The sequence below is a fragment of the Streptomyces sp. NPDC050448 genome, assembly GCF_040655295.1.
Classification (GTDB): domain Bacteria; phylum Actinomycetota; class Actinomycetes; order Streptomycetales; family Streptomycetaceae; genus Streptomyces.
This window is the reverse complement of the sequence record NZ_JBFAJR010000023.1, coordinates 54,437-108,259: the sequence shown is the minus strand read 5'-3', so window position 1 is coordinate 108,259 and position 53,823 is coordinate 54,437. Positions and strand designations below refer to the sequence as shown.

Sequence of the window (53,823 nt, the reverse complement as noted above, 5' to 3'; positions counted from 1 at the left end):
GGCGTCGCCGAGATCGTCGTCGCGAACCGCACCGCAGAGCGGGCGGACCGTTTGGTCGAGATTCTGGTTGCCTCAGGCACTGGGGTGGGCGCGCGCGCCGTTCCGATGGCCTCGGTGGCCGATGAGCTGACACGAGTCGACGTGGTGGTGTCCTGCACGGGCGCCACCGGGCTGGTGCTGACCGGTGACGACGTGATCGCAGCCGTGGTGGGGGGCCCCGCGGGGCATTCCCCCGCTCCGCCCCCTCCCGCGCCTCGATCGCCGGCGGGGCCGGGTCTGGCCGATGCCGAGGTCGTGGCCCGGCTCGTGGCCGCCGCCGAGGCCGGGATGCGCCTCGCCGACGGCGGGGTGGCACGGACCATCGCCCCCGGTACGGACCGCGACGGGTGCCCCGTCGAGGTGCCGGCCGGCGACGGACGGGCCGCGCTCACCGGAGTCGACGCCAGCTCCCTCGAACTGCACGGCACCTGGGCCGACCAGGGCGAGGCCGCCGCACAGCGGCAGCCCCGCAAGGGCGCCCGCAGCCAGGTCGACGCGGCGCCCGTACGGCTGGCCCTGCTGGACCTGGCCATGCCGCGCGACATCGACGCCGCCGTGCACCGGATCCCCGGCGTCCGGCTCGTCGACATCGAGTCGCTCGCCGAGGCATCGGCCGACGCGCCGATGGCGGCCGACGTGGACGCCGTACGCGGGATAGTCGCCGAAGAGGTGGCTGCCTTCGGGGCCGCACAGCGGGCCGCGCACATCACGCCGACCGTCGTCGCCCTGCGGGCGATGGCCGCCGAGGTCGTGGCCATGGAAGTGGCACGGCTCGACGGGCGACTCCCGGACTTGGACGAGCGGCAGCGGGCCGAGGTCACCCAGACCGTGCGCCGTGTCGTCGACAAGCTCCTCCACGCGCCGACCGTGCGCGTCAAGCAGCTCGCCAGCGAGCCCGGCGGCGCCGGGTACGCCGAGGCGCTGCGCGAACTCTTCGACCTCGACCCGCAGACGGTGGCCTCCGTCAGCCGGGCGGACGCGGCCGGTCAGGCCGGACAGGTCGACCAGGCGGGACAGGCCGACAAGGCCGACAAGAACGACGACTCAGGACGGGCATCATGAATCCACGTCTCGACGAGCCCCTCCGGCTCGGCACGCGGCGCAGCAAGCTGGCCATGTCCCAGTCCGGCCATGTCGCCGACGCGGTAAGGGCGATCACCGGCCGGCCCGTCGAGCTCGTGGAGATCACGACCTACGGTGACGTGTCCCGTGAGAACCTCGCGCAAATCGGCGGAACCGGCGTGTTCGTCACCGCGCTGCGCGACGCGCTGCTGCGCGGCGAGGTCGACTTCGCCGTCCACTCGCTGAAGGACCTGCCGACCTCGCAGCCCGAGGAGCTCGTGATCGCGGCCATGCCGCTGCGCGAGGACCCGCGCGACGCGCTCGTCGCCCGCGACGGCCTGACCTTCGAGCAGCTGCCCGACGGCGCCCGCATCGGTACCGGTTCGCCGCGCCGCATGGCGCAGCTCAACCACTACGCGCGCACCCTCGGGAAGCGCATCGAGACCGTCGCCATCCGGGGGAACGTCGATACCCGGATCGGCTTCGTGCGCGACGGCGAGCTGGATGCCGTCGTCCTCGCCGCCGCCGGACTGAACCGGATCGGCCGCAGTGCCGAGGTGACCGACTTCCTGTCGGTCGACAACGTGCTGCCCGCTCCCGGCCAGGGTGCCCTGGCCGTGGAGTGCCTCGCGTCCGACGCGGAGCTCATCGCCGCGCTCGGCGAGCTCGACGACCCGCACACCCGGGCCGCCGTGACCGCCGAGCGTTCCCTGCTCGCCGCCCTGGAGGCCGGCTGCAGCGCCCCTGTGGGCGCGCTCGCCGATCTGCTGGCCGACGGCCAGGCTGTCAATGAAATGCGCCTGCGCGGCGTCGTCGGAACCCTCGACGGCTCGACGCTCGTGCAGCTGTCCACCACCGGTCCCGTGCCCCAGTCGTACGACGAGGCCATGGCGCTCGGCCGCGAACTCGCGGACGAGATGCTGGCCAAGGGCGCGGCCGGTCTGATGGGGGAGCGATCGCTTTGAACCCCTCACGTCCGACCACCTCCGCTTTTCCGGTCGTTGCCGCACACGGGCACGTCACCTTCCTCGGTGCCGGCCCCGGCGACCCGGGTCTGCTGACGCTGCGCGCCGTCGAGGCGCTCGCGGCCGCGGACGTACTGATCGCGGAGCCCGAGGTGCTCGAGGTCGTACGCACGCATGCGCGCGCGGGAGTGGACACGCCACAGCTGACGATTGCTGACGAAGTGTCAGCAGCCGCCGGTGTCCCGGTGATCCGGGATGCCGCCAATCTTGTCATGGAGGCTGCGCGCTCCGGCAGGCGGGTCGTCCGTGCCGTCACCGGCGACCCCGGACTCGACGGCAACGCGGCCGAGGAGATGCTCGCCTGCGCCACCGGCGGCATCCCCTTCGAGGTGGTGCCCGGTGTCGCGACCGCCGTCGGCGTGCCCGCGTACGCCGGTGTGCCGCTGCGGGGCGGCCGAGGCGACGTAGGCACAGATGTGCGGTTCGTGGACGCGCGCAACGCCTCCGCGCGCTGCTGGAGCGAGGTCGGCGCCAGCGACGGCACCCTCGTCGTCTCCGCGACGCTGGAGACCGTCTCGAGCGCGGCCGCCGAGCTGGTGTCCGCAGGGCGCAAGCCCGACACCCCGCTCACGGTGACCGTCGCCGGCACGACGACGCGCCAGCGGACCTGGAACGCCACCCTCGGGACCATCGCCCAGGTGTTCAAGCAGGGCAAGGTGCTCCCGTCGCCCGAGGGCGCCCGGCCGGTCATAGCCGTGGTCGGTGAGCACGGCGCCGCCGCGCGGCGCGAGGAGCTGGCCTGGTTCGAGTCGAAGCCGCTGTTCGGCTGGCGGGTCCTCGTACCGCGTACCAAGGAGCAGGCCGCCTCGCTCTCCGACCAGCTGCGTTCGTACGGCGCGGTGCCCCACGAGGTGCCGACCATCGCCGTGGAGCCGCCGCGCACCCCGCAGCAGATGGAGCGCGCGGTCAAGGGCCTGGTGACGGGCCGCTACGAGTGGATCGCCTTCACCAGCGTGAACGCGGTGAAGGCCGTCCGGGAGAAGTTCGAGGAGTACGGGCTCGACGCCCGTGCGTTCGCGGGCATCAAGGTCGCCGCCGTGGGCGAGCAGACCGCCGCCGCGCTGGTCGAGTTCGGCGTCAAGCCGGACCTGGTGCCGAGCGGCGAGCAGTCCGCGGCCGGGCTGCTGGAGGACTGGCCGCCGTACGACCCGGTCTTCGACCCGATCGACCGCGTGTTCCTGCCGCGGGCCGACATCGCGACCGAGACGCTGGTCGCGGGCCTGATCGAGCTCGGGTGGGAGGTCGACGACGTCACCGCCTACCGGACCGTGCGCGCGTCGCCGCCGCCGGCGGACACGCGCGAGGCGATCAAGGGCGGCGGCTTCGACGCCGTTCTCTTCACGTCGTCCTCGACGGTGCGCAACCTGGTCGGCATCGCCGGCAAGCCGCACAACGTGACCGTCATCGCCTGCATCGGGCCGGCCACGGCCAAGACGGCGGAGGAACACGGCCTGCGGGTCGACGTCCTGTCGCCGGAGCCGAGCGTCGGCAAGCTCGCCGAGGCACTGGCCGAGTACGGCGCGGCGCGCCGCGAGGCGGCCAAGGAGGCCGGCGAGTCGGTGTCCCGGCCGAGCGAGCGCCGCCCGGGTGCGCGGCGGCGTCGTACGACCTGACGGCGGGTCTGAGTACGGACAACGGGGCCCGGACGCGATGCGTCCGGGCCCCGACCGTACCCGGGCCCGCCCCGAATCCGGTTGTGCCCGCCGACCGGCCCCGGCAAGGATCGACGCCGCAGGACGGGGGACCGATGACGGAGCAGGACGACCGGCGGCTCGTGGCGGCGGTACGGGCGGGGGACGCGGAGGCGGTGCGCACGCTGTTGGAGGCGGGGGCGGACCCGGACGCCACGGACGGGGACGCCGGGCTGCCGGTGCTGTGCACGCCGGAGGTCACCGAGGTGCTGGTGGCGCTGCTCGCGGAGGAGGAGCAGGAGCTTCGCCTGGAGGGTGCGTACGGGCTCGCCCTGCGCGACGACCCGCGCACGCGGGAGGCGTACGCGCGGGTGGGACCGCTGGGCCCGCAGTACGAGTACGACCGCCGCGCCGACGGCCTGTGGCGGTGGGCCCGGCGCAACGAGCGGGACGACCGCTAGCGGCCGACCCAGTGGGTGAGGCCCGCCCAGGCGGCGGGGGCGAGGGTGAGGGCCGGCCCGTCGGTGACCTTGGAGTCGCGGACGTGGACCCGGTCGGCGGGGCAGGTGGCGACCTCGACGCAGGCTCCGCCTTCGCTGCCGCTGTAGGAGGACTTCCGCCAGGCGTAGGCCACTTCCAGGCACTGGCCGCCCTCGTCGCTGCTGTAGCTGGACTTGAACCACTTCAGTGGGGTGCTCATGTCTCTCCTAGCAACCGGTCCAACAGGTCCTTCGTCTCCGCTGAGTTGAGGGCCTGTGACCGCAGCATCGCATACTTCTGAGTCAGGATGCTGACCTCGTTCGGGTCGCGCACGAGGAAGCTGCCGCGCTGGGTTTCCGAGTAGGCGAGGTGCTGGAACTCGGGTGTTTCCAGCAAGGTGAAGGGGCCTGCGAGGCCCGCCTGAGCGGTGATGCCCAGGGGCAGTACCTGGAGCGAGATGGCAGCGCGGTCGGCGCACCCACGCAGGTGGCGCAGCTGCTCCCGGTGAACCTCGTCCCCGCCGATCCGGTCGCGCAGGGCGGGCTCCCAGATGATGAAGCTGAGGGTCGGGGGAACGCGGCGATGCAGGATCTCCTGGCGCTTGATGCGGTGGGCGGTCTGGAGCTCTATCTTCTCCTCGCCCACGAATGGGACGCGGCAGCCGAAGACCGCACGGGCGTAGGCCTCGGTCTGCAACAGGCCAGGCACGATCATGGTGTCGAACCAGGAGAGCGCGAGGGCTTCCTGTTCTCGCTCCATGTACTCCTCCGCCCAGGCCGGGATCATGTCCACCTCCGGCATCTTGTTCGCCGCGACCGCCAGCAGGTCGGGCAGGCCGAGGACGCGATCCATCTTCTCGGCGACGTTGGGCATCAGGACGCGCCTGCCCTGTTCGATCGAGGCGACGGTCTCGACATCGACGTGGAGCGACTCGGCGAGGGCGCGCTGGGTCATTCCCTTGGCGGTTCGGGCCGCGGCGACCAGCGCGCCGACCATCTTCATCGCCGTCTCGTTGGGCCGGGGCCTCTTGCGTGGTGGCATACCTGTGAACTCCCCGCGTGCGCATGCGAGATACCCGTACCAACCCGTACTCATCAAGGAGTACGGGTTGCTCGTCTCGCCCACGCTAGTCACGCAACGCGACGATCACCCCGTGAACGTGGAAATCCATCCGGCCATGCTGCGTGAGCGGTACTTCCCCCGCAGCCGCCAATCCGTCCGCTCCACCAGGGAGTTCGCGGCGGAGACATTGCACGCGTGGGGTGTCACATGCCGCCGAGGCGATCTGTTGCTCTGTGTGAGCGAACTCGCTACCAACGCCCTGCTGCACGGCGTGCCGCCCGGCCGGTACTACCGGCTTCGGTTGCTGCTCTTCGAGGACCTGGTCCGGGTCGAGGTGGCCGACAGCGGGGGCGGTCGGCCGCGGATCGCGGACCGGGACCCGGGGGCCGAGGGCGGGCGGGGGCTGCTGCTGGTGGCCGTGCTCTCCGAGCGGTGGGGGGTCGGTCCGCGCATGCCCGGCAAGGTGGTGTGGTGCGAGCTCGCCGTGGGGGCTGCGAGGGCCACGCCGCCCGGGCTCTAGGCTGGAGGCGACTGCTGTCCAGGCTCGAAGAGGCGACTGAGTATGAGCGCGTACGGATCCTTCCCCGGTTCGCGGCCCCGCCGGCTGCGCACCACCCCGGCGATGCGGCGGATGGTCGCGGAGAACCGGCTGCACCCCTCGGACCTGATCCTCCCGGCGTTCGTACGGGAGGGCATCAGCGAGCCCCTGGCGATCTCGGCGATGCCGGGCGTGGTCCAGCACACCCGCGACACGCTGCGCAAGGCCGCGGTGGAGGCGGCCCGGGCCGGCGTCGCGGGGATCATGCTGTTCGGTGTCCCGGCCGACGAGAACAAGGACGCGCTGGGCACGGCGGGCACCGAGCCGGACGGGATCCTGCAGGTCGCGATCCGCGAGGTGAAGGCGGAGGTGGGCGACGATCTGGTGATCATGTCCGACCTGTGCCTGGACGAGTACACCGACCACGGCCACTGCGGCGTACTGGACGAGCACGGGCGCGTCGACAACGACGCGACGCTGGAGCGCTACGCGGAGATGGCGCAGGTCCAGGCCGACGCGGGCGTCCACGTCGTCGGACCGAGCGGCATGATGGACGGCCAGGTCGGCGTCATCCGCGACGCGCTCGACGAGACCGGGCACGAGGACGTCTCGATCCTCGCGTACACGGCGAAGTACTCGTCGGCCTTCTACGGCCCGTTCCGCGAGGCCGTCGCCTCGTCGCTGCAGGGCGACCGCAAGACGTACCAGCAGGACCCGGCGAACGCCCGGGAGTCGCTGCGGGAGTTGGCGCTCGACCTGGAGGAGGGCGCGGACATGGTCATGGTCAAGCCGGCCGGCCCGTACCTGGACATCCTGTACCGGGTCGCGCAGGCGGTGGACGTCCCGGTGGCCGCGTACCAGATCAGCGGCGAGTTCGCGATGATCGAGGCGGCGGCGGAGAAGGGCTGGATCGAGCGCGACCGGGCCATCCTGGAGACCTTGCTGGGCATCAAGCGGGCCGGCGCGGACACGATCCTGACGTACTGGGCGACGGAGGTCGCGGGCTGGCTGCGCGAGGCGCGCTGACCGGTGCGGGTGGACCCCCGCTGGTCAGCGCAGCGGCCAGACGCGCGCGGACCCGGCGGGGGGCCCGGCCCGCCAGACCCGCCGCGAGGCCTGCCACCAGACCTGCCACCAGGCCCGTGTCCATCGGGTTGTCCGCCGCGCTCCGCCCATGCGGGGAGCGTAGGCGGGGCCCGGTCGGAGATTCACGGAGCGGGACTGGAGTCCGTCACACGCTGCCCGCGCGGCCGGCTTGGACGGCCGACCGTCGATACCGGTGGAGCTGCCAGGCCGCGTACGCCGTGAACGGCACGGCGACGGAGGGCACGACCCACCACGGCAGGCCGATCAGGAAGGCGGGGTAGGCCACGCCGAAGCAGGTGATCGCCATGCCGATGAGCAGCGGCTTTCCGAGCGAGCGCCAGGTCCAGGGCTCCTGCCCGCGAAGCCCGGCCAGCCACGCCGCCGCGAAGCCCAGCCCCAGGGCCGCCAGAAGACCCGTGAACGTGCCGATGCCGGCTGTCATCTGGGCCTCGTCGCGCGGTTCGGCGGTGGAACTCTGCCGGATGCCTCCCGTGGCGATCATCGTGATGCTGCCGCGCCAGACGGTGGCGGTCACGGCGTCGCCCGGCTCGAGCTTCTCGAGCAGCGGCCCTGGATTGCCGAACCGCAGGTCCCCCTTCCGGATGGGCCCGCCGGAGAAGCCGGAGAGAGTCGCCTCGAACCTGGCGTTCCGTCCCCCCTTCTTGACCACCGTCTTCTCGACGGTGAAGGGGACCGTACGCAGGCAGTCCTCCACCCCCGTCCCGGTCGTGGGGGCGGGCGCGGGGCACGGCTCGGCCGCCGCGTAGTCCTCGTAGCGCTTGATGTCGGACGGCAGCCACTCGGTGAACACGGCGCCGCAGGCCAGCGCCGGTATCAGGGACACCACGACCAGCAGCGCGCCCGTCAGCCGTGCCGGGCCCGAGGACCGCCGACCGGGCCGGCCACCCGCCGACGGCAGCCGCCCCGGCCTGTCCGTCCTGCGGACTGTTGCGGTCTTCGTCACCAGGCGCCTCCCCCGTACATGCTTCCCCTCGCCACAGCCTGTACGTCCGCAGGCGGGCGTACAACGGGCTCGGACGGCAAGGGGAGTTCTGGGATGCTTCCGGCTTCCGGCAACGGACTCCCGCCTGAGACGGGCCGGCGCCTCACGGCCAGTCGACGATCCCGGCGAACACGGTGTAGTCGAGGACCACGGCCGTCGGGGCGAGCACCGCGAACATGACGCGGCGGGCGGAGTTCCGCCGCTGCCAGGGGAGCGCCCAGCTGGTCACGAGCAGGGCCAGGACGAGCAGCAGGCCGATGGTGAAGACGGGGAAGGCGATGTCGAACGAGGCGTCGAACCGGTCGCTCGCAGCAGCCTCGCAGGAGTCGCAGGCCATGGGCGAGAGCCCGACGGCGAAGAACGCGACGAGGGCCGTCGGCAGCGTCAGCAGGGTGGAGACGAGCGGCGCGACGAAGGCGCGCTTGTCGCGCGAGGTGTCCTGGTCCATGGCCCCAGTCAACTCGGCCGGTGGGAGCGGCACATGAGTGCCGGTACTCAGTTCCGGGTGGGGTTGGAGCCCTGGATGGTGCTGCGGCCCCTGAGTCGGAGTGCGCCCGCGCCCCGGAGGGTGACCATGGCGGTGCAGACGGGGTCGAGCCGGTCGACGTCGCGCCGGTAGAAGAGGATGCGGGTCAGCTCGAGGTCGATCTCCACGTCTGCGCATCGGACTTGGTGGAAGCGCGCACCGAGCAGGACCGGCCCGACCATGCAGCGCACGACGACGGTGGCCTCGGCTTCGTCGGCGGCCTCGACGTGGTCGATGTACATCTCCGCGTCGATGGTGTCGATGGCGGCGGGGTGGCGGTCGGTCGTCATGTGCGGACGGTACGCCGAAGGTGCTCGGGAGCGTTGGACGGGGTCCGTCGACTCGGGTCGGTGGAGTGTCCGGGGGCGTCCCGCAAGCCCCCGCTCGCGTTGCCGTCCCCTCGGGCGCACCCTGGAAACAGGGTGACCCCCTGGAGGTGATGCACCATGCCCACACTCGTCGGGTGGCACGTGGAGCTCGAATTCACCGAGGAGGGCCACCGCACCAGTGCGGCGGCCCTGGTCAGACTCGGCGACGGCTCCGAGATGAGGGCGCACGGCTACGCCATGCGTCACCCCTCCGACCCGGAGCAGCTGCGGGTCGGAGAAGAGATCGCCGGCGCTCGCGCGCTGATGGATCTCGCGTCCCAGATGTTGCAGAAGGCCCACTCGGAGATCGATGAGGTGACGGGCCGGCATTCCTATCCGCTGAACCAGTGAGTGAGCAGCGATACGCGGTGGGAGTGAGGGAGAGAAGGGCCGTGAGGGACTCTCGAGTCCCTCACGGTCACGTGGCCAGGGGCAACAGCCGGATCCGGCAGCCCGATCGTACGGAGCTGCGTGCCCCGCGAACAGGGTTCAGAGGCGCTCGGGCGTGCGGATGCCCAGGAGGGCCATGCCCTTCGTCAGCGTCCGGGCGGTCAGGTCGCACAGGAACAGGCGGTTCTCGCCGACGACGAGCTCCGGCTCCGGCTTCACGACGGGGCACTGGTCGTAGAACGTCGTGAACAGCGAGGACAGCTGGTACAGGTACGCGGCCAGCTTGTGCGGGGCGTGCTCCGCGGCCGCCTCGGCGATCAGCTCGCCGAACTGGTCCAGGTGCAGGCCCAGCGCGCGCTCGGCCGGGGCCAGCTCCAGCTCCGGGTGCGCGACCGGCTTGCGGTCCCCGGCGTTGCGCAGGATCGACTTGATCCGGGCGTACGCGTACTGGAGGTACACGGACGTGTCGCCGTTCAGCGAGACCATCTGGTCCAGGTCGAACTTGTAGTCGCGCGCGGCGGAGGTGGACAGGTCCGCGTACTTGACCGCGCCGATGCCCACGTGCCGGCCGTTCTCGACGATCTCCTCCTCGGACAGGCCGACCTTCGCCGCCTTCTCGCGGACGACGGCCGTGGCCCGGTCGACCGCCTCGTCGAGGAGGTCGACCAGCCGGACCGTCTCGCCCTCGCGGGTCTTGAACGGCTTGCCGTCCTTGCCGAGGACCGTGCCGAAGGCCAGCTGTACGGCCTTGACCTCGTCGTTCAGCCAGCCCGCGCGGCGGGCCGTCTCGAAGACCATCTTGAAGTGCAGCGACTGGCGGGCGTCGACCACGTAGATGAGGGTGTCGGCCTTCAGGTTGCCGACGCGGTCGCGGATCGCCGACAGGTCGGTCGCGGCGTAGCCGAAGCCGCCGTCCGACTTCTGGACGATCAGCGGGGTCGGGTTGCCGTCCGGGCCCTTGTACTCGTCGAAGAACACGCACAGCGCGCCGTTGGAGCGGACGGCGACGCCCGACTCCTCCAGCAGCTTGCACGTCTCGACCAGCATGTCGTTGTAGCCGGACTCGCCGACGACGTCCGCGTCCTGGATGTCCATGTCCAGCTTGTCGAAGACGGAGTAGAAGTAGATCTTCGACTCGTCGACGAACCGCTGCCACATAGCGAGGGTCTCCGCCTCGCCCGCCTGGAGGCCGACGACCCGTGCCCGCGCCCGCGTCTTGAACTCCTCGTCGGAGTCGAAGAGCGCCCGCGAGGCCTTGTACAGGCGGTTCAGGTTGGACATGGCCTCCTCGCCGGAGACCTCCACCGACTCGTCAGCGGCCTTGTGGTCCAGCTCGTGCGGGTGCTCGAGCAGATACTGGATGAGCATGCCGAACTGGGTGCCCCAGTCGCCGATGTGGTGGCGCCGGACCACCGTCTCGCCCGTGAACTCCAGGATCTCGACCATCGCCGCGCCGATGACCGCCGACCGCAGGTGGCCGACGTGCATCTCCTTCGCGACGTTCGGCTGCGCGTAGTCGATCACCGTCGTGCCCGCGTTCGCGGCGTACGGGACACCGAGGCGGTCGTCGCCGGCGCGCGCCGCCAGCGTCTCGACGATCGCCCGGTCGGAGACCGTGATGTTGAGGAAGCCGGGGCCCGAGACCTCGATGTCCTTGATCAGGTCACCGGTGGGGATGGACCCGACCACGGTCGTCGCCAGCTCGCGCGGGTTGGCCTTCGCCTTCTTCGCGAGCGCCAGGATGCCGTTGGCCTGGAAGTCGGCCCGGTCGCTTCGTCGCAGCAGCGGGTCGGCGCCACCGGCCTCCGGCAGGGCCGAGGCGAGGGCGTCCGCGACGCGCTGATTGACGGAAGAAGCGAGGGAAGGGACCGAGGCCATGAGCTGCCGTTCCTGTGAGGTCGTGCCTGAAGGTGCACTTGGTTGTTCCGACAAGTGCCGAGTATCCCACGCGGGGCCGTTCCCATCCTTCGGTTAAGCGGGGCCCGAGACGGCGGCGAGAGGACGGGGGCCACCAGGCAACCCCGGAGTGGCCCGTTCCGTCTGGGAGAATGGCTGAAGCCAGCATTCGAGATAGAAGGACGTGTCGTGGCTCAGAGCAGCACCGAGACCGACTGGGTCTCCCGTTTCGCGGACGAGGTCATCGCCGAGGCGGAGCGCCGAGCACCCGGCAAACCTGTCGTCGTCGCGTCCGGCCTCTCCCCCTCCGGCCCGATCCACCTGGGCAACCTCCGCGAGGTCATGACCCCGCACCTGGTCGCCGACGAGATCCGCCGCCGCGGCTTCGAGGTCCGGCACGTGCTGTCCTGGGACGACTACGACCGCTACCGCAAGGTGCCGGCCGGCATCCCCGGCGTGGACCCCGAGACCTACGGCCAGTACATCGGCATGCCGCTGACCTCCGTCCCGGCCCCGGCCGGATCGGCGTACGCGACCTGGGCCGAGCACTTCAAGGCCGCCATGGTCGAGGCACTGGCCGAGCTGGGCGTCGAGTACGACCCGATCAGCCAGACCGAGCAGTACACCTCCGGCGCGTACCGCGAGCAGGTCCTGTTCGCGATGAAGCACCGCGGCGACATCGACGCCGTCCTCGACCAGTACCGCACCAAGCAGAAGCCGGGCGGCAAGAAGCCCCAGCAGAAGCAGGTCGACGAGGCCGAGCTGGAGGCCGCCGAGGGCTCCGGCGCCGCCGCCGAGGACGACGGCAGCAGCACCGAGGGCGGGTACTTCCCGTACAAGCCGTACTGCGGCCAGTGCGGCAAGGACTTCACCAAGGTCACCTCGTACAACGACGAGACGACCGAGCTGACCTACGTCTGCACCGAGGACGAGTTCACCGAGACGGTCAAGCTCAGCGAGTTCAACCGCGGCAAGCTGGTCTGGAAGGTCGACTGGCCGATGCGCTGGGCCTTCGAAGGCGTGATCTTCGAGCCCTCCGGCGTCGACCACTCCTCGCCCGGCTCGTCCTTCCAGGTCGGCGGCCAGATCGTGCACGTCTTCGGCGGCGAGCAGCCGATCGGACCGATGTACGCGTTCGTCGGCATCAGCGGCATGGCCAAGATGTCCTCCAGCAAGGGCGGGGTCCCCACCCCGGCCGACGCGCTGAAGATCATGGAGCCGCAGCTGCTGCGCTGGCTGTACGCCCGCCGCAAGCCGAACCAGTCCTTCAAGATCGCCTTCGACCAGGAGATCCAGCGGCTCTACGACGAGTGGGACAAGCTCGAGGCCAAGGTCGCCGACGGTTCCGTGCTGCCGGCCGACGCCGCCGCGCACACCCGCGCCGTGCGCGTCGCTTCGCACGAGCTGCCGCGCACCCCGCGGCCGATGCCGTACCGGACCCTCGCGTCCGTCGTCGACATCACCGCCGGCCACGACGAGCAGACCCTGCGCATCCTGACCGACCTGGACCCGTCGCAGCCGCTGACCTCCCTCGACGAGGTACGGCCGCGCCTGGACCGCGCCGAGAACTGGATCACCACCCAGGTCCCGGCCGACCAGCGGACCCTCGTGCGCGAGGAGCCCGACACCGCGCTCCTGTCCTCCCTGGACGACGAAGGCCGCGAGTCGCTGCGGCTGCTCCTGGAGGGCCTGGACTCGCACTGGTCGCTCGACGGGCTCACCACGCTCGTCTACGGCGTCCCGAAGGTGATGGCGGGCCTGGAGCCCGACGCCAAGCCCACGCCCGAGCTCAAGGTCGCACAGCGCTCGTTCTTCGCGCTGCTGTACCGCCTGCTCGTGACCCGGGAGACCGGGCCGCGCCTGCCCACGCTGCTGCTGGCGGTCGGGGCGGACCGGGTGCGCAAGCTGCTCGCCGCCTGAGCCGTTCCGCAGGACGTGAAAGGACCCGCACCCCTCGGGGTGCGGGTCCTTCCGCTTGGCGTACGGGTACGGGTACGGGTACTACGCGATGTGCTCGTTCTCCAGGTCGCGCTGGTAGCGCTGCTTCAGCTCCGGCATCAGCCGCTTGAGCGTCGTGGCGCTGCGCGGGTGCACGATGCCGAGCCGGTCCGAGAGGTGTATGTCAAGCTGTTCCGGGTTCGGGAACTGGGAGTACTCGTCGATGTAGGCCCGGAAGACCTCGTACGCGGCCTCCGCGAACTTCACCTCGTCGACGGACTCCTCCTCACGGGCCGCCGGGATCGGGAGCTCCTGCTGCCCGGGCTGCACCTGCGGCTCCTGCTCCTCCTGCGGGAGCTCCGGGCCGGTCGGGGGCATCACCGGGGTGGGCTCCAGGCCCTCGACGTACTGGGGGTTGTAACCGCCCTCGTACGCCGCCTGCGGGGCCAGCGGCGCGGCGAACCACGCGCTGTCGTGGGCCGCGGGCATGGCCGTCGGATCCACCGCGAAGGGCGGCGGGGTGTGCTGGCCGGGGACGGCGACGGGGACGGGGCCGGCGCCGGGCGCGGGGACCGGGACCGTCCCCGGGGCCTGCGGGGCCGGGGCGGGGACGGGGCCCGATGCCTGCGGCGCGGCCTGGCCCGCCGCGCCGGAGCCGGCCTCCAGGGCCGGGGCCGACGACGCCGCGACAGCCACACCCGTCGCACCCGTCGCAATCGCCGCGGCAGCCGGAGGCAGCAGCACCGGGTCGATGCCCGCCGCCGCCAGCCCCTCCGGAGCCGTCTGCGCCAGCGGAACGCCGATCCGGGCCAGCCGGAGCGGCATCAGCGCCTCCACCGGGGCCTTGCGGCGCCACGCCCGCCCGTACCGGGCCTGCAGCCGCGCCTGGTAGATCAGCCGGTCCTGCTCCATGCCGACCGCCTGCTCGTACGACCGCAGCTCCCACAGCTTCATCCGGCGCCACAGCTTGAACGTCGGCAGCGGCGACAGCAGCCACCGCGTGATGCGGACGCCCTCCATGTGCCGGTCCGCGGTGATGTCCGCGATCCGGCCCACCGCGTGCCGGGCCGCCTCCACCGTGACCACGAACAGGATCGGGATCACGGCGTGCATGCCCACGCCCAGCGGGTCCGGCCAGGCCGCCGCGCCGTTGAACGCGATCGTCGCCGCGGTCAGCAGCCACGCCGTCTGGCGCAGCAGCGGGAACGGGATCCGGATCCACGTCAGCAGCAGGTCCAGCGCCAGCAGCACACAGATGCCCATGTCGATGCCGATCGGGAAGACCAGCGAGAAGTTCCCGAACCCCTTCTTCAGGGCGAGCGCGCGGACCGCGGCGTACGAGCCCGCGAAGCCGATCCCCGCGATGACCACGGCTCCTGCGACCACGACGCCGATGAGTATCCGGTGCGTACGAGTCAGCTGCATCGCGGCCACCCGCGATCCCCTCCCCTTGTCGAGCTATGGCAGGCACAGCGTACGGGTGACTGCCCAGGTGACTGAATGTCAGCCTCCCTTTAAGCCGCCCGGATCGCCGGTACCTACTGCGCAGACGGAGAAGCCTGCTGCTCAGGCTGCTTCTGCTGCTCGTTGGCGGCGGCGACCGAGGCCACCGCCTCCTTCGCCGCCGCGATCGCGTTCTCCAGCAGCTTGGCCTGATCCGGGGCGCCGGCACCCTCGTACGCCGCACCGTTGTAGTCGAGCGTGATCACCACGTTCTGGGTGCGCGCCACGATCGTCGTGTTGAAGAAGTCGACGTCCTTCTTCACGCCGTACACGACCGACGTCGCCTGGTCGCCGATGCCGCCGGCCTGCTCGGCCTTCACGTCGTGCGCGCCCTCGGCCGCCTTCGCGGTCTCGACCTGCTTGTTGTACTGGTCCTCGGCACGCTTGTTCGCGCTGCCGAGCGAGGCGTGCGACTCGTAGCGGACCAGGGAGATCGACAGCCAGCGGTACTGCGAGCCCTTCAGGCCGTCCTCGTCCAGACCGTTCCAGGAGCAGCTGGCGCGGGTGGTCAGGTCGTTCGACTTGGTCGCGGTGCCGTTCTTGTCCTTCGCCTCCGGGACGACGGTCTCGACGGTCTTCGCCTGGATCGACTTGCAGGGGTCGGGCAGAGTCGCGAACGCAGCCTTCTCCAGGGCGGCCGACGCCTTGGCGCTCGGCTTGGCGGACGAGGACGCGCTGGGCTTCTTGGCGCCGCCCGAACCGGAGTCCTTGCCCGAATCGGACGAGCAGCCGGCGACGGTGAGGATCACCGGCACGGCTGCGCAGGCGAGAACGCGAGTGAGGCGCGAGGCTGATCGGTGCATGGTTCCTTCAGTGCGTTGTGGGGCGCGTTCTGTGGACGCGGTGCGGGCGCGGGACCCGAGCAACGGTAGCCCGACCCGGCGCGCGCCTGCTGTGCGCGCCGTCACCCCGAGCCCCCCGCGCCCCCTCTCAGTCGTTGAAACGCTCGACGAGAGCCTGCGCCAACTGCCGTGCCTTGTCCTGGGTTTCGGGGCTCGCCGGGACCGTGCCGGGCAGCGAGGGCTGCACACTGTACTCGACCGTGACGATGACATTCGAGGTGCGGAACACAATCCGCACGGTCCGCGCCTGCGCCGCACTGGCGCCGGCCGGGCTCAGCTTGTCCTCGATGAAGGCCTCGGTGCCGAGCCCTTCGAGCACGCGGGAACCGAGCTCGGGCGGCGGGGCCGAGGGGCTGCCACCCGGGGCCGGCGACTGCCCGGTCGAGGGAGCGCCCGCGGCCGGCGGCGCGCTGGGGGCGGGGCCGGTACCCGGACCGGGACTGGTGCCCGGAGCAGGGCTGGTGCCCGGAGCGGGGTTGGTGGCGGGGCTCGTGGGGCCGGGGAACGGCAGGTGCGCGTCCGTCAGCCGGCGCACGTACACCTGCCGCGCCTTGTCGTCGTCGCTCATGGTGGTCCGGTCGTACGAGACGACGCGCTCGAAGCCGACCGACAGCAGCCGCGTCTCCTCGGGCGTCTGCGCCGTCCAGCGGCAGCCGACGTGCCGGTCGCCGTCGTACGAGGTGTCCGCGGTGCCGGCGTACAGCTGCGTGCGCTGCGCGTCGGTGAGGCTGTCCGCGGCCGGGAGCATGGCCTTGAGGCGCTTGCCGTCGGCGGCCCTGCAGGGCGCGGGCAGGCTGCGGTACTTGCCGGCCGGTGCGGGCGCGGGGCTGCTGGCGCCCGCCTTGGAGTCGGTGTCCGCCCCGACGCCGTTGCCGCTCGTGCACCCGGTCAGGCCGGTCACGCCGGCCATGAGTGCGGTGAGCATCGCGATGCCCGGCAGGACTTGTCGCCGTACCGCCTTGCGCTGCACGTCCACTGGCTCCCTTCGACCGGCCGGCGGCCCGGCGGTCAGGAAAATGCGTTGCCGCGCTTTGGACGCGGATGAACACAATGTCTATCGCACACGCTGGTGCTGGCGCCGGTCCCCTGTCCGGTTTGGGGCTAAGAGCGAGGCTTTTTGCGTATTCTGATTTTTCTGGGTGTTTCGGGGGATTGAAGTCGTATGTCGTATGTAGAGGTACCGGGAGCGAACGTCCCGATCCGGATGTGGACCGACCCGGCGTCGGTCGAGGCCGGCGCGATGCAGCAGCTGCGCAACGTCGCCACCCTTCCGTGGATCAAGGGCCTGGCGGTCATGCCGGACGTCCACTACGGCAAGGGCGCCACGGTCGGCTCGGTGATCGCGATGAAGGACGCGGTCTGCCCGGCGGCGGTGGGCGTGGACATCGGCTGCGGCATGTCGGCGGTGAAGACGTCCCTGACGGCGAACGACCTCCCGGGGGACCTGTCGGGCCTCCGCTCGAAGATCGAGCGGGCGATCCCGGTGGGCGCGGGCATGCACCGCGACCCGGTGGACCCGGACCGGCTGTACGGGTTCCCGGTGGAGGGGTACGAGGGGCTGTGGGAGCGGTTCGACTACCTGGCCGATGCGGTCAAATTCCGTCGCGAACGTGCCACGAAGCAGATCGGAACGCTCGGATCCGGCAATCATCACATTGAGGTCAATGTGGACAATGAGGGTGTTGTCTGGCTGACGCTGCACTCCGGTTCGCGAAACATCGGCAACGAGCTCGCGGAGCACCACATCGGCGTGGCGCGGAGCCTGTCGCACAACCAGGGCCTGGTGGATCGCGATCTTGCGGTCTTCCTGGCGAGCACGCCGGAGATGGCCGCGTACCGGAACGACCTGCACTGGGCGCAGGAGTACGCCATGTACAACCGCGCGATCATGATGGCGCTCATGAAGGAAGTCCTGCGTCGAGAATTCCGCAAGGCGAAGGTGAGCTTCGACGCGGAGATCAGCTGCCACCACAACTATGTGGCGGAGGAGCGGTACCAGGGCATGGACCTGCTGGTCACCCGCAAGGGCGCGATCCGCGCGGGCGCGGGAGAGCTCGGGATCATTCCCGGCTCGATGGCGACTGGTACGTACATCGTCAAGGGTCTAGGTAACACGGCGGCCTTCAACTCGGCCTCGCACGGCGCCGGCCGCCGCATGAGCCGGACGGCCGCGAAGAAGCGCTTCTCGGCGCGCGACCTGGCGGAACAGACCAAGGGCGTGGAATGCAGGAAGGACTCGGGCGTCGTGGACGAGATTCCGGCGGCCTACAAGCCGATCGAGCGGGTCATGGAGCAGCAGCGCGACCTGGTGGAGGTCGTGGCCAAGCTCAAGCAGATCATCTGCATCAAGGGCTGAGACCTGGGTGTAGTTGTCGGGGGAGCGGAAGGGCCCGGACCGATTTAGGATGCTGTTGGTTAATTCGGGCCCGTGCGTGACGTCGGCTCCCAAGACCTGGTTGTGGTCTTGGGAGCCGACGTTGTCGTTTGGGGAGGGTGTCGATGTCGATGCAGCCGAAGGAGCCGGGGGAGATCCCGGCGGAGACGGTGCGGGTGGCTCGGGCTGCCTTCCGTAAGGGGAGCTTGGCGATCCGGATCCGGGATGAGCTGGGTTCTCTGTTCACGGACGGGCAGTTCGCGGATCTGTTCCCGGCGCGGGGGAAGCCTGCCTGGTCACCGGGCCGGCTCGCATTGGTGCTGGTGTTGCAGTTCGTGGAGGGGCTCACCGACCGGCAGGCCGCGGAAGCGGTGCGGGCGAGGATCGACTTCAAGTACGCCCTCGGGCTGGAGCTCGGCGATCCGGGCTTCGATTTCTCGGTGCTCTCGGAGTTCCGGGACCGTCTGGTCGAGGCGGATGCCGGGCGGCAGCTGCTCGACGGCATCCTGGTCGCGGCCCGGGAAAAGAACCTGCTGGCCAGTGGCGGCAAGGCCCGCACCGACTCCACGCATGTGCTGTCGGCGGCCCGCGAGCTGAACTGGCTGGAGATGGTTGCCGAGACGCTGCGGGCGGCGCTGAACGCGCTCGCCGTCGCCGCTCCCGACTGGCTGCGGGAGGTGGCCTGCCCGGACTGGTTCCGGCATTACGCCACGCGGGCCGAGGACTCCCGTTTCCCCAAGGCCCACACCAAGCGGGGCGAGACCGGCCTGCGGATCGGGGCGGACGGGATGCGGCTGCTTGAGGCCGTGACCTCGCCCGACGCGCCCGCCGGGCTGCGGGATGTGGAACAGGTGGAGATTCTGCGGCAGGTCTGGGTGCAGCACTTTCACCTGGTCGGGGGCGAGGTGGTGCGGCGGGACCCAAAAGACCGGCCGCCGGGCGCGACGCGCCTGGTCACTCACTATGACCCGCAGGCTCGCGGCAGCGTGAAGCGCGACACGATGTGGGACGGATACAAAGTCCACCTCACCGAGACCTGCGGCACCGATGCCCTGGACCTGATCACTAACGTGGCCACCACCGTCGCCACCGTCCCGGACAGCCTGATGGCCGAGGAGATCCATCGCGGCCTGGCCGGACACGGCTGCCTGCCCGGCGAGCACTGGGTCGATGCCGGATACCCCACCGCCGCCGCACTGGTGGCCGCCCGGCGTGAGCACGGCATCGCCCTGCACGGACCGATGGCGGCCAACACCACGGCCCAGACCGGCGGCGCCTACGGGCAGGACGCCTTCACCATCGACTGGGATCACCAGCAGGTGACCTGCCCGGACGGTGTCACCAGCACGCAGTGGCACCACCGCCACTCACCGCAGGGCCTGCCCGTCATCCGGGTCCGTTTCAACCCCGCCGACTGCCGGGCCTGCCCTCACCTGCGCGATTGCGTCAGCTCTCCCAACGCCGAACGGCGTGAGATCACCCTTCGCCACCGGGAGGAACATGAGGCCCTCCACGCTGCCCGGCGCGAGCAGCAGACCGACGCGTGGAAGGACCGCTACAAGATCCGAGCCGGGGTCGAGGGCGCCATCTCCCAAGGCGTCGGGCGCTGCGGCCTGCGCAGATCCCGCTACCGCGGCCTCGCGAAGACCAGCCTCCAGCACCAGCTCACCGGCGCCGCCATCAACCTCGCCCGCATCGACGCCCACCTCACCCAAACACCCCGGGCCCGCACCCGCACCAGCCACTTCGCAGCACTTCGCCCCGCCGAGCAACAGCTCAACGGGGCGAAGCAACCGGGCCCGAATTAACCAACAGCATCCCATCTCGGTCGGGGCCCCTCCGTGTGAGTTCAGTCCTCGTCGCCGTCGAGCGGCGAAGGCCGCCCGGCTCGTCCCGTAGGCCGTGGGGGCCGGGGGGTCTACAGCTCGCGGTGGACCTTCGTGTTCGAGGCCTGGGCGCGGGGGCGGACCACCAGGAGGTCGATGTTGACGTGGCTGGGGCGGGTCACGGCCCAGGTGATGGTGTCGGCCACGTCGTCGGCGGTGAGGGGGGCCGCGACGCCCGCGTAGACCTTCTCCGCCTTCTCCGCGTCGCCGCGGAAGCGGGTCTTGGCGAATTCCTCGGTCTTCACCATGCCCGGGGCGATCTCGATGACGCGGACGGGCAGGCCGACGATCTCCAGGCGGAGGGTCTCGGCCAGGACGCGGGCGCCGTTCTTGGCGGCGACGTAGCCGGCGCCGCCCTCGTACGTGGAGTGGCCCGCGGTGGAGGACAGGACCACGACCGTGCCGTCGCCGGAGGCGATGAGGGCGGGGAGGAGGGCCTGGGTGAGGTTGAGGGTGCCGATGACGTTGACCTCGTACATGGTGCGCCAGTCGGCGGGGTCGCCGGTGGCGACGGGCTCGGCTCCGATGGCGCCGCCGGCGTTGTTGACGAGTACGTCGCAGCGGTCGAGGGAGGCCGCGAAGGCGTCGACGGCGGGGCGGTCGGTGACGTCGAGGGCGTGGGCCGCGGCGGAGTGGCCGGCTGCCGTGAGCTCCGCGGCGAGGGCCTCGATGCGGTCCTTGCGGCGGGCCGTGAGGACGACGTGGTAGCCGGCGTCGGCGAGCTGCCGGGCGGTGGCCGCGCCGATGCCGCTGCTCGCGCCGGTGACTACGGCGGTTCGGGTGGCCGTGCTCATGTGCGGGGCTCCTCGGGCGATCAGTCGTTCGTACGCGAATACCCGCCAGCATAGGCGGGGGTCAGCGGCCGCGCGGGGCGTACATGATCACCGCCATGCCGGCGAGGCAGACGAGGGCGCCGGTGATGTCCCAGCGGTCGGGGCGGTAGCCGTCGGCGGCCATGCCCCACACGAGGGAGCCGGCGACGAAGACTCCGCCGTACGCGGCGAGGACGCGGGCGAAGTCGCCCTGGGGCTGGAGGGTGGCGACGAAGCCGTAGAGGCCGAGGGCGATGACCCCGGCGCCGATCCAGGCCCAGCCCTTGTGCTCGCGGACGCCCTGCCAGACGAGCCAGGCGCCGCCGATTTCGAGGAGCGCGGCGAGGGCGAACAGGGCGGCGGAGCGGGCGATCAGCATGGCTCGAAGCCTACGCGGGCGTGCTCGGGGCGCCCGGCCGGTTGGGGGAGGGCTCGCCCTCATTCGTGTGATGGTCCGACCGGGCGGGGGCGGTGCTGGCTAGCCTCCGCGCGTGGAGGTGGTTGCGGTGCGCCGTGGTGCCGTACGGAGTGTGGTGGTGGCGGGCTTGCTGGTGCTCGGAGTGTCCGGGGTGCCGGGGGTCTCCGGGAGCGCCGAGGCGCGCAGTGGACCCGAGGCGGATGTGGCGTACCACGGGCGGGTGTCCCTGTCGCACGGGCGGTTGCGGGTGTGGGTGGTGCCGCAGAACGAGGGGCCGGCCGCGCTGCCCGATGCGACGCTGCGGGTGCGGCTGTCGGCGGAGCTCGCGGACCGGCAGGAACTGGCGGAGGGCTGTGCGCGGGTCGGGCTGCGCGAGGTGGTGTGCGAGACGGGTGCGCTGCCGCTGCACGGGCGGGGCCGGCACATCGGGCTGCTGCTGGAGCTGAAGAAGCGGGTGCCTGAGGTGGTGGTCCGGATCGACACGTGGTGGAACGGCGGGGCGTCGGACCGGGACGGGTCCAACAACCAGCATGCGGTGCTGGCGCTGGACACGGGCGACGCCTACGCCTTCTGAGCTACGCCTTCCGGGCCGGCCTTCCGGGCCGCGTCGCCCGGGCCGGTGGGCCACTCTCCTACGGGGTGGCCACACCGCCGAATTCCTCCACGGCCTCGCTGACGATCCGCTCCAGGCGGGCGTGGTGGGCGCCGCGCCAGTACACGCGCTCGCACGCCGTGCACTGGGCGAAGACGTCGTACGAGCGGTGCGTGCCGCTTTCGAGGCGGTCGCCGACGCTGTCCTTGTCCGCGTTGCGGAGCGGCCCGTTGCAGGCGGTGCAGCGGGTCCACGGGGCGAGGACGGGGGCGAACCGGCCGAGGACGTCGCGCAGTTGCTCGTCGGGGTTGTCGCTGTAGACGTACGCGCCGGCGAAGAGTTCGCGGCGGCGCAGCAGTCCGCGGTCGCGGGAGAGCAGGACGCGCTGTTCGGCGGCGGAGCGGGTGGCGAGGGCCGGGTCGCCGATGTCCTCGTTCTCGTACGCGGCGTCCACGCCGAGCAGGCGCAGGCGGCGGGCGAGGGTGCCGAGGTGGACGTCGAGGAGGAAGCGCAGCGGCGGGGCGCCGGGGATGCGCTGGGGGCGCTCGACGCCGAAGACCTCGACGGACTGGCCGGCGCGGGGCACGTACGAGACGGGCACCTCGTCGCCGTCGACGAGGAGCCGGCCGACCTCGGTGAGCGGGACGCCGGCCGATTCGACGACGTGGCCGAGGCTGGAGGCGCCGTCCGTGGCGGTCGGTACGCGTTCGGCGCGCCGGCTGGGCGGGGCGAACAGGCGTAGTTCGGGGGCGAGGGTGAGCTGAATGCCGGGTCCGTTCACGCTGTCAGCATGCCACTGGGGGGCGGGGCGGCGCGGCCGAATTACGAGGTCGCGGTGGTGGCGTCGTAGGTGGTGCGGTGGGCGTTGACCTCGTCGAAGTGGTTCTCGGCCCAGTGCTTCACGGAGGTGAGGAGGCAGGCGAGGCTGCTGCCGAGGCCGGTGAGGCGGTAGTCGACGCGGACGGGGACGGTCGGGGTGACGGTGCGGGTGACGAGGCCGTCGCGTTCGAGGGAGCGCAGGGTCTGGGTGAGCATCTTCTGGCTGACGCCGGGGATCCTGCGGCCGAGGTCGCTGTAGCGCATGGAGCCGTCCTCGGCCTGGCTGAGGGCGGCGACGATGAGACCGACCCATTTGTCGCTGATGCGGGCCAGGAGTTGGCTGGTGGGGCACTCCTTGAGGAAGGCGTCGTAGGCGTAGCGGGCCTCTTCGCGGCGGGCTGCGGCGGTACGGGTGGCCATCGGGTGCCCCACTTCCGGGTCGGGTACGCACCCCGAAGTGCGTACTTACGAAAGGAGAGTACCTCTCCCTAGGTTAGTGCTCAGCAGGAACGAGCGAACGCAACCGAAACCGGGGAGCCACCATGAGCGAGACCACGCAGACCACGCAGACCATGCAGGCGGCCGTCGTGAACGGCTTCGGCGGGCCGGAGCAGGTGGAGATCGTGCGGGTGCCGGTCCCGCAGCCGGCGGCCGGCCAGGTCCGGATCCGGGTCGCGGCGGCCGGGGTGAACCCGGTGGACGGCGCGGTCCGGGTGGGCGTCTTCGGCGGCGCCGGGCAGCGGCTCGGGCTCGGCTGGGACGTGGCGGGCGAGATCGACGCGGTCGGCGCGGAGGTCACCGGCTGGTCGGCGGGGCAGCGGGTGGTCGGGCTGCACTACGGGCCGGTCAAGCCGCTGGGCACGCACGCGGAGTACGCGGTGCTCGACGCCTCGGCGGTGGCGGCCGCACCGGCCACCGTGGACGCCGTGGCCGCGGCCGCGCTCCCGCTGAGCGGGCTGACCGCCGCGCGGGCGGTGGGGCTGCTGGGGCTGGCCCCGGGTTCCTCGGTGCTGGTCACCGGGGCCGCGGGCGTGGTCGGCGGGCTCGCGGTGCAGCTCGCGGTGCGGGCGGGGCTGGTCGTGACGGCCCTGGCGGGCGAGTCGGACGAGGAGCTCGTACGGTCGCTGGGCGCGACGGCGTTCGTCCCGCGGGGCTCGGCTCCGGCCGGGCCGGTCGACGGGGTCGTGGACGCGGCCGTCCTGGGGGAGCCGGCACTGGGCTTCGTCCGTGACGGCGGGGTCTACGTGGGCCTGCGGCCGCACGCCGGACCGGCCGCGGAGCGGGGGATCCGGGTGGTGGAGCAGGAGGTCGCGGCGGACGGCGCGCACCTGGCGGAGCTGGTGGGCCTGGTGGACGCGGGCGCCCTGACCCTGCGGGTCTCGGAGACGATCGCGCTGGCGGATGCGGCGAAGGCCCACGCCCGCCTCGCGGAGCCGGGCACCCGCGGCCGCCTGATCCTGACGACCTCCTGACGACCGCCTGACCGGACGCCGACCGGACGCCGACCGGAGGTGCGTACGCAGGGCCGGGCGGGCCGCCGATCGGGGAATCGGCGGCCCGCCCGGCCCTGTGGATCGGTGCTGACCAGCGCAAACGGCCTGGGAAGGGTCCACGGCTGGCCCGCCCATCCCGCCGGTGGAACACTCGTGGGAGAGCGGCGAGAAGCGGCGGCGAGCCGCGAGGAGCGAGCCATGGGTGCATCGACCGCGCCGGTGCCGGTCCGGCTGGACGACTCCGCGTACCACGAGCTGGCGCGTTCCTTCCGGGGGAGCCTGGTGCGGGCCGGGGACGCCCCGTACGAGGAGCGCCGGCGGATCTGGAACGGTGCGATCGACCGGCATCCCGCCCTGATCGCGCCCTGCACCGGTTCGGCGGACGTGGTGGCGGCCCTGAAGTGGGCGGTGGAGACGGGTGCGCCGGTCGCGGTGCGCAGCGGCGGCCACAGCTTCCCCGGGCATTCGGTGTGCGACGGCGGTGTGGTGATCGACCTGTCGGCGATGAAGGAGGTCCGGGTGGACCCCGAGGCCCGTACGGTCCGGGTCCAGGCGGGGGTGCTGCTCGGCGAGCTGGATGCGGCGACGCAGCCGTTCGGGCTGGCGGTGCCGTCGGGGATCGTGACGCACACGGGGGTCGCGGGGCTCACCCTCGGCGGCGGGATCGGCTGGCTGAGCCGCAAGTACGGGCTGAGCGTGGACCAGCTGCTGTCGGTGGATCTGGTCACCGCGGGCGGGGACCGGGTCACGGCGAGCGCGGTGCACGAGCCGGAGCTGTTCTGGGGGATGCGCGGGGCGGGCGGGAATTTCGGCATCGTCACGGAGTTCACGTTCCGGCTGAACCCGGTCGGCCCGACCGTGCTCGCCGGGCCGGTGCTGTGGCCGGTGGAGGAGTCGGGCCGGGTGCTGCGCTTCTACCGGGACTGGATCGCGGGGGTGCCCGACGAGCTGACGACGATCGTGGTCCACCGCAAGGCCCCGCCGCTGCCGGCGATCCCGCCGGAGCTGTACGGCAGGCCGGTGGTGATGGTGATCGCATGCTGGGCGGGGGAGGTGGCGGCCGGTGAGGAAGTGATGCGGCCGATGCGGGAGTTCGGGCGGCCGCTGCTGGATCTGTGCCGGCCCAAGCCGTACTTGGCGCACCAGGCGATGTTCGACGCGTCGTTCCCGCACGGCTGGTGGTACTACTTCCGGGGCTGCGGCCTCGACCGGCTCGCCGACGGGGCCGTGGACACCATGGCGGAGTACGCGGCGCGGATCGACTCGCCGCTGAGCGGTTTCCCGCTGTTCCAGCTGGGCGGTGCGGTCGCCCGGGTGGGCGAGGACGACACGGCGGTCGGCTGCCGGGGTCTGGGCCACATGCTCAACATCAACGGGATCCGGGACACGGCGGAGGGCTTCGCCGAGGAGCGCCGGTGGGTCCGGGAGTTCTGGTCCGCGCTGGAGCCGTACCACGCGGGCGTGTACGTCAACTTCCTGATGGACGAGGGCGAGCAGCGGATCCGTCAGGCCTACGGTTCGCGGGAGCGGAAGCTGGACCGGCTGCGGGCCCTGAAGGCCGAGTGGGACCCGGGGAACGTGTTCCGCCTGAACCAGAACATCCCGCCGGCCGGCCGGAAGGCCGCCGGGGCGGGCGGGGCGGGCCAGGCGGGCGGGGTGGGCCAAGTGGGCCCGGCGGGCCAGGTGCGCTAGGCGGGCGCCCGGCCGGGCCCGGCACGCGCGGGCGGCCCGATCGTCTCCGGCGCGGCTACGGGCACTTTCCCGACGCTCTGGCCAGGCTGGAGCCGGGATCACCACCGAGCCGGAGGCACAGATGAACCAGGCCGTACCGTTCACGACCGCCGAGACCTGCGGACTGCACGACGCGCTGCGCGAGATCGTCGCCGACGGCGCCGGCCCGGGCGGGGTCGTCGTCTGCGGTACGGCGGCCGGGGACCGCACCGTCCTGTCGGCCGGAGTCGTCTCCCCGTTCACTGGCCCAGGCGCCCCCGACGGGAACACCGTCTACGACATCGCGTCGCTGACGAAGGTCACCGCCACGTGGCCGCTGGTCGGGCGCGCCGTGGACGGGGGCCTGCTCGGCCTCGACGCTCCCGTGCGGGAGTTCCTGCCGGGCATGGACGGGCCGATGCCCAGCGCGGAGGCCACCGTGCGGCAGTTGCTCTCGCACACCTCCGGTCTGCGGGCCTCGACCCGGCTCGACCTCTACGACCTGACCGAGCGCCCCCTGCACGAGCTGATCTGCCGCGAGCTCATGGAGAACCTCCCGGGCATCCACCGCTACATCAACCGCGGTTACATCCTCCTGGGCCTCGCCCTCGCCCACGTCCACCGGCAGCCGCTGGACGAGCTCGCCGCCGCGCTGTGGGCCGAGCTCGGCATGGAGGACACCGCCTACGGTCCCCTCGCGCAGTCGTCCCGGGTCGCGCCGACCGAACGGCACGACGGCCACGACCGGCTCTGGGGCGCCGTCCACGACGAGAACGCCGCCGCGATGGGCGGCGTCGCCGGCCACGCCGGAGTGTTCGCTTCGGCCGCGGACCTCGCCACGTACGCCGAGCACCTGCTCGCCGGGGACGGGAGCCCGCTGGGCCGGTGGTTCCGGGCGAGCCTCGTCCCCCAGGCCGAGATCGAGCCCGGCCTGCACCGCGGCCTGGGCTGGATCCTGGGCGCCGGCGGTGCAGTGGCCTACCACCACGGCTTCACCGGCACGAGCCTCCACCTCGCTCCCGCCACCGGCCGGTACGTGGTCGTCGCCACCAACGCCGTCCACACCGGCGCCGCCTCGCGCATCCGGATCAACCGGCTGCGCGAGCGCGCCCTCAAGACCCTTGCCGCCGGCTGACCGGGGGAAGGGGGGCCCGGGTCAGGGCCAGACCAGGCAGTACGGCTGGTGGCCCGCCTCGTGGAGGCGGTGGGAGAAGTCCTGCCACTCGTGGAGCAGCTGGTAGACGTTGAAGGCGTCGCGCGGGCCGCCGCGGTCCGGGACCGTGGACCAGATGAAGGCCGCGGCGCCGACCGATTCCTCGCCGATGCCGCGCAGCGGGTCGACCACCGTCATCGGGAGCTTGACCACGGCGTAGTCGGGGTGGAGGACGACCAGCTCCAGCGGGGGCACCTTGTGCAGGGGTATGCCCTCGATGCCGGTCAGGACCATCGCGGCCACCGTCTCCGGCTTGATCTTGGTGAACAGGCCGCCCATGCCGAGCTCGTCGCCGCCGAGCTCCTCCGGCCGCATCGTGACCGGGACCCGGGCCGCCGTCGCGCCGTCGGGCGCGCCGAAGTACTTGTACGTCACGCCCATGCCGCGGCCCTTGGGCACGTCGTCGGGGGCCTCCAGCGGCCCCAGTACCGGATCGGCCGCGTCCGCGGCCCGGCGCCGATGCTTGCCTCGGCGGCGGGCTTCGCGCGCCTCGCGGGCGCGCTGCGGGTCGAGGCCGTCCGTACCCTCGCCCGGTCCACCACCGCGTTGCATATCTCCACCCGACTGGTCTTGCCTGCCCCGGCCCCGTGGCCCCCGCCACGCAGCCTGATCATCATGGCAGTGACCTCCCCAGGGGCGGCGCGGTGAAACGCCCGTCCGCAAGTCAGTCGCGGCCTGATGAGACCATGGCTGGTGTGAGCTACCCGTACCCGTATGAAGCCAAAGTCTCGCAGACTCTCTTTGACCGCGCGTCCCTCGTGACGCCTGGCGGCGTGAACTCTCCCGTGCGCGCCTTCCGCGCCGTGGGTGGAACGCCCAGGTTCATGGTGTCCGGTACCGGTCCGTACCTGACCGATGCCGACGGCCGCGAGTACGTCGATCTGGTCTGCTCGTGGGGGCCGATGATTCTCGGCCACGCCCACCCGGCCGTGGTGGAGGCCATCCAGGCCGCCGTCGTCCGCGGCACGTCCTTCGGTACGCCCGGTGAGGGCGAGGTCGCGCTGGCCGAGGAGATCGTCGAGCGCATCGAGCCCGTCGAGCAGGTCCGTCTGGTGTCCTCGGGCACCGAGGCGACCATGTCGGCGATCCGGCTGGCGCGCGGCTTCACGGGCCGGGCCAAGGTGGTGAAGTTCGCCGGCTGCTACCACGGCCACGTGGACGCGCTGCTGGCCGCCGCCGGTTCCGGGCTCGCGACCTTCGCGCTGCCGGACACCCCCGGTGTGACCGGCGCGCAGGCCGGCGACACGATCGTGCTGCCGTACAACGACCTCGAAGCGGTACGGGCGGCGTTCGCCGCGCACCCCGGCGAGATCGCCTGCGTGATCACCGAGGCCGCGCCCGGCAACATGGGTGTCGTGACCCCGGCCGACGGGTTCAACCAGGGGCTCGCCGACCTGTGCCGCGAGAACGGCGCGCTGTACATCTCCGACGAGGTGATGACCGGTTTCCGCACCTCCCGCGCCGGCTGGTACGGCGTCGACGGGGTCAAGCCCGACCTGATGACCTTCGGCAAGGTCATGGGCGGCGGCTTCCCGGCCGCGGCGTTCGGCGGCCGCGCCGACGTGATGGGGTATCTGGCCCCGGCCGGCCCGGTCTACCAGGCGGGCACGCTCTCCGGTAACCCGATCGCCACCGCTGCCGGCCTCGCGCAGCTGCGGCTCCTCGACGAGGCCGCGTACGAGAAGGTCGACGCGGTGTCGGCGCAGATCCAGGGCCTGGTGACGGACGCGCTCGCCAAGGAGGGCGTCGCGCACCGGCTGCAGACCGCGTCCAACATGTTCTCCGTCTTCTTCACCGAGGACGAGGTCAGGAACTACGACGACGCCAAGAAGCAGGAGTCCTTCCGCTTCAACGGCTTCTTCCACTCGATGCTGTCGCAGGGCGTCTACCTGCCGCCGTCGGCCTTCGAGTCGTGGTTCGTCTCCACCGCCCACGACGAGCAGGCGGTCGAGCGCATCGCGGCCGCGCTGCCCGCCGCCGCCCGCGCCGCCGCGCAGGCCACCCCGGAGGCCACCGTATGAGTGACATCACCGTCGTCCACCTGATGCGCCACGGAGAGGTGCACAACCCGGACGGGGTCCTGTACGGGCGCCGGGCCGGCTACCACCTCTCCGAGCTGGGCCGCGAGATGGCCGAGCGCGTCGCCGAGCACCTGCAGAACCGTGACATCACGTACGTGGTCTCCTCCCCGCTGGAGCGGGCGCAGGAGACGGCGGCGCCGGTCGCCAAGAGCCACGGCCTGGTCGTGGCGAGCGACGCGCGGCTGCTGGAGGCGGAGAACGTCTTCGAGGGCAAGACCTTCGGTGTCGGGGACGGCGCGCTGCGCAAGCCCGCCAACTGGAAGCACCTGACGAACCCGTTCAGGCCGTCCTGGGGCGAGCCGTACGTCGAGCAGGTCGTCCGGATGACGAGTGCCATCGAGGCGGCGCGCGACGCGGCCCGCGGCCACGAGGCGGTGGCGGTCAGCCACCAGCTGCCGATCTGGATCGTGCGCAGCTTCGCGGAGAAGCGCCGGCTGTGGCACGACCCGCGGCGCCGGCAGTGCACGCTGGCCTCGCTCACGTCGTTCACGTACCAGGGCGACCGGCTGGTGTCGGTGGGCTACAGCGAGCCGGCCCGGGACCTGGTGCCGGCGCACCTCCTCGCGGGGGCGAAGCCGGTGAAGGGCAAGTCCAAGGCCTTCGGCGCCTGATCAACCTAAAAGTTCATACAAGTCCTACCGGATTCGCCGCGCCGTACCTCGACTTCACTGAAAAGTCCGTTTATGTGACTATTCATGAGCGAAGTGACGCGCGAATTCACCCGAAGGGGACTGCTCGGGCTGGGTGCCGCGGCGGTGGCGGCCGGAGTCGTCGGCTGCGGCGCCGACGGCCGTCCGTCCGGCCCGGGCCGTCCCGGTCCCGGCGGCCCCGGACCGTCCCGGTCCGCGGCCGCGGTCCGGCCGATCGGTGACGGCTCCACCGCCGACACCGGCCCGCAGCCCCGGCAGCCGGCCAAGCCCGTGCCGCTCCAGCCGGGCGAGACCCCGCCGCAGTTCGTGGTGTTCAGCTGGGACGGTGCGGGGGAGATCGGCAACGGCCTCTTCCCGCGCTTCCTCCAGCTCGCCAGGGACCACGGCGCGGCCATGACCTTCTTCCTCTCCGGCATCTACCTCCTGCCCGAGTCGAAGAAGGACCTCTACAAGCCGCCGAACAACCCGGTCGGGGCCTCCGACATCGGCTACCTCAAGGACGAGAACGTCCGGGGCACCCTGAAGTGCGTCCGCGAGGCGTGGCTCGACGGCCACGAGGTCGGGACCCACTTCAACGGCCACTTCTGCGGCGGCTCCGGCTCCGTGGCCCACTGGACCCCGGACGACTGGCAGAGCGAGATCGACCAGGCCGTCTCCTTCGTCACCAACTGGCGGACCAACACCGGCTTCACCGACGTCGAACCCCTGCCCTTCGACTACCGCAAGGAGCTGGTCGGCGGCCGCACCCCCTGCCTCCTCGGCCAGGACAGCCTGCTGCCCGTCGCGCAGAAGCTGGGCTGGCGCTACGACGCCTCCTCGCCCGGCGGCCTCCAGGTGTGGCCGGGGAAGAAGTCGGGCATCTGGGACCTGCCGCTGCAGTCCATGCCGTTCCCCGGGCACTCCTTCGAAGTCCTGTCGATGGATTACAACATCCTCGCAAATCAGTCGAAAAACACCACCCGCGGCGCGCCCTCCAACTACCCGGCCTGGCGCACCCAGGCCACCGACTCCTACCTCGGCGGCTTCCGGCGCGCGTACGAGACGAACCGGGCGCCGCTCTTCATCGGCAACCACTTCGAGGAGTGGAACGGCGGCATCTACATGGACGCCGTCGAGGAAGCCCTCAAGGGCATGTCGGACAAAAAGGACGTACGGCTCGTCTCCTTCCGGCAGTTCGCCGACTGGCTCGACGTCCAGGACCCCAGGCTGCTGGCCCGGCTCCAGGAGCTGGCTCCCGGCCAGTCGCCGAACGGTGGCTGGCGCACGTACCTCTCCGGTGCCTGACCAGCGGCTTAACACACCTTCGGGGGGCGCGGAAGATCCGCAAATCAGTCATGCGAAACTTTTCACATGAGAATTGGCCGCGCGCGTCGTCGCCGCATCAGCAGCCGCTCGACCAGCGGCCGCGCTCTCCTGCTCACCGCGGTGACCCTCGCGAGCGCCCTGACCCTGTCGGCGTGCGGCGACTCCGGCGGCAAGCCCAACGGCTCCGGCGGCGGCAACTACGTGACCGGCACCCGGGGCATCTCCACCGTCGCCAAGGACGCGCGCACCGAGGCCCCCAAGCTCGACGGCGAGACCGTCGACGGCAAGGCCCTGGACACCACCACCCTCAAGGGCAAGGTCGTCGTCCTCAACGTATGGGGATCCTGGTGCCCGCCGTGCCGCGCCGAGGCCCCGCACTTCGCGAAGGTGTCCAAGGACCTCGCCGACGCGGGCAAGGACGTCGCCTTCGTCGGCATCAACACCCGCGACACCAGCAAGCAGAACGCCGTCGCCTTCGAGGAGAACTTCGGGATCACCTACCCGAGCCTCTACGACCCGGACGGAAAGCTGCTGCTCCGCTTCCCCGCGGGCACGCTCAACCCGCAGGCCATCCCCTCCACGATCGTCCTCGACAAGCAGGGCCGGATCGCCGCCCGCACCCTCGTCGCGGTCAACGAGGAGCAGCTGCGCTCGATGATCGACCCGCTGCTCGCGGAGCAGTGACCTGATGGTCCCCGAGCTCCTCACCCTGGCCGCCGAGCCGGCCGGCGTGAACACGACGGTCCTCGGCGGGGCCCTGATGCTGGCGCTGCCCATCTCGGTCCTCGCCGGGCTCGTCTCCTTCTTCTCGCCCTGCGTGCTGCCGCTGGTCCCCGGTTACCTCTCCTACGTCACCGGCGTCAGCGGGGCCGACCTCGCCGAGGCCCGGCGCGGCCGGATGCTGGCCGGAGCGAGCCTGTTCATCGCCGGCTTCACGGCCGTGTTCGTCTCCACCGGCGCGCTCTTCGGGTACTTCGGGGCCACGCTCCAGGAGAACAAGGAGATCATCTCCCGGGTCCTCGGCGGCCTGGTGATCGTCCTCGGCTTCTTCTTCATGGGCCTGATCCCGGGCCTGACGATGCGCGAGTTCCGCTTCCACCGGAAGCCGACCGCGGGCCTGATCGGCGCGCCCGTGCTCGGCGTGCTGTTCGGCGTCGGCTGGACCCCCTGCATGGGCCCGACCCTCGCCGCCGTCAACACGCTCTCCATCGACCAGGCGAGCGCCGGCCGGGGCGCGCTGCTGACCGTCGCCTACTGTCTGGGCCTGGGCCTGCCCTTCATCCTCGCCGCGATCGCCTTCCGCAAGGCGCTCGGCGCTTTCGGCTGGGTGAAGCAGCACTATGCATGGGTGATGCGGATCGGCGGCGGCATGCTGGTCCTGACCGGGCTGCTGCTCGTCACAGGTTTGTGGGACAGCATCGTCAGCGACATGCAGAGCTGGACCCAAGGCTTCACGGTGGGGATCTGAGGACTACACGCACATGAGTACGACAGACAAGGCGTCCACCGAGGCGCCGAACCCGTCCGAGGACCCGGTGGATTCCGCCGAGGCCGCCGCCGGCGCGCAGCTGTCCACCGCCCCCGCGGAGGACAGCGGTCCCGTCGGCATCGGCGTGATCGGCTGGATCCGCTGGTTCTGGCGGCAGCTCACCTCCATGCGGGTGGCGCTGATCCTCCTCTTCCTGCTCTCCCTGGGCTCCATCCCGGGCTCCCTCGTCCCGCAGACCCAGGTCGACGCGATGAAGGTGGCCCAGTGGAAGAAGGACCACTCCTTCTGGGTCCCGCTCGCCGAGAAGCTCCAGCTCTTCGACGTCTACAGCTCGGTGTGGTTCTCCGCGATCTACCTGCTGCTGTTCATCTCGCTGATCGGCTGCATCGTCCCGCGCAGCTGGCAGTTCGTCGGCCAGCTCACCGGCCGCCCGCCCGGCGCACCGAAGCGGCTGGACCGGCTGCCCGCGTACACGACGTGGCGTACGGAGAAGTCCCCCGACGAGGTGCTCGCACACGCGAAGACGGTCCTCGGCGGGCGGCGTTTTCGCACCGAGGCCGGCGCGTCCTCCGTCGCCGCCGAGAAGGGCTATCTGCGCGAGGCCGGCAACCTGGCCTTCCACGTCGCCCTGATCGTGATGCTGATCGCGTTCGCCTGGGGCCAGCTGTTCAAGTCCGAGGGCGGCAAGCTCGTCCTGCGCGGCAAGGGCTTCGCGAACACGCTCACCCAGTACGACGACTTCAAGTCCGGCAGCCTGTTCACCCCCGAGGACCTGTCGCCCTTCTCGTTCACGCTCGACAGGTTCGACGCCACGTACGAGGAGAGCGGCCCGCAGAAGGGCACCGCGCGCGACTTCACGGCGTACGTCACCTTCAGCGACGGCGCGGACGGCGCACCGCAGAAGCGCGAGATCCAGGTCAACAAGCCCCTGGAGGTCGACGGGGCCAAGGTCTACCTGATCGGCCACGGCTACGCGCCGATCGTCTCGGTGACCGACCCGACCGGCAAGGTGGTCTACAAGGACGCCGTGCCGATGCTGCCCTTCGACTCGAACCTCAGCTCCTCGGGCGCGGTGAAGGTGGCGGACGGCTACCACGACAAGGACGGCACGAAGGAGCAGCTCGGCTTCAACGCCATGTTCGTGCCGACCTTCGCCGGCGAGGGCAAGGGCACGATGCTCTCCCAGTTCCCGGACCTCAAGTTCCCCGTCCTCGCCCTCAGCGCCTACCACGGCAGCCTGGGCGTGGACGCGGGCCTGCCGCAGAACGTGTACCAGCTGAACACCTCCAAGATGCAGGAGTTCAAGGACCCCGACGGGCAGCTGTTCAAGAAGCGGCTGCTGCCCGGCGAGACGATGGAGCTCCCGAACGGCGCGGGCACCGTGAAGTTCGAGGGCGTCGAGCGCTGGGCCACCTTCTCGATCACCCGGCAGCCCGGCAGCGGCCTCGCCCTCGCGGGCGCGATCGCCGCCATCGGCGGCCTGGCCGCGTCGCTGTTCATCCAGCGCCGCCGGGTCTGGGTGCGCGCGGTGGCCGGCAAGGACGGCGTGACCGTCGTCGAGATGGCGGGCCTCGGCCGCAGCGAGTCGGCCAAGCTCCCGGAGGAGCTGGGGCAGCTCGCCGCCGCCCTCCACCAGCAGGCGCCCACGGCGCCCGACCAACCTGTCAAGGAAACTGTCGAAGGGGAGCGCGGATGACGCCGCTCGCAGCCGAAGTCAACGAGAATTTGGCTCAGATCAGTAATTACCTGGTCTATTCGTCGATGGCGGTCTACACGCTCGCCTTCTTCGCCCACATCGCCGAGTGGATCTTCGGCAGCCGCAGCAAGGTGGGCCGTACGGCCGCGGCGCTGACCGGAGCCAAGGCCGGGGCCGCGGGCGCCGCCGGCGCTCCCGCCGTCCAGGTGCGCGGGAAGGGCGGGGGCACGGCCGTCCTCGACAAGCCGAAGGTCGTCACGCGCTCCGCCGCCGGCACCCGCGACGTCCCGGACGGCCCCGGCGCGGCCGGCGGCACCGAGGAGGGCGACCTCTACGGCCGGATCGCGGTCTCGCTGACGGCGCTGGCCTTCCTCATCGAGGCGGCCGGTGTCGTGGCCCGCGCGATGTCCGTGCAGCGGGCCCCCTGGGGCAACATGTACGAGTTCTCGCTCACCTTCTCCACGGTGGCCGTCGGCGCGTACCTGATCCTGCTGGCGTTGAAGAAGAACGTCCGCTGGATGGGCCTGATCCTGGTCACCACCGTCCTGCTGGACCTGGGCATCGCCACCACCTGGCTCTACACCGCCAGCGACCAGCTCGTCCCGGCCCTGCACTCGTACTGGCTGTGGATCCACGTCTCCACCGCGATCATCTGCGGCGCGGTCTTCTACATCGGCGCGACCGGCACGGTCCTCTACCTGTTCCGCGACGGGTACGAGTCCAAGCTCGCCGCCGGCGGCCGGCCGGGCCGGTTCGCGACCTCGGTCATGGAGCGGCTCCCCTCGGCGTCCACGCTCGACAAGTTCTCGTACCGGATCAACGCGGCCTTCTTCCCGCTGTGGACCTTCACGATCATCGCGGGCGCGATCTGGGCGGGCGACGCCTGGGGCCGCTACTGGGGCTGGGACCCCAAGGAGGTCTGGTCCTTCGTGACCTGGGTGGCGTACGCCTGCTACCTGCACGCCCGCGCCACCGCCGGCTGGAAGGGCCGCAAGGCCGCGTACCTCGCGCTCTTCGCCTTCGCCTGCTGGATCTGGAACTACTACGGCGTGAACATCCTGCTCAACGGCAAGCACTCGTACGCAGGCGTCTGACCCGCGGGAGTGGGACGCTGGTGGCATGGCACCCGTGAGTCATGCCACCAGTGAGAGTCGCGGCGAGGGCCGCTGGCTGCTGCGCTTCGAGGTCCACGTGCCGAGCGCGTACGAGGCCGTGTGGCCCGCCCTGACCACGCCGGACGGACTGCGCGGCTGGCTGGCCGCGGCGGACGTCCTGGAGCGCAGGCTCGGCGGGGTCGTCACCCTGCGCTGGCTGAACGGCGGGGCGACGGTCTCGGGCCACGTCACGGCCTGGGACGTCGAGCGGGTCGCGGAGTACACGGTGACCGAGCACGGCCGGATCCGCTTCCATCTGGAGGCGGTGGGGACGGACTCGACCGTGATCCGCTTCCTGAACGAGCGGGCCGGCTCGGACGAGGACCGCCTCGACTGCCTGGCCGGCTGGCATCACCACTTCGAGCTGCTGGAATCCGCGCTGCAAGGCCATCCGGCGGACTGGGCCCGGTGGACGGACGCCCGCTGGGCGGAGCTGCGGGCGTCCTACGCGTCCTTCTCCAGGACGTAGGCGCTGCGCGCGTCCGGATCGCCGAAGAAGAAGTACAGCTCGAGCGTCTGGCGCTGGTTGCGGCGCAGCTCGAAGGTCCACTTGTACCCTGCGGGCGCGGTCTGCCGGTGCGGTGCGCCGCCCCTGGCCCCGGCGCCCGTCGGGGTGGGCAGGTGGAGGCGGACGTGCTGGCCGTAGTTCCAGCCGGCGGGCTCGCGGCTGATGAGCTTCCACGTGCCGGAGCCGGAGAGCCGCCAGCCGTGGTCGTAGTCCCGCTCCTGCCCGTCGAGGAGGGTGACGGTGGCGGTCCCGTCGGCCCGGAAGACGACCTCGGTGCCCTCGACGCAGCGCCAGGTGCCGACGATCTCGGCGGTGCGCGCGTCGTAGACGGCGGGGGCGGCGTGGTGGGTCTGCGGATTGCCGCCGGCCATGGCGAGCAGGGCGGCGACGGCGACCCCGTACGCGAGCAGATTGCGCAGGATCGTGTCGACGACCCGCGGCCCTCCGCAGTTCTCCGGCATCCGCACATTCTTGCAGTCGCCTTGAACGCGTTCAATCGCGTCCTGCGCCACACGCCCGGGCGTCGCGGACGGCCGCCGCAGCGCTCAGTCCTTGTCCTTGTCCCGGTCCTTGTTCCTGTCGCGCTCCTCGCCGAGGGACCTCAGGAACTCCGGGTTGTCGTCGGGCGCCACCCACTGCGTCCGGCGCGCCCGCCCGCCGCCGACCGCGGACCGCTGCCTGCCCGCGAACAGCCACACCACGGGGCCGACGATCGAGAAGAGCAGGATGATGATCACCCAGACCACCTTGGGGAGGTGCTTGACCTCCTCCTCGGGGGTGTTCAGGCAGTCGATGAAGGCGTAGATGGTCAGCGCGAGGATCAGCAGGAACGGCAGATAGCGCAGCACGGTGTGGGACCGACTCCCCAGCAGTGACGGGGGACCCGCCTCGGGCCCCGGTGACACTCCCAGGTTAGTCGGTGACGGATACTGGCCCCTATGGCTTACGACGATCTCCGCTCGCTGCTCCGGGCTCTGGAGCGGGAGGGCGACCTCAAGCGCATCAAGGCCGAAGTCGACCCGTACCTGGAGGTCGGGGAGATCGTCGACAGAGTGAACAAGGCGGGGGGCCCGGCCCTCCTCTTCGAGAACGTCAAGGGCTCGGCGATGCCGCTGGCCATGAACGTCTTCGGGACCGACCGGCGCCTGCTGAAGGCCCTCGGCCTCAAGTCCTACGGCGAGATCAGCGAGAAGATCGGCGGCCTGCTCAAGCCGGAGCTCCCGCAGGGCTTCATCGGGGTCCGCGAGGCCTTCGGCAAGCTCGGCTCGATGGTGCACGTGCCGCCGAAGAAGGTGAAGGGCGACGCCGCCCCCGTCCAGGAGGTCGTCCTCACCGGCGACGACGTGGACCTGGACCAGCTGCCCGCGCTGTTCACCTGGCCCAAGGACGGCGGGTCCTTCTTCAACCTCGGCCTCACCCACACCAAGCACCCCGAGACGGGCGTGCGCAACCTCGGCCTCTACCGCCTCCAGCGCCACGACAGGCGCACCATCGGCATGCACTGGCAGATCCACAAGGACAGCCGCAACCACTACGCGGTCGCCGCCAAGCGCGGTGAGCGGCTGCCGGTCGCGATCGCCTTCGGCTGCCCGCCGGCCGTGACGTACGCGTCGACCGCGCCGCTGCCCGGCGACATCGACGAGTACCTCTTCGCCGGGTTCGTCGCGGGCAAGCGGATCGAGATGGTCGACTGCAAGACCGTTCCGCTCCAGGTCCCGGCCAACGCCGAAGTCGTCATCGAGGGCTGGCTGGAGCCGGGGGAGATGCTGCCGGAGGGTCCCTTCGGCGACCACACCGGCTTCTACACCCCGCAGGAGCCCTTCCCGGCGCTGAAGATCGACTGCGTGACGATGCGCAAGCGCCCGCTGCTCCAGTCGATCGTGGTCGGCCGGCCGCCGACGGAGGACGGGCCGCTCGGCCGCGCGACCGAGCGCTTCTTCCTCCCGCTGCTGAAGATCATCGTGCCGGACATCGTGGACTACCACCTCCCCGAGTCGGGCGGCTTCCACAACTGCGCGATCGTCTCGATCGACAAGAAGTACCCGAAGCACGCCCAGAAGGTCATGCACGCCATCTGGGGCGCGCACATGATGTCGCTGACCAAGCTGATCATCGTGGTGGACGCCGACTGCGACGTCCACGATCTGCACGAGGTGTCCTGGCGGGCCCTCGGCAACACCGACTACTCCCGCGACCTCACGGTGGTGGAGGGCCCGGTCGACCACCTCGACCACGCCTCGTACCAGCAGTTCTGGGGCGGCAAGGCGGGCATCGACGCCACCAAGAAGCTCCCTGAGGAGGGCTACACCCGCGACGGCGGCTGGCCCGACATGGTGGAGTCCGACCCGGCGACCGCGGCCCTGGTGGACCGCCGCTGGAAGGAGTACGGCCTGTGAGCGCCATCGGCATGGGCGGCCCGGCCCTCTTCATCGGCGGCGAGGAGACGTACGTCGCCCTGCTGCGCCCGCAGCTCGACCCGGCGGACCCGGGCGTCCGCGAGGCCGCGGCCGAGGCGGGTGTGACGCCCGAGGAGTTCGCGGGCCCCGGCAACGTCTGGGCGCTGATGCTCGATGCGGACGGCGAGGGCGACGGCTTCGAACTGCCCGGCGCGCGGGACATCGAGGCGGACGACTTCGCCGAGCAGCTCCAGGCCGCCCTGGCGGCGGGCGCGCCGTTCACCACCGAGGCGGGGAACTTCCTCCGCCTCGACGCGCGCCCGGCTGCCGACACCTGGCAGGTCACCGCGCACGTCACCCCGCCGGAGGGCCACGACGGCGCCCCCCGGACCCTGGAGCTCGGCCCGCTCCCCACGGCGGAACTGCTGGCCGACATCGAAGAGTTCCGGAGAGCCCTCGCATGATGACGACCGCCGACGGGGTGATCGGGCCCGGCCCGGCGCCGCAGCCGACCGGCAGGGTGAAGGCGTTCCTGCGGCTCGTGATGATCGAGCACTCGGTCTTCGCGCTGCCCTTCGCCTACATCGCGGCGCTGACCGCCATGTTCCGGCTCGACCGGACCATGCACTGGGCCGAGCTGCTGCTCGTCACCGTCTGCATGGTGGGGCTGCGGACCTTCGCGATGGCCGCCAACCGGATCATCGACCGGGAGATCGACGCCCGCAACCCCCGCACCGCCGGGCGCGAGCTCGTCACGGGCGCCGTGTCCGTGCGCTCGGCCTGGACGGGGGCCGGGATCGCGCTGGCCGTCTTCCTCGGCTCGGCGGCGCTGCTGAACCCGCTCTGCCTGGCGCTGGCGCCGGTCGCGGTGATCCCGATGGTGGTGTACCCGTACGGCAAGCGGTTCACGAACTTCCCGCACGCCATCCTGGGCCTGGCCCAGGCCATGGGCCCCGTCGGGGCGTGGCTGGCGATCACCGGTGAGTGGTCCTGGGACGCGGTGATACTGGGCCTCGCGGTGGGCGTGTGGATCGGCGGCTTCGACCTGATCTTCGCCTGCCAGGACGTGGCCGCGGACCGCGCGGACGGCGTCAAGTCCGTCCCGGCCCGCTTCGGCGTCCCGGCGGCCCTGTGGGGCGCCCGCGGCGCGCACGTCGTGACCACCGGCCTGCTGGCCTGGTACGCGGTCGCGACGGACGCCGGCCCGTTCTTCTGGGTCGGCCTGCTGGTGGTCGTGGGGGCCTTCCTCTACGAGCACACCATCGTGAAGCCGCACGACCTGTCCCGTCTGAACCGCGCCTTCTTCACGGTGAACGGTTTCATCGGCATGGCCCTTTTCGTCTGCGCCCTGGCGGACCTCCTGGCCCGCGGCCTCAGCCTGTAGCCCAACGCTCTGGGCACCTTACCCAGCGTCGTTTTGCAGTGGCCGGATAGTCTCGGAGCTATGACTGACGGCAAGCGCACCCCGTGGGTGGTCGGGGTTTCCGGGGCGTCCGGGACGCCGTACGCGGCCGCGGTGATCCGCGGACTGCTGGCGGCGGGGGAGAGCGTGGACCTGGTGGTCAGCCGGGCCTCGCGGCTGACCCTGCTGGACGAGACCGGGATCGCCTACCGCGACGCGCACTGGCGGGACGATCTCTCCGCCTGGCTCGAGCGCGGGGCGGACGGCAAGCCGGCGACGTTCGCCCGGCCGGAACTGGACGGTGTCCGCCACTGGGGCGCCGGCGACCTGGCCGCCGGGCCGAGCTCGGGCTCGTACCCCGTGAAGGGGATGCTGATCGTGCCGGCGTCCACGGCCTGTGTGGCGGGGGTGGCGCTCGGACTGTCGAAGGACCTGCTCCAGCGCGTCGCGAGCGTGACGCTCAAGGAGCGGCGCCGGCTGGTGGTCGCGGTGCGGGAGACCCCGCTGAACGGGCAGACGCTCAAGCATCTGGTGGCGCTGGACGAGGCGGGCGCAGTGGTGCTGCCCGCCTCTCCGGCGTTCTACGCGGGTGCGACGCACATCCAGGACCTGGTGGATTTCGTCGCGGGGCGGGTGCTGGATGCGGCAGGGGTGCCGCACCGGCTGTACCGCCGGTGGGAGGGGGAGCTCGGTGGAGCGTCCCGCCCCCGGGAGGCAAGCGGTGACTAGCGCTTCTTCGCAGTGCTCGGCTTGCGGGTCCGGTCGACGCGGTGGGCGGCGGCGGGCTGGTCGGTGCGGGATCGGTTGGCCAGCTCCTGGAGCTGTCGCATGTGTGCGTAGGCCATCTCGATCGTGTACACGGTGAACCACTCCTGATGCTCGTCAGATCATCGAGATCATCGTTGATCTGTTGAAAGATTCACAGGGTGTTGTCCCTGTGTGCCTTTGATTCTATACGTAAACTTGCGGGATCGCCGAATAATGGAAGGCTCCAGGTATATGGACGCGGTGGATAGGCAGCTCATCCAGGCACTCCGGGAGAACGGACGTGCCTCGTACGCGGAGCTGGGCCGGCTCGTGGGCCTCTCCGGCCCCAGCGTCACCGACCGGATCAACCGGCTCGAGTCGGCCGGCGTGATCACCGGCTACCGCGCGACCGTCGACGCGGCCTCGCTCGGCCTCGGCGTCACGGCGCTCATCGGCATCTCGCTCTCCGACGCCGCGGACCACGAGGACGTGGCCCGGCGGCTGCGCGACCTGGCGGAGATCGAGGACTGCTGGTTCATCGCCGGCGACGACTCGTACATGCTCAAGGTGCGCGCCGGCGACGTCGACGGGCTGGAGAGGATCATCCGGAAGCTCTCCAGCACCAAGGGCGTCTCCCGCACCCGTACCACCATCGTGCTCTCCACGAAGTGGGAGAACCGGGTCGGGGACCTGCCCGAGGAGGGCTAAGAGTACGGTTGCGGGGTTGGGCAGGGCTGTGCGTACGGGGCAGTGGTGCGGGCAGCGGTACAGGACAGCAGGACACTCAAGGAGGCGACCGGCCGATGGACGCTGGGCTCAAGCGTGAGCTGGAGGAGAAGGTCCGCTCCGGCGAGCGGCTGACCCGTGAGGACGGCATCGCCCTCTACGAGTCCGACGACCTGGCCTGGCTGGGCGGCCTCGCCCACGAGGTGCGCACCCGCAAGAACGGCGACGTCGTCCACTTCAACGTGAACCGCCACCTCAACATGACGAACGTGTGCACCGCGTCGTGCGCCTACTGCTCGTTCCAGCGCAAGCCGGGCGAGAAGGACGCGTACACGATGCGCATCGAGGAGGCCGTGCGCCTGGCCAAGGCCATGGAGAACGACAACCTCACCGAGCTGCACATCGTCAACGGCCTGCACCCGAGCCTGCCGTGGCGGTACTACCCGCGCTCGCTCTCCGCGCTGAAGGAGGCGCTGCCGAACGTCTCGCTGAAGGCGTTCACGGCGACCGAGATCCACCACTTCGAGACGATCTCCGGGATGTCGGCCTCCGACATCCTGGACGAGCTGATCGAGGCCGGTCTGGAGTCGCTCACCGGCGGCGGCGCCGAGATCTTCGACTGGGAGGTCCGCCAGCACATCGTCGACCACCGCACCCACTGGGAGGACTGGTCGCGCATCCACCGGCTCGCGCACGAGAAGGGTCTCAAGACCCCGAGCACGATGCTGTACGGGCACATCGAGGAGCCGCGCCACCGCGTGGACCACGTGCTGCGGCTGCGTGAGCTCCAGGACGAGACCGGGGGCTTCCAGGTCTTCATCCCGCTGCGGTACCAGCACGACTTCGTGGACATGCAGGACGGCAAGGTCCGCAACAGGCTCCAGGCGCGGACCACGATGGCGACCGGCGCCGAGGCGCTGAAGACCTTCGCCGTCTCGCGGCTGCTGTTCGACAACGTGCCGCACGTCAAGGTCTTCTGGGTGATGCACGGTGTGCAGACGGCCCAGCTCGCGCTGCAGCACGGCGCGGACGACATGGACGGCTCGGTCGTCGAGTACAAGATCACGCACGACGCGGACAACTACGGCACGCCGAACAAGCTCGGCCGTGACGATCTGCTCGAGCTGATCCGCGAGGCGGGCTTCCGCCCGGTCGAGCGCAACACGCGCTACGAGATCATCCGCGAGTACCCCGGCCCGGACGCGGCCCTGCGCGAGACCCCGCAGGCGATGCGCCTCTGACCGACGCGGTCAACGGCTTGGAAGGCCCCGGTCCCACGAGGACCGGGGCCTTTCGCGTGTGCGTCCGCACGTCGTCCGTCCGGTACGTCCGTTGCCCGAGTCGGAGGTAATAGATAATCTTCGTCCATGACCCTTACTTTCACGGTCGACCCGGTCGTCGACCCCGTGCTGCGCGACGGCGTCACCGAGCTCTGGACCGAGGTCTCCAACGCCGGCGGCGCGGTCGGGTTCGTGCCGCCCGTCACCGCCGAGGACATTCGGCCCGAGCTGGTCAGACACCTCGTCGCGATGGCCGAGGGGCGCCACCGGCTGGTCGTCGGCCGTGACAGGGACGGACGGGTGCGGGCCGCCGCCGTGATCGCGTTCAACACGCACCGCTTGCAGACGCACTGGGTCTGGGCCTACACCGTGATGGTCAGCCCCGGCCTCCAGGGCCAGGGCGCCGGCCGGGCGCTGATGGAGGCCGTCGCCGACGCCGCGCGCTCGTTCGACGGCGTCGAGGCGATCCGGCTCAGCTGCCGCGGCGGCATGGGCCTGGAGCGCTTCTACGCGGCCTGCGGCTACAAGGAGGTCGGCCGCGTCCCGGACGCCATCCGGGTGGCCCCGGGCGACGACCGCGACGACATCACGATGCTGCTGCCGCTGCACTGACCCCCGGCGGGTTTGTCCGTACCTGCGCCGTGCTTCACTGGACGGGCACGTGACGACGTACCGACGTACCGACGTACTGACGAGAGAGAAGGGGTCACCGTGTCCCTCAAGCCGAGCGCAACGATCCGCTACACCGCGATGCGCCTGGGCATCTTCGTCGGATGCCTGGTCCTGGTCGCCCTCCTGGTCAACCTGGGCTGGGTGCCGGCCGGCCTCGGCGACGCCAACCCCGCCTGGGTCGTGCTGCTCGCCCTCGTGGTCTCCGCGCCGCTCTCCTTCGTGCTCCTGCGCAAGCAGCGGGACGAGATGTCCGTGCAGATCTCCGGACGCGTCGCGGGTGCGAAGGAGCGGCTCGCCGCGAACCGCTCCCAGGAGGACGCGGCCGACGACGCCGCGCGCGCATGAGTTAGCTGCGTCACACACCGAAAACACACCGAACCGCCCCAGCGCCGGGAACTTCCCCCGCGCGCTGGGGCGGTTCGGCGTTTCGGGGTGTCCCCCGGCTCCCTCTCGGCTCCCCCTGGCTCAAAGTGCACCTTTGAGGTTCTCAAAGGGAAAGTGTTAGCGTGTTAAACATGTTGACCACAGTTGCGCACGAAATGACCACGGGTGTCCTGCTCGTGGCGCGCCTGCACGTCGACCTCTGCCGCCGCGTGTCCGCGGCCTGTTGTGGCTGTCGCTGAGCCCACGCCCCCTCTTCTCTTTGCCCCTCTTTCTTTGCGCATCACCCCCGGAGTGTGTCCGTGTCCGCGACCCCTCAGGCCCCTGCCAAGGCCTCCTTCAAGTTCCCGTTCTGGGCCCAGATCGTCACCGGCCTCGTGCTCGGTGTCCTGTTCGGCTGGCTCGCCCGCAGCCAGGACGTCAGCTGGCTCGCCAAGACCCTCGAGCAGATCGGCGACATCTTCGTCCAGTTGCTGAAGCTGGCCGTGGCCCCCCTCGTCTTCTTCGCGATCCTGGTGTCCATCACCAACCTGCGGAAGGTGAACAACGCCGCCCGCCTCGCCTCGCGCACCCTGCTCTGGTTCATGATCACCTCGCTGATCGCCGTCGGCATCGGTCTCGCGATCGGCCTGCTGACCAACCCGGGCGCCGGCACCGGCCTCACCCCGCAGGACGGCAAGCTGCCCAAGCGCACCGGCTCTTGGCTCGACTTCCTGACCGGCATCGTGCCGAAGGACGTCATCACGCCGTTCACCGAGCTGAACGTGCTCCAGATCGTCTTCCTGGCCGCCGTCGCCGGTATCGCCGCCCTCCAGCTCGGCAACAAGGCGCAGCCGCTCCTGAACGTCGCCGAGTCGGTCCTGGAGCTGCTCCAGAAGGCCCTGTGGTGGGTCATCCGCCTCGCCCCGATCGGCACCGTCGGCCTGATCGGCACCGCGATCGCCTCGTACGGCTGGGAGCTCATCGGCAAGTACGCGACCTTCACCGCGGACGTGTACGTCGGCTCGGCGCTCGTGATGTTCGGCGTCTACCCGCTGCTCCTCGCGACGGTCGCCAAGGTCAATCCGATCCAGTTCTTCAAGGGCGCCTGGCCCGCGATCCAGCTGGCCTTCGTCTCCCGCTCCTCGGTCGGCACCATGCCGGTCACCCAGAAGGTCACCGAACGCCTCGGCGTCCCGAAGGAGTACGCGTCCTTCGCCGTCCCGTTCGGCGCCACGACGAAGATGGACGGCTGCGCCGCGATCTACCCGGCGCTCGCCGCGATCTTCATCGCGCAGATCTTCGACGTCCAGCTGACGATCACCGACTACCTGCTGATCGCCTTCGTCTCGGTGGTCGGCTCGGCCGCCACGGCCGGCCTGACGGGCGCCACGGTCATGCTGACGCTGACCCTCTCCACCCTGGGCCTGCCCCTGGAGGGCGTGGGCCTGCTGATGGCGATCGACCCGATCCTGGACATGATGCGCACCGCCACGAACGTCGCCGGGCAAGTTGTATGCCCGCTGCTGGTGGCGGCCCGTGAGAACATCCTCGACCGTGACGCGTACAGCGCGGCAAAGTCGTCGCCGATCGACGACGTGAACGCGGACGCCCGCGAGGCGGAGCAGAAGGTCGCAGTTTCCGTGACTGCGTAAGGGCTGTTGGACCACAGCAACATGAGGGCCCCGGATTTCACCCGATCCGGGGTCCTCTGTGCTCATGAGATGCCGCTCAATCCGACAGAGCTCGGGCCGCCATGACCTTGATGGATGAGAGGTCGGGCGGCTTGCGGCGTCCACGGCCCACGCTGTAGACGTCGACCCTCTCGATTACGGTGGCGACGATCGCACGTCGTGGTTCGAGATTCTCCGCTTCCTCGTCCCGCCATACCGTTATGGGGTCCGTCTCCGTGCGGACCTCTGCTGCAGCGGCCGCCGCTTCCCGGCTGCGGAGCTGTTGTAGCCGGCCGCGAAGATGGGTCAGCGATTCGAAGTAGTCCTCATCCTCCATCCGGCCTTCCTTCCAACGAAGACGGAGCAGGCGGATCCGCTCTTCAAGGACTTTGATCTCTTCGGTGAGATCCTCGCTGGGGACGATCTGTGGTTTCGGCTTCCGCTGGGCGAGGGCATCCTCCACCAGTTCGTTGAGCCGCTCCTCGATCCATTCGTACTTCCGGCTGACCTTGCCGCATCCGAGTTCGCCGTTCGCGCCCACCTGCCCGGAGTGACAGAAGGTGCGCCGGAAGGTGCGGCCCTGCATGGTGGCCCATTGGACCCGCATCGTCGACTTGCAGTGCCCGCACTTCAGGAAGCCCGAATAGAGGTGCTTGCGCTTGCCGGACCCGCAGGCGGGAGGTGTGGCGCGAGCGTCCAACACCGCTTGGGCGTTCTCCCACTCCCCGCGCGTGAGCGGGTGCGGATAGATGCTGTCGCCGATGTCCTGGCCCTTGTAAGTAACGATGCCACCGACACGCTCCGAACGGTATACGCGCTTGACCGCGTGGATCGTCCAGGCCGTCTGGGTGCCAACGCTGCGTGCGCCTTCCGCGTTCCATGAGCGGGCAACGTCGCCGGGTGTCTTGTTGCTCATCAGCATGCGGTAGCCACGGCGGATCAGGTCGGCCTCTTCGGGCACGATCCTCTGGAAGTTGGAGCCTGGCTCAAAGCCGAAGACCCGAGCGCCGCCCGCGTGTGGCTTGCCGTTCTCGCGGCGCTGGAGCAGAGCGGCGTTGATGCGCTCAGCCATGCGCTCGGTCTCCTGCTGTGCCACAGCGCCTTTGATCGTGAGGATCATCCGGCCGGAAGCGGTGGAGGTGTCCTCGCCCTCTGTCGTGGCGAACTGGAAGCCGTGCTCCTTCTGCTCTTCCAGGAACGCCGTCAGCTCCGCGATACGGCGCGTAAGGCGGTCGATCGAGTACACGACGACCGTGTCGATCACGCCGGCCTTCGCGTCCCGCATCATCTCTGCGTACTGCGGGCGCTTCTTGCGGCTCGTGGTCGATGCCGAAGTGTCGTTCTCCGGGTAAACCTTGTGCACCATCCAGCCTCGTGCCTCACACAGCTCGCGGCATGCCTTCTCCTGCCTCTTGATGCCCAGCTCCTGCCCCTTGAGGTCCTTGCTGATCCGGACGTATATCCCCACACGATTCGGCTTGGCCATGCCCGCTCCCGCTGGTTCTGACTACTTATCAGTGCTGTGTGTAACGTGCATACGCGCATGCGGTTACGAGGTTGCCGACCAGGCCCTGGTTTCGGTTGCGGCCCACGAGTGGTTGAACGGCCGCACGTTTCGCGGCGCGGAGGAAGGGGGCCAGGGGTGGATGTCGGGGCGGTGGTCATTGCGGTAGCGGGCGTCGCGGGCACGCTGGGCGGGTCGATACTCGCGCAGCGCGGGGCGGAGCGGGCCAAGCGGCGGGAGATCGAGCTCGTGCGCGAACACGAGGAGATACACGAGGGCCGCGAGCTGCGGCGCACGTGCTACGTGGAACTCAACCGGGACGCCCGGCAGTTCACCACGGCGCTCAACCGCCATCTGCACGTCATGCGGGAACGAGGCATCGAGGACGGGGACCGGGATGCGCTCGACGAGGCCAAGGACGCCCAGCGCGACCGCTACTCCGAGGCTCAGATGATCGCCCCCGACGAAGTGCTCAAGGAGGCGACTGTGGTGAACCACGCCCTGAGCAAGGTGTACGGCCAGGTCAAGCGACTTGAACGAGGCGAGCCCGAGCCGGACGAGTCGGAGGAGACCGTGGCCCGGGCCCAGCAAGAGCTCTGGCCCCTGCTCCGCGCCATGCGAGCCGCCATGCGCAGCGACCTCGGGGTGTAGAGCGAGTGGTGCCGGCCAGTGCTCAGTCGACACCGTGCAGATAAACCCGGCTGCTCCGGTCGTCGACCCGCGCCACCGCGACCTTGAGCCGGTCCAGATCGTCCTTGCGAGATCGTGCTGCTGCACCGAGCTGCTGCCCTGTCCCTGCTCCCTTGTCCGCGGAGACCTGCTCGACCGACGGGCTCCCCGCCGAGTGAGGTGTACGTCGCGTGCCTCGGGTCGGTGCGCTCGAACGGTCCTGTCAGGGCCGTTCGCGCCGTCGCTGATGATGCATTAACTTGTCTGATCTCGCGGGCAGTTCACCCGCGAAGGCCGGTCACCGGGAGGATCAGGGTGCTGACGGAAGCTCTGGAGATGCTGGCTGCGACGGGCGGTACGGCTCTGGTGAGCGCGGCCGCGACCGATGCATGGCAGACGACCCGGTCCGGCTTCACCCGGCTCCTCGGACGCGGGAACCCGCAGGCCGAACAGACCACGGCCGGTCGGCTCGACCGCCTCGCCGCGGAGGTGAGCCGGGCGGCTTCATCCCAGGAGTTGGAGTCCGTACGACGCGACCTCGAGGCCGAGTGGCGCGGCCGGCTGAAGGACCTCCTGGAGGAGCAGCCGCAGCTCGCGGCGGAGCTCGGCGAGCTGATCGCCCGCGTCCAGGGCGAGCTGCCGGTGGCCCAGCAGACCTTCGTACAGAACAACACGGCGTACGGGGGCGGCATCCAGAACATCACCCAGGGCGGGGACATCATCGTCGGCGACCCCGGCCGGCGGCAGCGGTGACCGCCCCGAACAAGCCAGACAAGCCAGACAAGCCAGACGGCCCGAACAAGCCGGTCGGGCCCGTCCGCCAGGACAACGCCGCGTATGACGGTGGGACCCAGAACATCGCCCAGGGTGGCAACGTCTACAACCTCAACGTGTACCCGTCGGCCGCTACCGAGCCCGCAGCCGAGCAGACCGGGCCGGCCCCGTCCGGACCGCGAGCAGGGGCGTTGAAGGGCCGAAGGCTCGCCCTCGCCGTCGGCGGGGCCGTCGCGGTGATCGCGGCACCGGCGACGATCGTCGCCCTCCAGTATGGCCAGCTGAGGACCGAGAACGTCGACAACGCCCGTTCGGCTCCCGCCGACGCCCCGTCCTCGCCCGCCGCATCGTCACCCAGCGCCTCCGCCGCCGCGTCGCCGTCCCCGTCGGCCGCGCCCGCTTCGCCGAGTGCGGGGGGCGCCGGGCAGCCCGCCGCTGTCGCCGCGGCGCCGCCGACGGCGTCGGCAGCGCCTACCCCCCGGTCGGCGACGCTCACCTCCGCCTACCCGTCCAAGGACGTGGCTTGCGCGACCAGGTGGTTCCCCACCGGTGACCCCAGAGTCGAGTTCCAGCCCTGCACCCAAGCAGCGAGCGGGACGGGAGGGGCTCAGTTCGGTGTCAAGGTGCGCAACACGGGCACCGTCCAGCAGGTCGTCACGGTGTTGGTGAAGGGCTACATCAGAGCGGTTCCCAAGGACTGCCCGTCGCATCCGGGCACGTGGAGAGAGATCGTCATCAACGCGGGACAGACCTGGTACAGCGGTCTCGCTCAATGCTCGCTCGGAAACGAAGTCAAAGGGAACCGGGTGCAGTCCGGGGCCTGGGTCGCCTTCGGCTCCGTCAGTGACACGGAGCTCGTGAACACGACACTCCATTACTCGCAGGGGTTCGACATCGGCACGGACGGCACGGTCTTGCCGGCCACCTGAGACGGCTCAGCCCACAGCCACCCCGCCGAAGTAGGCGATCGCGCCGAGGACGAGCGGTACGGCGTACCACCACCGGTTCATCGTCCGGCGGTAGACCGGGAGGAGGGAGAGCAGCAGCCCGGCGAAGCTGATGCACAGTGCGACGCCGCCCATCGTGTAGGCGTCGTCGCGCGTGCGCTGGTCCTGGGCCGCGATCGGGTCCGCCGTCAGCAGGAGGACGCAGATGTACGCCGCGGGCAGGTAGATCAGAACCAGCGGGATGCCCAGGACCCATTGGAGGCAGCCCCGGTCCTCGGGCAGGTCGATGCTCTCGCGCCCGTACGTCATTGCATTGCCTTCTTCACGTTGCCGAGGTTGTTCCGGAAATCATCCCCGTAGTCCTGGGCCTTCTGCGACTCCCAGTACGGGCCGCCGTTGTAGCGGGCGGCGATCTCCTGCATCTGGGTCTCGGTCAGCTGGTCCGCCGGGATGTTCGCGTAGCCGGTCTCCTCCTTGATCTGGGCCAGGAAGCCGGCGGCGATGAAGGCGTTCTGCTTCGGGTCCTGGAGCGCCGACTTCACCACGTTGCGCTGCTGCTCGGTCAGGTGCTCCGGGTCGTAGCCGAGCACCTCGGCGCCGCGCCGCAGCTGGACGGCGATCGGGCCGAAGGAGGTCTGGTCCGGCTTGCCGCCCGCCCGGTCCGGCAGGTTCTCGGCCGTGATGGGGCTCAGGCCCCACGGGGCGTCGGCCGCCTGGCGGAGGAAGTCCACGCCGTCGTCCAAGATCCCCGGTTGTCCGCCGACCTCCTTCCAGGCGATCCCGGCGACCAGTTCCTCCGGCAGGCCCGCCCGCTGGGCGGCCGCGCGCAGGATCTCCTTGTTGTTGCGGATCCACTCGGCCCGCCCCTCGTCCGACTGCGGCGGGTCCCAGTAGTTGTCGTCCGCCTCCGGCAGCCCCGCCACCCGCATCCGGATGTCGCGCAGCTCGGGGGAGACCGGCTCGTTCCCGAACGAGCCGGTCATGTCCTTCTTCGGGCCGCTGCCCGGCAGATGGGTCAGGGGGTTGGCGCGGGCCTCCGCCGCCTCGCGGCGCATGTCGGCCATCGCCGCGTAGACGTCGACTCCGCCCGCACTGCCCTTCAGCTTGAACTCGGGCAGCAGCTCGTACGCCTGCTTCAGCGCGTGCACGCAGACGCTGCGCGCCTCCTGCTCGGCCGTCTTGGCCTGGTAGAAGCTGCCGCCCGCGTCGTCGTGGAGCCGGTTCGCCTCGTCGCGGATGTCGTCCACGTCCATGGTGAGCTCGGCGAGGAAGTCCATGACCCCGGTCGTCGCCCGCATGTCCTCCCACTGGCACATCGGCTCCGCCTCCTGCGCCGTGCGCGTGATCGCGGTGCCCTTCGTGGCGATGAGCGCCGCGAGCTTGCGCTCGGTGCGCTTGCCGTTCCCGTAGTGGGACTTGGCGGTCGTCAGGGCGTCCGCGTACGCGTGCAGGGCGCTCGCGGCCTTGTCGTACCCCTCGGCCATGTGGAGCACGAGCTGGCGGGCCTCCGACAGGCGCGAGGTGTACGTGTGGCTGCCGTCGCTGTGCCATTCCGTACCGGTCTCGGCGCGCCGGGCGGGCTCCTCGGCCTGCACCAGCAGATCGCGCAGCCGCTTGAACTCGGCGGCGTTGCGCTCCACCAGCGCCGGGTTGCACTCCTCCAGGAACTGGACGTCCTTGCGGTGGCTCAGGCTCACTTGGACTCCGGCTTCACGTACTGGCCCCCGTCGAGGATGCTGTCGAGGAAGTTGCGGGCGGTTCCGTCGTCCACCTGGGCGAAGTCGGTGCCGGTGGTCTTGAGCTTGGTGGCCAGGGCGGCGAACAGGTTGATCGTGTCCTTGAACTGGTCGTCGGCGAAGCGGGCGAAGCGCAGGGCCTCCGCCGAGACGTCGGCGTGCGCCCGCGGGGCGCGCGCCATGGTGCTCGCGTCGCCGTCGGGCCGGCCCTCGTGGAGGAGCGCGGCGATCTCGATCAGCAGGTTGGCGTTGCCGTTGATGGACTGGGCCCCGGCGACGAGACTCCCGGCCGGGCTGCCCGGGGTACCGGCATCGGCGGGCGCGTGGTTGAGGCGCATGGCGGGTGACTGCTGCGCGAGTACGGCGGCCTTGTGCTGGGCCCATTCCGAGTCGAACGACATGTGTCCCCTGGTGAGTTGAGCTATCGGACATGGCTGGAATTCGATGGTCATGTCCATGTTAATACGGGGATATTGCACATGAAGCTTCGCAACGCCCGGCGGGCGCTGGCCGGAATCGGTGCCGCCGTGACCCTGGTGGCCACCTTCTCCGGTACCGCGAACGCCGCCTCGAACGCCCCCTACATCGGATACGGGTACACGACCTCCGGGCCGGGCGTGTGGTGCGCCCAGGTCTTCGCCAACCGCTACGGCGGGTACTGGGGCCCGATCAAGGAGGACGGCCGATATGGACCGGAGACGCAGGCGGCGATCAAGCGGTTCCAGGGCCACGTCCACCAGGCCCCGTACAACTACCCGCTGACGGTCGACGGCATCGTCGGCAAGACCACCGGCTGGGCCATGCTGCAGATCGCCCACCAGGACCACGACCTCGAGCCGTACGTCTACGACACCTGCGTCCACCACCTGCCCGCCTGATCGCGGGCTCCCCCTATAGTCGGTCGCTGTTGCTCAACTGACCTTGTACGGGGGACTGGTGACGGTACGGGAGATACGTACGGCGGCAAGGATGATCGGGCGGCGCAACGCACTGCGCTACCTGGCGATCGGGGTCGGGGCCTCGCTGGTCGCGGCGTGCGGCGGCAAGGGCAAGGACCCCCTGCCCGGCACGCCGTCGGCCCCGGCCGACCCGGCCGCGGGAGGCGCGGCCGCTTCGTCCTCGGCTCCGGTCCCGGGATCAGCGGGTGGCGGGGCCGCATCCTCCGCAGCCCCGGCGCCGCCAGCCTCCGGCCTCGTCGCCCGGGCCTTCGACGCCTTCATCAAGGGCGACTGGAACCTGGAGTCGACCACGCCGCGCGGCGAGACCGTGAAGGGGAAGGCCACCGTGAACGCGGACGGCGGGGGCAACTCGGGCTGGACCATCACCTGGACCAGCGGCCCCGCCCCGGTCACCTGGACCGGAGGCTGGATGCTGCGCGGCGGCCACCTGGTCCTCGACGTGTACCAGGCCCCCAAGGGTGTGAGCCGGCTGACGGGCGGCGAGGCCCTCACCGTCCCCAAGGAGGTCGGGGACGACGTCTCGCTCACGTTCCCCTGGAAGCCCCCGGGCCACAAGGACACCAGCGACGGCCAGGTGCTGAAGGTGACCTACAAGAACAACGTCCTGCGGATCGTCCACAGCGAGGGCGGGCACAGCGAGTCGGTGCACGTCTGCACCCGCGCCTGAGGGTCGTCGTCAGCTGCCGGACGCGTGGGCCACGAACCCGGCCCACGCGTGCGGCCCGAAGGCCAGGTGGGAACGCTGGATGTCCTTGGAGTCCCGGACCAGGACCGCGGCGGGGGTGGTGGCCACCTCGACGCAGTCGTTGCCGTTACTGCTGTCGCTGTAGCTGCTCTTGAACCAGTCCAACTCGGCGTGGTGGATCATGTTTCTCCCAGCAGTTCCTCGATGAAGGCCCGCGACTCTCGGGGCGTGAGCGCCTGAGCTCGGATGATGCCATAGCGCAGCTCAAGGATCCGGAGCTGCTTGGGATCGGAAACCGGGCGCCCGTAGAACACCCCGTCTGCCCGGCCCACGGCCGAACCGTCGCCGAACTTGAGCAGCTGGATCAGGCCTTCCATCCCGGCGTGGTCCTCACGGTTGGTCGGCATCACCTGGAACTCGACGTTCGGCAACTGGATGACCTCCAAGAGGTGTTCGAGCTGTCGGCGCAGCACCATTGTGCCTCCGATCGGACGGCGGAGTGTGACCTCTTCCTGGACGAAACCGAGGGCCGGGCCAGGGGATCGCTGGAAGATCGACTGACGTGCCATGCGGCCGGACACCATCCGCTCCATCTCGTCCGATGAGTAGGCGGGGCGCAAGGTCCGGAGCAGTGCCCGCGCGTATTCCTCGGTCTGCAACAGGCCATGGATGTTGTGGTTGTTATAGGCGCCGATCTCGACGGCCTTGGCCTCCCTCTTCTTCAGGTCGCGGATCTTCTTCGGGTAGCGGACCTGTTCCAGGTCCGCCTTCATCGCGGCGATCTTGCCGCCCGCCTTCAGTACCTCGTCCGCCCTGTCCAGGTACTCGGGGCGGGGGATCCGCTTGCCCGCCTCGACCTTGCGGACCTGGTCCTCTCCGTACTGGATGGCGAGCCCGAAGTCGGCGGGCCGCATGCCGGCCGACTCGCGCCAGGCCTTGAGCTGGCGGCCCAGCGCGGCCACCACCGCCACGCCCTGTTCGTCCTCCGGGTCGACGTCCCAGCCGGGCTCTTCCGTACCGTCACTGCTGTCCACGCTCATGCGCGCCCACCTCCGACGAGCCGATGTCCTCAGCGCCCCGTACCCGTCAGGTCGATCCGGACAGCCCGGACAGGGCTGGACAAGCTCCGGACAAACGCGGGACGTACGGGCGGTGTTGGTTCTCACGGTACGCACGGACGGCCACGCTGAGTGACGTGATTCCTCAACTCGTCGACTTTCACGTCCAGCTGTCCGCCACTCCGCGCGGCGCCCGACTCGGCCGCGTGCTCGCGGTCGAGCAACTCCGCGCCTGGGGGCTGCCCTTGGAGGTGCCCGCGCAGATCATCGCCGAGCTCACCACCAACGCCGTGACCCACGGGCGCGTGACCGGGCGGGACTTCCGGCTGGCGCTCACCGTCACCCCAGACACCCTGCTCATCGAGGTGACGGACGCCCGGGGCGACCGGATCCCGCGGATCCACGACGCGGGGCGGGGGCTCGTGCTGGTCGAAGCGCTCGCGGACCGTTGGGGCGTAAGGGAAGGGCCGGTTCCGTGCAAGGTGGTGTGGGCGGAGGTCTCGCTCGCCGCCGTGTCCCGGGGCGCCGCGATCCGGCGTGCTTAGACGCATAAAGAGCCAAAGAACCGGGGGAAAGAACCAACCAACCCAACCCCACCGGCCCGCGTCGCTCGGTCGGGTGAACTGTGCCAACTGAGCTGGATTCC

Annotated in this window: 60 protein-coding genes (1 of these 60 running past the window's edge); 37 read left to right on the top strand and 23 right to left on the bottom strand. The window is 70.7% G+C overall.

Going from position 1 to position 53,823, the window contains the following annotated elements; genetic code table 11:
• From AB0I68_RS25405 to AB0I68_RS25390, 4 genes are all read left to right on the top strand, one after another.
• On the top strand, window positions 1-1,101 hold the 3' portion of the coding sequence (locus AB0I68_RS25405; protein ID WP_363179660.1) for a glutamyl-tRNA reductase. 624 nt of this gene lie to the left of the window's left edge; the window shows 1,101 of its 1,725 coding nt (coding positions 625-1,725); the start codon falls outside the window, past its left edge; it ends in the stop codon at window positions 1,099-1,101.
• Window positions 1,098-2,066: a hydroxymethylbilane synthase gene (gene hemC / locus AB0I68_RS25400; RefSeq protein WP_363179659.1), complete on the top strand. Its 969-nt coding sequence runs from the start codon at window positions 1,098-1,100 to the stop codon at window positions 2,064-2,066. The genes AB0I68_RS25405 and hemC overlap by 4 nt, the downstream gene beginning before the upstream one ends.
• Window positions 2,063-3,739 (top strand): bifunctional uroporphyrinogen-III C-methyltransferase/uroporphyrinogen-III synthase, encoded by a 1,677-nt coding sequence (locus tag AB0I68_RS25395; protein WP_363179658.1) that lies wholly within the window; start codon window positions 2,063-2,065, stop codon window positions 3,737-3,739. Before hemC ends, AB0I68_RS25395 begins: the two co-directional genes overlap by 4 nt.
• 134 nt (window positions 3,740-3,873) lie before the next feature.
• Window positions 3,874-4,218, top strand: a complete 345-nt coding sequence (locus AB0I68_RS25390) for a hypothetical protein (RefSeq protein ID WP_363179657.1) — start codon at window positions 3,874-3,876, stop codon at window positions 4,216-4,218.
• Here the strand turns inward: AB0I68_RS25390 and AB0I68_RS25385 are convergent.
• Together AB0I68_RS25385 and AB0I68_RS25380 are read right to left on the bottom strand one after the other, a co-directional pair.
• A complete protein-coding gene (locus AB0I68_RS25385) occupies window positions 4,215-4,457 on the bottom strand; it encodes a DUF397 domain-containing protein (protein ID WP_363179656.1) in 243 nt (80 codons plus the stop codon). The two genes, AB0I68_RS25390 and AB0I68_RS25385, sit on opposite strands and share 4 nt — an antisense overlap.
• Window positions 4,454-5,278, bottom strand: a complete 825-nt coding sequence (locus tag AB0I68_RS25380; RefSeq protein WP_363179655.1) for a helix-turn-helix transcriptional regulator — start codon at window positions 5,276-5,278, stop codon at window positions 4,454-4,456. The genes AB0I68_RS25385 and AB0I68_RS25380 overlap by 4 nt, the downstream gene beginning before the upstream one ends.
• 136 nt (window positions 5,279-5,414) lie before the next feature.
• Here AB0I68_RS25380 and AB0I68_RS25375 point away from each other — a divergent pair, with 136 nt between their 5' ends.
• A complete protein-coding gene (locus tag AB0I68_RS25375) occupies window positions 5,415-5,819 on the top strand; it encodes an ATP-binding protein (RefSeq protein WP_363179674.1) in 405 nt (134 codons plus the stop codon).
• A 42-nt stretch (window positions 5,820-5,861) separates the two neighbouring features.
• Window positions 5,862-6,863 (top strand): porphobilinogen synthase, encoded by a 1,002-nt coding sequence (gene hemB / locus AB0I68_RS25370; protein WP_363179654.1) that lies wholly within the window; start codon window positions 5,862-5,864, stop codon window positions 6,861-6,863.
• A gap of 205 nt (window positions 6,864-7,068) precedes the next feature.
• Here the strand turns inward: hemB and AB0I68_RS25365 are convergent, their stop codons facing one another.
• From AB0I68_RS25365 to AB0I68_RS25355, 3 genes are all read right to left on the bottom strand, one after another.
• Window positions 7,069-7,887, bottom strand: coding sequence for a hypothetical protein (locus tag AB0I68_RS25365; protein WP_363179653.1), 819 nt, complete (start codon window positions 7,885-7,887; stop codon window positions 7,069-7,071).
• Window positions 7,888-8,029: 142 nt separating this feature from the next.
• Entirely contained in the window at window positions 8,030-8,374 is a 345-nt protein-coding gene (locus AB0I68_RS25360; RefSeq protein WP_363179652.1) for a hypothetical protein, read from the bottom strand.
• Window positions 8,375-8,421: 47 nt separating this feature from the next.
• Window positions 8,422-8,742, bottom strand: a complete 321-nt coding sequence (locus AB0I68_RS25355) for a hypothetical protein (protein WP_363179651.1) — start codon at window positions 8,740-8,742, stop codon at window positions 8,422-8,424.
• 156 nt (window positions 8,743-8,898) lie between these two features.
• Here AB0I68_RS25355 and AB0I68_RS25350 point away from each other — a divergent pair, with 156 nt between their 5' ends.
• Window positions 8,899-9,171: a DUF1876 domain-containing protein gene (locus tag AB0I68_RS25350; RefSeq protein WP_363179650.1), complete on the top strand. Its 273-nt coding sequence runs from the start codon at window positions 8,899-8,901 to the stop codon at window positions 9,169-9,171.
• Window positions 9,172-9,309: 138 nt separating this feature from the next.
• On the opposite strand, the gene argS is transcribed toward AB0I68_RS25350, so the two are convergent.
• A complete protein-coding gene (argS, locus tag AB0I68_RS25345) occupies window positions 9,310-11,088 on the bottom strand; it encodes an arginine--tRNA ligase (protein ID WP_363179649.1) in 1,779 nt (592 codons plus the stop codon).
• Between the two features lie 207 nt (window positions 11,089-11,295).
• Between argS and lysS the strand changes: the two genes are divergently transcribed.
• The gene (gene lysS, locus AB0I68_RS25340) at window positions 11,296-13,026 is read left to right on the top strand and encodes a lysine--tRNA ligase (RefSeq protein ID WP_363179648.1); all 1,731 of its coding nucleotides are present in this window, start codon (window positions 11,296-11,298) and stop codon (window positions 13,024-13,026) included.
• Between the two features lie 81 nt (window positions 13,027-13,107).
• On the opposite strand, the gene AB0I68_RS25335 is transcribed toward lysS, so the two are convergent.
• The 3 genes from AB0I68_RS25335 to AB0I68_RS25325 form a co-directional block, all read right to left on the bottom strand.
• Window positions 13,108-14,478 carry a DUF2637 domain-containing protein gene (locus AB0I68_RS25335; protein WP_363179647.1) on the bottom strand — a complete coding sequence of 457 codons (1,371 nt, stop codon included), beginning with the start codon at window positions 14,476-14,478 and terminating at the stop codon, window positions 13,108-13,110.
• Window positions 14,479-14,582: 104 nt separating this feature from the next.
• Complete coding sequence (locus tag AB0I68_RS25330) at window positions 14,583-15,350, bottom strand: DUF3558 family protein (protein ID WP_363179646.1); 768 nt, start codon at window positions 15,348-15,350, stop codon at window positions 14,583-14,585.
• A 127-nt stretch (window positions 15,351-15,477) separates the two neighbouring features.
• Window positions 15,478-16,359: a DUF3558 domain-containing protein gene (locus AB0I68_RS25325; RefSeq protein ID WP_363179645.1), complete on the bottom strand. Its 882-nt coding sequence runs from the start codon at window positions 16,357-16,359 to the stop codon at window positions 15,478-15,480.
• A gap of 192 nt (window positions 16,360-16,551) precedes the next feature.
• On the opposite strand from AB0I68_RS25325, the gene AB0I68_RS25320 reads away from it, so the two are divergent.
• A complete protein-coding gene (locus tag AB0I68_RS25320; protein WP_363179644.1) occupies window positions 16,552-17,745 on the top strand; it encodes an RtcB family protein in 1,194 nt (397 codons plus the stop codon).
• Between the two features lie 143 nt (window positions 17,746-17,888).
• Complete coding sequence (locus AB0I68_RS25315; protein WP_363179642.1) at window positions 17,889-19,571, top strand: IS1182 family transposase; 1,683 nt, start codon at window positions 17,889-17,891, stop codon at window positions 19,569-19,571.
• 110 nt (window positions 19,572-19,681) lie between these two features.
• On the opposite strand, the gene AB0I68_RS25310 is transcribed toward AB0I68_RS25315, so the two are convergent.
• Window positions 19,682-20,443, bottom strand: coding sequence for an SDR family NAD(P)-dependent oxidoreductase (locus AB0I68_RS25310; protein ID WP_363179641.1), 762 nt, complete (start codon window positions 20,441-20,443; stop codon window positions 19,682-19,684).
• A gap of 61 nt (window positions 20,444-20,504) precedes the next feature.
• A complete protein-coding gene (locus AB0I68_RS25305) occupies window positions 20,505-20,840 on the bottom strand; it encodes a YnfA family protein (protein WP_363179640.1) in 336 nt (111 codons plus the stop codon).
• Window positions 20,841-20,952: 112 nt separating this feature from the next.
• Between AB0I68_RS25305 and AB0I68_RS25300 the strand changes: the two genes are divergently transcribed.
• On the top strand, window positions 20,953-21,453 hold the full coding sequence (locus AB0I68_RS25300; protein WP_363179639.1) for a hypothetical protein: 501 nt from the start codon (window positions 20,953-20,955) through the stop codon (window positions 21,451-21,453).
• A 58-nt stretch (window positions 21,454-21,511) separates the two neighbouring features.
• Here the strand turns inward: AB0I68_RS25300 and AB0I68_RS25295 are convergent, their stop codons facing one another.
• On the bottom strand, window positions 21,512-22,252 hold the full coding sequence (locus AB0I68_RS25295; protein WP_363179638.1) for a Mut7-C RNAse domain-containing protein: 741 nt from the start codon (window positions 22,250-22,252) through the stop codon (window positions 21,512-21,514).
• 41 nt (window positions 22,253-22,293) lie between these two features.
• Window positions 22,294-22,710 carry a helix-turn-helix domain-containing protein gene (locus AB0I68_RS25290; RefSeq protein WP_363179637.1) on the bottom strand — a complete coding sequence of 139 codons (417 nt, stop codon included), beginning with the start codon at window positions 22,708-22,710 and terminating at the stop codon, window positions 22,294-22,296.
• A 152-nt stretch (window positions 22,711-22,862) separates the two neighbouring features.
• Here AB0I68_RS25290 and AB0I68_RS25285 point away from each other — a divergent pair, with 152 nt between their 5' ends.
• The 3 genes from AB0I68_RS25285 (at window position 22,863) to AB0I68_RS25275 (ending at window position 26,628) form a co-directional block, all read left to right on the top strand.
• Complete coding sequence (locus tag AB0I68_RS25285) at window positions 22,863-23,762, top strand: NADP-dependent oxidoreductase (RefSeq protein ID WP_363179673.1); 900 nt, start codon at window positions 22,863-22,865, stop codon at window positions 23,760-23,762.
• Window positions 23,763-23,981: 219 nt separating this feature from the next.
• On the top strand, window positions 23,982-25,475 hold the full coding sequence (locus AB0I68_RS25280; RefSeq protein ID WP_363179636.1) for an FAD-binding oxidoreductase: 1,494 nt from the start codon (window positions 23,982-23,984) through the stop codon (window positions 25,473-25,475).
• A gap of 121 nt (window positions 25,476-25,596) precedes the next feature.
• Complete coding sequence (locus AB0I68_RS25275) at window positions 25,597-26,628, top strand: serine hydrolase domain-containing protein (RefSeq protein WP_363179635.1); 1,032 nt, start codon at window positions 25,597-25,599, stop codon at window positions 26,626-26,628.
• A gap of 21 nt (window positions 26,629-26,649) precedes the next feature.
• Here AB0I68_RS25275 and AB0I68_RS25270 read toward each other — a convergent pair whose 3' ends face one another.
• Entirely contained in the window at window positions 26,650-27,087 is a 438-nt protein-coding gene (locus AB0I68_RS25270; protein ID WP_030161262.1) for a hypothetical protein, read from the bottom strand.
• Window positions 27,088-27,392: 305 nt separating this feature from the next.
• Between AB0I68_RS25270 and hemL the strand changes: the two genes are divergently transcribed.
• The 8 genes from hemL (at window position 27,393) to AB0I68_RS25230 (ending at window position 35,550) form a co-directional block, all read left to right on the top strand.
• Window positions 27,393-28,727 (top strand): glutamate-1-semialdehyde 2,1-aminomutase, encoded by a 1,335-nt coding sequence (hemL, locus tag AB0I68_RS25265; protein ID WP_363179634.1) that lies wholly within the window; start codon window positions 27,393-27,395, stop codon window positions 28,725-28,727.
• Complete coding sequence (locus tag AB0I68_RS25260) at window positions 28,724-29,398, top strand: histidine phosphatase family protein (protein WP_363179633.1); 675 nt, start codon at window positions 28,724-28,726, stop codon at window positions 29,396-29,398. The genes hemL and AB0I68_RS25260 overlap by 4 nt, the downstream gene beginning before the upstream one ends.
• A gap of 84 nt (window positions 29,399-29,482) precedes the next feature.
• On the top strand, window positions 29,483-30,721 hold the full coding sequence (locus AB0I68_RS25255; RefSeq protein ID WP_363179632.1) for a hypothetical protein: 1,239 nt from the start codon (window positions 29,483-29,485) through the stop codon (window positions 30,719-30,721).
• A gap of 66 nt (window positions 30,722-30,787) precedes the next feature.
• Window positions 30,788-31,426, top strand: coding sequence for a TlpA disulfide reductase family protein (locus AB0I68_RS25250; RefSeq protein WP_363179631.1), 639 nt, complete (start codon window positions 30,788-30,790; stop codon window positions 31,424-31,426).
• A 4-nt stretch (window positions 31,427-31,430) separates the two neighbouring features.
• Window positions 31,431-32,210 carry a cytochrome c biogenesis protein CcdA gene (locus AB0I68_RS25245; RefSeq protein WP_363179630.1) on the top strand — a complete coding sequence of 260 codons (780 nt, stop codon included), beginning with the start codon at window positions 31,431-31,433 and terminating at the stop codon, window positions 32,208-32,210.
• Window positions 32,211-32,223: 13 nt separating this feature from the next.
• Window positions 32,224-33,927 (top strand): cytochrome c biogenesis protein ResB, encoded by a 1,704-nt coding sequence (locus AB0I68_RS25240; RefSeq protein WP_363179629.1) that lies wholly within the window; start codon window positions 32,224-32,226, stop codon window positions 33,925-33,927.
• The gene (ccsB, locus tag AB0I68_RS25235) at window positions 33,924-35,021 is read left to right on the top strand and encodes a c-type cytochrome biogenesis protein CcsB (RefSeq protein ID WP_363179628.1); all 1,098 of its coding nucleotides are present in this window, start codon (window positions 33,924-33,926) and stop codon (window positions 35,019-35,021) included. The genes AB0I68_RS25240 and ccsB overlap by 4 nt, the downstream gene beginning before the upstream one ends.
• Window positions 35,022-35,046: 25 nt before the next feature.
• A complete protein-coding gene (locus AB0I68_RS25230; protein ID WP_363179627.1) occupies window positions 35,047-35,550 on the top strand; it encodes an SRPBCC domain-containing protein in 504 nt (167 codons plus the stop codon).
• Here AB0I68_RS25230 and AB0I68_RS25225 read toward each other — a convergent pair.
• On the bottom strand, window positions 35,526-36,050 hold the full coding sequence (locus tag AB0I68_RS25225) for a hypothetical protein (RefSeq protein ID WP_363179626.1): 525 nt from the start codon (window positions 36,048-36,050) through the stop codon (window positions 35,526-35,528). The two genes, AB0I68_RS25230 and AB0I68_RS25225, sit on opposite strands and share 25 nt — an antisense overlap.
• Before the next feature lie 84 nt (window positions 36,051-36,134).
• On the bottom strand, window positions 36,135-36,437 hold the full coding sequence (locus AB0I68_RS25220; protein WP_363179625.1) for a PLD nuclease N-terminal domain-containing protein: 303 nt from the start codon (window positions 36,435-36,437) through the stop codon (window positions 36,135-36,137).
• 90 nt (window positions 36,438-36,527) lie between these two features.
• Between AB0I68_RS25220 and AB0I68_RS25215 the strand changes: the two genes are divergently transcribed.
• Genes AB0I68_RS25215 through AB0I68_RS25200 form a run of 4 tightly spaced genes read left to right on the top strand, consistent with a single transcriptional unit; the run spans window position 36,528 to window position 40,116 of the window.
• A complete protein-coding gene (locus AB0I68_RS25215) occupies window positions 36,528-37,985 on the top strand; it encodes a menaquinone biosynthesis decarboxylase (RefSeq protein ID WP_363179624.1) in 1,458 nt (485 codons plus the stop codon).
• A complete protein-coding gene (locus tag AB0I68_RS25210) occupies window positions 37,982-38,449 on the top strand; it encodes a hypothetical protein (RefSeq protein ID WP_363179623.1) in 468 nt (155 codons plus the stop codon). Before AB0I68_RS25215 ends, AB0I68_RS25210 begins: the two co-directional genes overlap by 4 nt.
• Window positions 38,446-39,369, top strand: a complete 924-nt coding sequence (mqnP, locus tag AB0I68_RS25205) for a menaquinone biosynthesis prenyltransferase MqnP (RefSeq protein WP_363179622.1) — start codon at window positions 38,446-38,448, stop codon at window positions 39,367-39,369. The genes AB0I68_RS25210 and mqnP overlap by 4 nt, the downstream gene beginning before the upstream one ends.
• A 60-nt stretch (window positions 39,370-39,429) precedes the next feature.
• Window positions 39,430-40,116 (top strand): UbiX family flavin prenyltransferase, encoded by a 687-nt coding sequence (locus AB0I68_RS25200; RefSeq protein ID WP_363179621.1) that lies wholly within the window; start codon window positions 39,430-39,432, stop codon window positions 40,114-40,116.
• Here AB0I68_RS25200 and AB0I68_RS25195 read toward each other — a convergent pair.
• The gene (locus tag AB0I68_RS25195) at window positions 40,113-40,247 is read right to left on the bottom strand and encodes a hypothetical protein (protein WP_266626677.1); all 135 of its coding nucleotides are present in this window, start codon (window positions 40,245-40,247) and stop codon (window positions 40,113-40,115) included. The genes AB0I68_RS25200 and AB0I68_RS25195 overlap by 4 nt on opposite strands.
• 139 nt (window positions 40,248-40,386) lie before the next feature.
• On the opposite strand from AB0I68_RS25195, the gene AB0I68_RS25190 reads away from it, so the two are divergent.
• The 5 genes from AB0I68_RS25190 (at window position 40,387) to AB0I68_RS25170 (ending at window position 44,827) form a co-directional block, all read left to right on the top strand.
• Window positions 40,387-40,842 (top strand): Lrp/AsnC family transcriptional regulator, encoded by a 456-nt coding sequence (locus AB0I68_RS25190; RefSeq protein ID WP_266626675.1) that lies wholly within the window; start codon window positions 40,387-40,389, stop codon window positions 40,840-40,842.
• Window positions 40,843-40,937: 95 nt separating this feature from the next.
• Window positions 40,938-42,101: an aminofutalosine synthase MqnE gene (mqnE, locus tag AB0I68_RS25185; RefSeq protein WP_363179620.1), complete on the top strand. Its 1,164-nt coding sequence runs from the start codon at window positions 40,938-40,940 to the stop codon at window positions 42,099-42,101.
• Between the two features lie 126 nt (window positions 42,102-42,227).
• Window positions 42,228-42,752 carry a GNAT family N-acetyltransferase gene (locus tag AB0I68_RS25180; RefSeq protein ID WP_363179619.1) on the top strand — a complete coding sequence of 175 codons (525 nt, stop codon included), beginning with the start codon at window positions 42,228-42,230 and terminating at the stop codon, window positions 42,750-42,752.
• Window positions 42,753-42,851: 99 nt separating this feature from the next.
• Window positions 42,852-43,157 carry a DUF4229 domain-containing protein gene (locus AB0I68_RS25175; protein ID WP_363179618.1) on the top strand — a complete coding sequence of 102 codons (306 nt, stop codon included), beginning with the start codon at window positions 42,852-42,854 and terminating at the stop codon, window positions 43,155-43,157.
• Between the two features lie 332 nt (window positions 43,158-43,489).
• Entirely contained in the window at window positions 43,490-44,827 is a 1,338-nt protein-coding gene (locus tag AB0I68_RS25170) for a dicarboxylate/amino acid:cation symporter (RefSeq protein ID WP_363179617.1), read from the top strand.
• Window positions 44,828-44,903: 76 nt separating this feature from the next.
• On the opposite strand, the gene AB0I68_RS25165 is transcribed toward AB0I68_RS25170, so the two are convergent.
• Window positions 44,904-46,331 carry a recombinase family protein gene (locus AB0I68_RS25165; protein WP_363179616.1) on the bottom strand — a complete coding sequence of 476 codons (1,428 nt, stop codon included), beginning with the start codon at window positions 46,329-46,331 and terminating at the stop codon, window positions 44,904-44,906.
• Window positions 46,332-46,502: 171 nt separating this feature from the next.
• On the opposite strand from AB0I68_RS25165, the gene AB0I68_RS25160 reads away from it, so the two are divergent.
• The 3 genes from AB0I68_RS25160 (at window position 46,503) to AB0I68_RS25150 (ending at window position 48,721) form a co-directional block, all read left to right on the top strand.
• Window positions 46,503-47,000 (top strand): hypothetical protein, encoded by a 498-nt coding sequence (locus AB0I68_RS25160; RefSeq protein ID WP_363179615.1) that lies wholly within the window; start codon window positions 46,503-46,505, stop codon window positions 46,998-47,000.
• A gap of 333 nt (window positions 47,001-47,333) precedes the next feature.
• Window positions 47,334-47,771 (top strand): hypothetical protein, encoded by a 438-nt coding sequence (locus AB0I68_RS25155; protein WP_363179614.1) that lies wholly within the window; start codon window positions 47,334-47,336, stop codon window positions 47,769-47,771.
• Complete coding sequence (locus AB0I68_RS25150) at window positions 47,768-48,721, top strand: hypothetical protein (protein WP_363179613.1); 954 nt, start codon at window positions 47,768-47,770, stop codon at window positions 48,719-48,721. The genes AB0I68_RS25155 and AB0I68_RS25150 overlap by 4 nt, the downstream gene beginning before the upstream one ends.
• Before the next feature lie 6 nt (window positions 48,722-48,727).
• Here the strand turns inward: AB0I68_RS25150 and AB0I68_RS25145 are convergent, their stop codons facing one another.
• The 3 genes from AB0I68_RS25145 to AB0I68_RS25135 are packed head-to-tail and all read right to left on the bottom strand — an operon-like array spanning window position 48,728 to window position 50,876.
• Complete coding sequence (locus AB0I68_RS25145; protein ID WP_363179612.1) at window positions 48,728-49,048, bottom strand: hypothetical protein; 321 nt, start codon at window positions 49,046-49,048, stop codon at window positions 48,728-48,730.
• Window positions 49,045-50,436 carry a hypothetical protein gene (locus AB0I68_RS25140; RefSeq protein ID WP_363179611.1) on the bottom strand — a complete coding sequence of 464 codons (1,392 nt, stop codon included), beginning with the start codon at window positions 50,434-50,436 and terminating at the stop codon, window positions 49,045-49,047. Before AB0I68_RS25140 ends, AB0I68_RS25145 begins: the two co-directional genes overlap by 4 nt.
• Entirely contained in the window at window positions 50,433-50,876 is a 444-nt protein-coding gene (locus AB0I68_RS25135; RefSeq protein WP_363179610.1) for a hypothetical protein, read from the bottom strand. Before AB0I68_RS25135 ends, AB0I68_RS25140 begins: the two co-directional genes overlap by 4 nt.
• 78 nt (window positions 50,877-50,954) lie before the next feature.
• Between AB0I68_RS25135 and AB0I68_RS25130 the strand changes: the two genes are divergently transcribed.
• Together AB0I68_RS25130 and AB0I68_RS25125 are read left to right on the top strand one after the other, a co-directional pair.
• On the top strand, window positions 50,955-51,353 hold the full coding sequence (locus tag AB0I68_RS25130) for a peptidoglycan-binding domain-containing protein (protein ID WP_363179609.1): 399 nt from the start codon (window positions 50,955-50,957) through the stop codon (window positions 51,351-51,353).
• A gap of 91 nt (window positions 51,354-51,444) precedes the next feature.
• The gene (locus AB0I68_RS25125; RefSeq protein ID WP_363179608.1) at window positions 51,445-52,101 is read left to right on the top strand and encodes a hypothetical protein; all 657 of its coding nucleotides are present in this window, start codon (window positions 51,445-51,447) and stop codon (window positions 52,099-52,101) included.
• Between the two features lie 9 nt (window positions 52,102-52,110).
• On the opposite strand, the gene AB0I68_RS25120 is transcribed toward AB0I68_RS25125, so the two are convergent.
• Together AB0I68_RS25120 and AB0I68_RS25115 are read right to left on the bottom strand one after the other, a co-directional pair.
• Entirely contained in the window at window positions 52,111-52,302 is a 192-nt protein-coding gene (locus AB0I68_RS25120) for a DUF397 domain-containing protein (protein ID WP_363179607.1), read from the bottom strand.
• Window positions 52,299-53,159 (bottom strand): helix-turn-helix transcriptional regulator, encoded by an 861-nt coding sequence (locus tag AB0I68_RS25115; protein WP_363179606.1) that lies wholly within the window; start codon window positions 53,157-53,159, stop codon window positions 52,299-52,301. Before AB0I68_RS25115 ends, AB0I68_RS25120 begins: the two co-directional genes overlap by 4 nt.
• A 155-nt stretch (window positions 53,160-53,314) precedes the next feature.
• On the opposite strand from AB0I68_RS25115, the gene AB0I68_RS25110 reads away from it, so the two are divergent.
• Window positions 53,315-53,722: an ATP-binding protein gene (locus AB0I68_RS25110; RefSeq protein ID WP_363179605.1), complete on the top strand. Its 408-nt coding sequence runs from the start codon at window positions 53,315-53,317 to the stop codon at window positions 53,720-53,722.
• Window positions 53,723-53,823 lie beyond the last annotated feature (101 nt).

Excerpts from the sequence above, each read along its gene's own strand:
- AB0I68_RS25135 (WP_363179610.1), bottom strand. The coding sequence starts at position 50,876 with ATGTCGTTCGACTCGGAATGGGCCCAGCACAAGGCCGCCGTACTCGCG.
- AB0I68_RS25165 (WP_363179616.1), bottom strand. The coding sequence starts at position 46,331 with ATGGCCAAGCCGAATCGTGTGGGGATATACGTCCGGATCAGCAAGGAC.
- hemL (WP_363179634.1), top strand. The coding sequence starts at position 27,393 with ATGGCTGGTGTGAGCTACCCGTACCCGTATGAAGCCAAAGTCTCGCAG.
- AB0I68_RS25315 (WP_363179642.1), top strand. The coding sequence starts at position 17,889 with ATGTCGATGCAGCCGAAGGAGCCGGGGGAGATCCCGGCGGAGACGGTG.
- mqnP (WP_363179622.1), top strand. The coding sequence starts at position 38,446 with ATGATGACGACCGCCGACGGGGTGATCGGGCCCGGCCCGGCGCCGCAG.
- AB0I68_RS25375 (WP_363179674.1), top strand. The coding sequence starts at position 5,415 with ATGCTGCGTGAGCGGTACTTCCCCCGCAGCCGCCAATCCGTCCGCTCC.
- AB0I68_RS25240 (WP_363179629.1), top strand. The coding sequence starts at position 32,224 with ATGAGTACGACAGACAAGGCGTCCACCGAGGCGCCGAACCCGTCCGAG.
- AB0I68_RS25260 (WP_363179633.1), top strand. The coding sequence starts at position 28,724 with ATGAGTGACATCACCGTCGTCCACCTGATGCGCCACGGAGAGGTGCAC.
- AB0I68_RS25120 (WP_363179607.1), bottom strand. The coding sequence starts at position 52,302 with ATGATCCACCACGCCGAGTTGGACTGGTTCAAGAGCAGCTACAGCGAC.
- hemC (WP_363179659.1), top strand. The coding sequence starts at position 1,098 with ATGAATCCACGTCTCGACGAGCCCCTCCGGCTCGGCACGCGGCGCAGC.
- AB0I68_RS25360 (WP_363179652.1), bottom strand. The coding sequence starts at position 8,374 with ATGGACCAGGACACCTCGCGCGACAAGCGCGCCTTCGTCGCGCCGCTC.
- AB0I68_RS25285 (WP_363179673.1), top strand. The coding sequence starts at position 22,863 with ATGCAGGCGGCCGTCGTGAACGGCTTCGGCGGGCCGGAGCAGGTGGAG.
- AB0I68_RS25280 (WP_363179636.1), top strand. The coding sequence starts at position 23,982 with ATGGGTGCATCGACCGCGCCGGTGCCGGTCCGGCTGGACGACTCCGCG.
- AB0I68_RS25390 (WP_363179657.1), top strand. The coding sequence starts at position 3,874 with ATGACGGAGCAGGACGACCGGCGGCTCGTGGCGGCGGTACGGGCGGGG.
- AB0I68_RS25225 (WP_363179626.1), bottom strand. The coding sequence starts at position 36,050 with ATGCCGGAGAACTGCGGAGGGCCGCGGGTCGTCGACACGATCCTGCGC.
- ccsB (WP_363179628.1), top strand. The coding sequence starts at position 33,924 with ATGACGCCGCTCGCAGCCGAAGTCAACGAGAATTTGGCTCAGATCAGT.
- AB0I68_RS25250 (WP_363179631.1), top strand. The coding sequence starts at position 30,788 with ATGAGAATTGGCCGCGCGCGTCGTCGCCGCATCAGCAGCCGCTCGACC.
- AB0I68_RS25245 (WP_363179630.1), top strand. The coding sequence starts at position 31,431 with ATGGTCCCCGAGCTCCTCACCCTGGCCGCCGAGCCGGCCGGCGTGAAC.
- AB0I68_RS25330 (WP_363179646.1), bottom strand. The coding sequence starts at position 15,350 with ATGCACCGATCAGCCTCGCGCCTCACTCGCGTTCTCGCCTGCGCAGCC.
- AB0I68_RS25290 (WP_363179637.1), bottom strand. The coding sequence starts at position 22,710 with ATGGCCACCCGTACCGCCGCAGCCCGCCGCGAAGAGGCCCGCTACGCC.
- AB0I68_RS25385 (WP_363179656.1), bottom strand. The coding sequence starts at position 4,457 with ATGAGCACCCCACTGAAGTGGTTCAAGTCCAGCTACAGCAGCGACGAG.
- AB0I68_RS25380 (WP_363179655.1), bottom strand. The coding sequence starts at position 5,278 with ATGCCACCACGCAAGAGGCCCCGGCCCAACGAGACGGCGATGAAGATG.
- AB0I68_RS25125 (WP_363179608.1), top strand. The coding sequence starts at position 51,445 with ATGATCGGGCGGCGCAACGCACTGCGCTACCTGGCGATCGGGGTCGGG.
- AB0I68_RS25180 (WP_363179619.1), top strand. The coding sequence starts at position 42,228 with ATGACCCTTACTTTCACGGTCGACCCGGTCGTCGACCCCGTGCTGCGC.
- hemB (WP_363179654.1), top strand. The coding sequence starts at position 5,862 with ATGAGCGCGTACGGATCCTTCCCCGGTTCGCGGCCCCGCCGGCTGCGC.
- AB0I68_RS25190 (WP_266626675.1), top strand. The coding sequence starts at position 40,387 with ATGGACGCGGTGGATAGGCAGCTCATCCAGGCACTCCGGGAGAACGGA.
- AB0I68_RS25145 (WP_363179612.1), bottom strand. The coding sequence starts at position 49,048 with ATGACGTACGGGCGCGAGAGCATCGACCTGCCCGAGGACCGGGGCTGC.
- AB0I68_RS25355 (WP_363179651.1), bottom strand. The coding sequence starts at position 8,742 with ATGACGACCGACCGCCACCCCGCCGCCATCGACACCATCGACGCGGAG.
- AB0I68_RS25350 (WP_363179650.1), top strand. The coding sequence starts at position 8,899 with ATGCCCACACTCGTCGGGTGGCACGTGGAGCTCGAATTCACCGAGGAG.
- AB0I68_RS25200 (WP_363179621.1), top strand. The coding sequence starts at position 39,430 with ATGACTGACGGCAAGCGCACCCCGTGGGTGGTCGGGGTTTCCGGGGCG.
- mqnE (WP_363179620.1), top strand. The coding sequence starts at position 40,938 with ATGGACGCTGGGCTCAAGCGTGAGCTGGAGGAGAAGGTCCGCTCCGGC.
- AB0I68_RS25230 (WP_363179627.1), top strand. The coding sequence starts at position 35,047 with ATGGCACCCGTGAGTCATGCCACCAGTGAGAGTCGCGGCGAGGGCCGC.
- AB0I68_RS25320 (WP_363179644.1), top strand. The coding sequence starts at position 16,552 with ATGTCGTATGTAGAGGTACCGGGAGCGAACGTCCCGATCCGGATGTGG.
- AB0I68_RS25115 (WP_363179606.1), bottom strand. The coding sequence starts at position 53,159 with ATGAGCGTGGACAGCAGTGACGGTACGGAAGAGCCCGGCTGGGACGTC.
- AB0I68_RS25305 (WP_363179640.1), bottom strand. The coding sequence starts at position 20,840 with ATGCTGATCGCCCGCTCCGCCGCCCTGTTCGCCCTCGCCGCGCTCCTC.
- AB0I68_RS25310 (WP_363179641.1), bottom strand. The coding sequence starts at position 20,443 with ATGAGCACGGCCACCCGAACCGCCGTAGTCACCGGCGCGAGCAGCGGC.
- argS (WP_363179649.1), bottom strand. The coding sequence starts at position 11,088 with ATGGCCTCGGTCCCTTCCCTCGCTTCTTCCGTCAATCAGCGCGTCGCG.
- AB0I68_RS25255 (WP_363179632.1), top strand. The coding sequence starts at position 29,483 with ATGAGCGAAGTGACGCGCGAATTCACCCGAAGGGGACTGCTCGGGCTG.
- AB0I68_RS25215 (WP_363179624.1), top strand. The coding sequence starts at position 36,528 with ATGGCTTACGACGATCTCCGCTCGCTGCTCCGGGCTCTGGAGCGGGAG.
- AB0I68_RS25275 (WP_363179635.1), top strand. The coding sequence starts at position 25,597 with ATGAACCAGGCCGTACCGTTCACGACCGCCGAGACCTGCGGACTGCAC.
- AB0I68_RS25130 (WP_363179609.1), top strand. The coding sequence starts at position 50,955 with ATGAAGCTTCGCAACGCCCGGCGGGCGCTGGCCGGAATCGGTGCCGCC.
- AB0I68_RS25270 (WP_030161262.1), bottom strand. The coding sequence starts at position 27,087 with ATGGGCGTGACGTACAAGTACTTCGGCGCGCCCGACGGCGCGACGGCG.